This window comes from Pseudoalteromonas sp. Isolate6, assembly GCF_022398435.1.
Lineage (GTDB): Bacteria > Pseudomonadota > Gammaproteobacteria > Enterobacterales > Alteromonadaceae > Pseudoalteromonas > Pseudoalteromonas galatheae.
This window is the reverse complement of sequence record NZ_JAKEVK010000022.1, coordinates 1-42334: the sequence shown is the minus strand read 5'-3', so window position 1 is coordinate 42334 and position 42334 is coordinate 1. Positions and strand designations below refer to the sequence as shown.

Sequence of the window (42334 nt, the reverse complement as noted above, 5' to 3'; positions counted from 1 at the left end):
AAATAATAATGATGGAAGCACCATAAGCGCTGTTAGCGCGAAGAAGAGTGCCCAATTACCTCCAAGCAAATCATCTATCACAAAACCGCTATAGCCCGACAGCACGGTACGGCCTAAACTGCCAAGTGATGCCAGTAAGGCATAGTGGGTCGCACTAAATGCTCTATCACAGAGCATAGAAATAAACGCCACCATGGCTACCAATGACCACGCCTGAGTAAAGCCATCCACTACAATTGCTAGTGCGTAAAGGTGTTCTTTGGGGCCTGCAATTGCAATCCAAGAAAACATTAAATTAGATGCGGCCATAGCGACGCCACTGATAAACAAGCCTTTTACGATACCGTACTTGTGGTTAAAAATACTGCCAAGAAATGCAAATACAATGGTGATCACACCGGTCCCAAGTTTGGAATATTGTCCGATTTGGGTGTTTGAAAACCCCACTTCTTTATAAAATACGATGGACATGCGGGCTAAGAAGGCCTCTCCTATCTTAAATAGGAAAATAAAGGCGAGTAGAGCACATGCCGTTTTAACCCCATTCTTTTCAAAAAATCGTTTAAAGGGTTCAATCAGGGTCACGGCAAGCCAAGCATAGACCTTTTTGGAAGCATTTGATGAAGCGCGGTGGTTAAGTTTTTGTTCGTAACTCTTCTGTAGCTGCTCTTGTACTTGCTCGCGATGAGATTTTGGCTCTTTTGCCAACAAAGTGACCACTAATAAACACACGACGACGACGCTTAGCATCTGATAGATAATGGGCCAACTAAAGCCGGGTAAATCGGCCATAAAGAAAGGAATGGCACCAAGTAAGGCATAGCCAGACCACCAACCTGAAGTCGCCATCGCTGCCGCAGCCGTTGCCTTTTCACTTTCGTCTTCTGGTAAAATATCGATACGATAAGCATCTATTGCAATATCTTGGGTAGCTGAAAATAACGCAATAATAAAGCACAATAATGCAGCATACGAAAGGTGGGTTTTAATTGAAATAGTGGCTAATGCGAAGGTGGCAATAATAATAATAAATTGGCAACTTGCTATCCAGCTTCGCCTTTGTCCTAAGCGATTATACAGCAAGGGGATTTTTATGCGGTCAACGAGTGGGGACCACAAAAAATTAATGGTATATGCACCATATACTAGGCCAAATAGGCCAATGGTGCTGCGGCTTAATCCTTCATCTTTAAGCCAAGCTGACATCACCGAGCCAATCAATACCCAAGGAAAACCGCTACTTATTCCAAAAGCAAAGACAGTTAAGAGGCGTTTGTCTTTGTAATAACTAAGATATTGCGAAAAGCTAGATGATATCAACATAAAAGGGTATTACTCTGGCTGTTTTAATACTTCGACTGAAAGAATAATGACGGGCTCTTTAGGTATAAAGGTATAGCCAAGCTTTTCATTGTAGCCGGTTTCCACCTTCATAATTGCGTCCAATGTTTCATAGCCCTCAGAGACGTTCCCGAACACGGCAAAGCCCCAGCCTCTACCCGGGTTCAAGTGATCGTTGTCGTCCATATTAAAGAAAAACTGTCTGGTACCAGAGTGTGGTTTGTTGTCTTGGTATGCCATGGCAATGGTATACATATCATTTTTCAGACCATTACCGCTTTCATTGAAGATAGCTTCGCGCTCAAACATACCATCGTATTCTTTGTCGTAACCCCCACCTTGGATAACAAAGTCTTTTTCATTGGCTTCATCACGCTCAACTCGATGGAAAACAGAGCCGTTATAATCTTTGTTGATCACGTAAGTTAAGAAGTTATTTACTGTGATTGGGGCTCTCGATCTGTCTAGTTCGACAATAATCGGCCCTTTACTAGTATTGATTTGAACTCGAGGGAATAGATTATTCTTTTGTACAAATTTACCGCTCATTTCGGCAAAGACATTCATGCTTAATAATAGGGCGGTTAAGCTTAGAATTATTTTTTTCATTAACTTCCTCTCACAAATTGAATAAATTCAGGATCTTGAACGATTCGAGTAACAACCTGTTGAGCTAGGTTGTTGAGCTGTTCTTCGATTTTGGCTTGGTCGTGTTTTAGAGGACCATTTAAATTAGCGTTACCTTTATATTGCTTTTTGAAACTGCGAGCCCCTTGCTTTATCAGTACGGTGACGTCAGCTTCAGCATCGCTTTGGTGGTTCGAGAAAGACTCCTCAATAATGGCTTTAAAGCGATTGATATTCACAGTGATTTGCGTTGCAGCGACCGGTGTTATTTGCGCGCCATGTGCAGTGAGAGCTTGTGTTAATACCTGATTAAAATTAACTGGTAAATTAGCATCAGGTACGTAAAGTGCGGGTTCTTGGTTTTTCACGCGAATAGTGTATTTTGTAGTCCGTAGGTCGTTTACTTGTACCGCCACGTTGGCGGCGAGCGCGTTTGACGAAGGACCTTGATATTCCGGATGAAGAATGACACTGCGTGGTGAGCTTTCACAGCCCACGAGTATCAAGGTTAGCAGAATAATCAGCAATGAAAAACGCATGAAGTTAGCTCCTCTTTATTGCACTTAAAACAGTGAACTTTTTGTTATTGCCTAGTGTCTTGCTGTTACCGAACAAACGCTTGAGTTTATCGTCATATTCCAAGTGGCGGTTACCGATAATTCTTAACTCACCCCCTTGTCGAAGCGCTGCCTTAGCTTGTAAAAACATCTGCCAAGCGATGTGATCGGTGATTGCATTGGCCTGATGGAATGGCGGGTTACACAGTACCAGATCCGCACCGTAATTTTCAAAACCCGTTAGACAGTCGTTTTGGACAAACTGACAATCAGCAACACGCTCAGGTAAATTATTAACGATATTTTGCTTCGCGCTGTGCACCGCCATCGCCGACTCGTCGATGAAGGTGACGGTGGCATTTGGCATTTTTGCGAGCGTCATCAATCCAATAACACCGTTACCGCAGCCAAGATCAATGACCTTCATTGGTTTCTTACCCATAGGAAGGTAATTAATAAAAAAACGTGCGCCAATATCAAGAGAATCTCGTGAGAAAACATTTGCTTCATTCGACAAGATAAAATCGGTTTTTTCCAGCGGCCAAGACACAGGGAATTTACTATCAATGGCTTTGGCTGACGTCTTGCTGAATACCAAGCGCGATTTTTTTACCGCTAAGCTAGTCGTTGGCTCCGTCAAAAAGTGGCTAAAGCTTTTTAATGTGGAGGTGTGAATTTCTTTTGCTTTGCCCGCCGCAATTACGGGAATGCCTGAAGTTAGTTTACTTAACTGTGCAAGTTGCGCTTGCAATAGCCCTGAATTTTTAGGAATTTTTATTAATATCAGATCGATATCTTGTGGCAGCTCATCCATGCTTGTGAGTACATGAACCTGAGCGCCTGCGAGTCCATTGGCCTCCAAATTATGCTCATAGGCGAGGGTACTCACATAAGAGTCGGTCACTACCGTGCAGTGCTTGTCGGCAAGTGCACAGCATAACGCGCCAAAACTATCGTTGAGAATGAGAATACGGTTTGCATCGTGGTGATGTTCAAAGACATAATCTAACAGGTATTCGTCGGCTGAATCCCAAGCTTGTAAGCTACGGTTTTTTTGATCGAGTGGAAACCTATGTAGCGTAAAAGGGTTTCCGGCTAGAATTGCATCAGTCGTCATGTGAATGTTCTATAAATAAAAGCAGCGGGTAGTTTAACATGAGAGCAGTAGACAAAGCACGGAACTTGCCGAGCGGTTTTAGCTATCAAGCACAGGCTATTAGCTTCGATAAAAGTCTAGCGCTATATAATGTACTACTGAATAGCCTTGCGTGGCAGCAAAATACCATCACCTTATTTGGTAAGACCCATCAAACGCCTCGATTAGAACGCTTTATTGCCGACCCTGACGTGCATTACAGTTATTCGGGAAAGCGACTTGAAAATGCGCCTTGGCCTTCGGTATTGCTGGGGATAAGACAAACGCTAGAACGCAGATTTAATATTCCTTTTAATGCGGTATTGGCTAATTTTTATCGTGATGGTCAAGACAGTATGGGCTGGCACAGTGATGATGAACCTGAACTCGGTTTGACGCCTACAATTGCTTCACTGTCGCTTGGCGCGACCCGCAAATTCAAAATACGCCACAAAGTAAGTCACTCTGTAACCGATATTTTATTGGAAACGGGTAGCTTATTGGTAATGCAAGGTGATAGTCAGCGCGACTATCAACATGCTTTGCCAAAGCAGACCAAAGTGTCCCAAGGGCGCATTAATCTCACCTTTCGAAGTGTTGGAAATACGCGCTGAACGGCGTATAGTAGCGTCACGAATTGCTCTAGGAGACAAAGTATAATGTCAATGCAATCACAGATTTATGACAAGATAGCTGAAGCCGTTGCATGCAAGCACTTGAACGTTATCAATGAAAGCCATATGCACAGTCGTGGCGAAGAGTCTCACTTTAAAGTCATTGTCGTAAGCGAACAATTTATTGGCCAGAGACTACTGCAGCGTCATCGAAAAATCAATGAAGTGCTAAAAGATGAGCTGCAAAATCATATTCACGCTTTGGCCATTCATGCCTATACACCTGAAGAGTTTTCAGAAAAGGAAGGTCAGACGCCTGAGTCACCAAAATGCTTGGGTGGCTCTAAGTTCGATAGCTGATCAGATGTGTGTTTTACATATCTGCCAGTACACTACGCAGTAATTTTAATAAAGTGAGTCCAACCTCACTTTTATTTTGTATCAAATCAATGGATAGGATCTCTTATGGTCATCAAACCAAAAATTCGTGGATTTATTTGTACTAATGCACATCCTGTAGGCTGTGCAGCACACGTTCAAGAACAGATTGAATACGTAAAACAACAAGGCCAAATCGAGAATGGTCCTAAGAATGTATTAGTAATTGGTGCATCAACAGGTTATGGCTTGGCATCGCGTATTACTGCTGCATTTGGTGCTGGTGCGAAAACGCTAGGCATCTTCTTTGAAAAAGAAGGTTCAGAGAAGAAAACCGCATCAGCAGGTTGGTATAATACGGCTGCGTTCCAGCAAGCTGCAGAAGAAGCGGGTTTGTGGTCTAAAAATATTAATGGCGATGCGTTTTCTGATGAGTTGAAGCAAAAAACCATCGAAACCATTAAAGCTGAATTAGGCAAAATAGATTTAGTGATATATAGCCTTGCGTCTCCTCGTCGTAAAGACCCTAAATCTGATGAAGTTTACTCTTCAACACTTAAGCCAATTGGCTCAGCTATCACAACTAAAAACTTGAATACGTCAAAGCGCGTCATTGATGAAATGACGGTTGAAGCCGCGAACGAAGATGAAATCGCCAATACGGTTAAAGTGATGGGTGGTGAAGATTGGGAACTTTGGATTGACGCGCTTAAGCAAGCGGATGTGCTGGCTGATGGCTTTAAAACAACGGCATACACTTATATCGGTAAGGAGCTGACTTGGCCAATTTACGGTCACGCGACTATTGGTAAAGCAAAAGAGGATTTGGACCGTGCGACGCAGACAATTCGCGAAACCACAGCGGATATTAAAGGCGAAGCGTATGTATCATCTTTGAATGCGGTAGTGACGCAGGCAAGCTCTGCTATTCCAATTATGCCTCTTTATATCTCTGCACTATTTAAAGTGATGAAAGGTGATGGCACATATGAAGGGACTATCGAGCAAATCCATGGGCTGTTTACTGAAAATCTATATGGTCAATCGCCACGTTTTGATGATGGCGGTCACTTGTTCCAAAACTATAAGGAACTAGAAGACGGTGTTCAAGCGCGTGTACAGACCATTTGGGATACTGTTGATACTGATACAATCGATGAGTTAACTGATTATGTTGGCTACCACAATGAATTCTTGAAGCTATTCGGCTTTGGAGTAGACGGCGTAGATTACGAAGCGGATGTGAATGCGGCGGTAGAAATTAATCATCTCGTTTAATTTCACGGTTTTTGAATTTACGGGCAAAGTACTAATTGGTACTTTGCCCGTTTTTGTTTAATAGCGAATTTTTTACTTATTTTGCAGATTAGGGTAAGAAAAATTTTATCTATACCACTTTGGTCTATACTCCTTTCTGTGATGGATTTTTCAACTAATCCAAATCCACGTTAAAGTCGTATTAATTTCATAATTCCACTCGCATACTCAGTACGATTAATGTTAAAATCAGAGAAATATGTGAGGACTTTTATCACGACGCTGCTTTTTTGTGCGCGTTGAGGGGTATTTTAAAGGGGCTGTTTGGGAACCCTATCCGGACTCATAACTTTCTGCTCTTTATACCTAATACTTAGTACAAACGAGGTGGCGCTGTGGTGACTAAAGATATTTTCAGTTTCTTTCCGTTAATGTAATGCAAGTGCGTATGATCAACATAAAAAAAGGTCTGGACTTACCAATAGAGGGCGCACCTCAGCAAGTTATTCATGATGGTTCTGCTGTCAAACGAGTAGCTGTGCTAGGTGAAGAATTCATCGGTATGCGTCCTACCATGCATATTCGTGTGGATGACCAAGTCAAGAAAGGCCAAGTTCTTTTTGAAGATAAAAAGAACCCAGGCGTCAAGTTTACTGCGCCAGCTTCTGGTGTAGTTAAAGAAATTAACCGTGGTGCTAAGCGTGTACTTCAATCCGTTGTGATCGAAGTTCAAGGCGACGAGCAAATCACTTTTGAGAAGTTTTCAGCTGCTGACTTAAGCAACTTAGACTCTGAAAAAGTGAAGGAAGTGCTAATCGAGTCTGGTCAATGGCCAGCGCTTCGTGCACGTCCATTCAGCCGTGTCGCTGTGCCGAGTGCAACACCTAGCTCAATCTTTGTGACAGCAACAGATACTAATCCGTTAGCAGCAGATCCTGCTGTTATCATCGCAGAAAACGTGGAAGCGTTTGAAGCGGGTCTAGCGGTTGTATCTCGTTTGACTGAAGGCAAAGTATTTGTGTGTAAGAAAGCGGGGGCTAACGTACCTAGTTCTTCGATCTCACAAGTAGAAGTTCATGAGTTTGCAGGTGTTCACCCAGCAGGTAACGTGGGTACTCACATTCACTTCCTAGATTCTGTAGGTACAAACAAGCAAGTATGGCACATTGGTTACCAAGATGTCATCGCGTTTGGTAAGTTGTTCCTAACAGGTGAAATCTACTCAGACAGAGTTGTTGCTTTAGCAGGTCCTCGAGTTAAGAATCCTCGCTTAGTGAAAACTCATGTCGGTGCGTCGCTAACAGATTTAGTTGCAGGCGAGCTTGAAGACGGTGATAACCGAGTCATTTCTGGCTCTGTGTTAGCTGGTAAAACAGCAACTGGCCCTCACGCTTACCTTGGTCGTTACCATACTCAAGTATCAGTATTACTTGAAGGTCGCGAGAAAGAGCTATTTGGCTGGATCGCTCCGGGTAGTGACAAATTCTCAGTAACACGTACATTCATTTCACACTTAACACCTAGCCGTTTGTTCAAGATGACAACGTCTACTGGTGGCTCTAAGCGTGCGATGGTACCAATCGGTAACTATGAGCGTGTTATGCCACTCGATATTTTGCCAACGCTATTATTACGTGATCTTATTTCACGTGATCTAGATTCTGCGATTTCGTTGGGTGCATTAGAGCTAGATGAAGAAGATTTAGCACTATGTACTTACGTATGTCCGGGCAAATATGAGTACGGTTCAATCCTGCGTGATTGCCTGACTACTATCGAGAAGGAAGGTTAAAAATGGCCTTAAAGAAATTTTTAGAAGACATTGAACCTCACTTTGAACCTGGTGGTAAACACGAGAAGTGGTACGCGCTTTACGAAGCCGTAGCAACTATCTTCTACACTCCTGGTTATGTAAACAAAGGTGCAACGCACGTTCGCGATAACATCGACCTAAAACGTATTATGATTTTAGTGTGGATGGCGACGTTCCCTGCAATGTTCTTTGGTATGTTCAACATCGGTCACCAAGCTGCACTTGCACTAGGTAACGGTTTTGAGCTTGCCAATACTTGGCAGGTAGCTATTTTCCAAGCGCTTGGTGGTGAATTAACCGCTGAGGCAGGTTGGGGTGCCAAGATGTTCTATGGTGCGTGTTTCTTCTTGCCTATTTACGCTACTGTGTTTGCAGTTGGTGGTTTCTGGGAAGTGTTATTCGCGTCAGTTCGTAAACACGAAGTAAACGAAGGTTTCTTCGTAACCTCGGTATTATTTGCGCTTATCCTGCCTGCGACAATTCCGTTATGGCAAGCTGCTTTAGGTATTACGTTCGGTGTTGTAATCGCGAAGGAAATCTTCGGCGGTACGGGTCGTAACTTCCTAAACCCAGCACTTGCAGGCCGTGCGTTCTTATTCTTCGCATACCCTGCTGACATCTCTGGTGACACAGTGTGGACAGCTGTTGACTCATTCTCTGGTGCAACTTACTTAGGTCAAGCGACTGCAGGTTCACTAGACTACAACAACATGGACCTTTGGTTTAACGCGTTTTACGGCTTTATCCAAGGCTCTGTAGGTGAAACATCAACACTAGCAATCTTACTTGGTGGTTTGTTCCTTGTTTATGCTCGAATCGCGTCATGGCGTATCGTACTAGGTACATTCATCGGTATGGTTGTAATGTCATTCGTTCTAAACGCAATCGGTTCTGAAACAAATGCTGCGTTTGCTATGCCTTGGCACTGGCACTTAGTACTCGGTGGTTTTGCATTTGGTATGTTCTTTATGGCAACAGACCCTGTATCTGCGTCTTTCACAGACAAAGGTAAGTGGTTATACGGTGCGCTAATCGGTGTAATGGTTGTGCTTATCCGTGTTGTTAACCCGGCATACCCAGAGGGCATGATGTTAGCAATCCTATTCGCTAACCTTTTTGCTCCACTATTCGACCACTTCGTAGTGCAGTCAAATGTGAAGAGGAGATTGGCACGTGTCAACTAATAATGAATCAATGGGCAAAACGCTCGGCGTAGTTGTTGGCTTATGTTTAGTGTGTGCAATCGTAGTATCTTTTGCTTCGGTTCAGCTTCGCCCTATGCAGCAAGCAAACAAAAACGAAGATATTCAACGAAATATTTTAGCCGTTGCTGGCTTCGATAAAGTTAAAAATGTATCTGAAGTTTTTAACCAAAATATCGAATCGCGTGTTGTTAGTCTTAAAACCGGTGAGTTTGTAGAAGACGTTAAAGCGGAAACCTTTGATTTTGAAGCAACTAAGTTTGATGCCAAACGTAGTTACAAGCTTTCAAAAGAAGAAGACAAAGCAGGTATTCAACGTATCACGAATAACTCTCCAGTTTATTTTGCAAAAGATGACCAAGGTCAAGTCTCTACTATCATTCTACCAATCCAAGGTTATGGCCTTTGGGGTGTGATGTATGGCTTCCTTGCGCTAGAAGCTGATGGTGAGACAATTAAGTCAATCAACTTTTATAAGCACAGCGAAACTCCAGGTCTGGGTGGCGAAATTCAAAACCCTAAGTGGACTGCACTTTGGGAAGGTAAAGAGCTTCCTGTCGACGTAGTTAAAGGCAGTGCTGGCGGTAACGAACACAAGATAGACGGTCTATCTGGTGCAACGCTTACCTCTAACGGTGTTGATCACACAGTTGATTTCTGGACAAGCGACAAAGCGTTTGGTCCATTCCTTGCGAAAGTACGTAAAGGAGCATTGAACTAATGGCTAATGCAAAAGAAATGAAGGAAGTCTTGTTTGGTCCTGTTTTTGCGAACAACCCGATTGCACTGCAAGTGTTGGGGATTTGTTCTGCACTAGCGGTAACTTCAAGCCTTAAAAATGCACTTATCATGTCAATCGCGTTGACATTGGTTACTGCGTTTTCAAGTTTATTTATCTCAATGATCCGTAATCACATCCCTTCTAGTGTGCGTATCATTGTACAAATGACGATTATTGCATCTCTAGTAATCGTTGTAGACCAAGTGCTTCAAGCCGTTGTTTACTCAACAGCGAAAGAACTATCAACGTTCATCGGCCTTATCATTACTAACTGTATCGTAATGGGTCGTGCAGAAGCATACGCAATGAAGTCACCACCAACAATGTCGTTCCTTGACGGTATTGGTAACGGCTTAGGTTACTCTGTTGTACTTCTAACAGTTGGCTTTATCCGTGAGCTATTCGGTGCGGGCACATTGTTTGGCGTTGAAATCTTACCACTTATCTCTGAAGGTGGTTGGTATCAGCCTATGGGTCTACTAGTTATGCCATTCAGTTCGTTCTTCATCGTAGGTGCATTTATTTGGGCACTGCGTACTTGGAAGAAAGACCAAGTAGAAGCGAAGGCATAAGGGGAGAGAGATGGAACAATATATTAATTTATTTATCAAAGCAGTTTTCATTGAAAACTTAGCTTTATCTTTCTTCTTAGGTATGTGTACTTTCTTGGCGGTATCTAAGAAAGTAACCACGTCGCTAGGTCTAGGTATTGCGGTAATCGTTGTGCTAGGTATTTCTGTACCAGTAAACAACTTAGTTTACCACGCAGTGCTAGCGCCAGGTGCCCTAGAGTGGTTAGGCTTCCCTGAAGTGGATCTTAGCTTTCTACGCTTCTTGACGTTTATCGGTGTAATCGCAGCGCTTGTTCAAATTCTAGAAATGACATTGGACAAGTTCTTCCCAGCTCTATACAACGCGCTAGGTATCTTCTTACCGCTAATCACAGTTAACTGTGCGATTTTCGGTGCGGTATCATTCATGGTTGAGCGTAACCTAAACTTCGGTGAATCTGTAGTTTATGGTCTAGGTTCAGGTGTGGGCTGGGCACTTGCTATCGTATTGTTAGCAGGTATTCGTGAGAAGATGAAGTATGCAGATGTTCCTGATGGTTTACGTGGCTTAGGCATTACCTTTGTTACTGTAGGTCTAATGGGCTTTGGCTTCATGTCATTCTCTGGTATTTCACTGTAAGGTAGCGAGGAAACTATACGATGGAAACTATTGTATTAGGCGTAAGCATGTTCATCGCTATCGTTGTGATGCTAGTGCTTATCATCATTGCAGCGAAATCGAAGCTTGTAGCAAGCGGTGACGTTACAATTGATATTAACGGCGATCCTGAAAAAGCGATCAAGACTCCTGCTGGCGGTAAGCTATTAGGTGCACTTGCAAACGCGGGTATTTTCGTATCGTCTGCATGTGGTGGCGGTGGTTCATGTGGCCAGTGTCGCGTACATATTAAAGAGGGTGGTGGTGATATTCTACCAACCGAACTTGACCACATCTCTAAAGGTGAAGCACGTGAAGGCTGTCGTCTGGCGTGTCAGGTGAATGTTAAAAACGACATGGAAATCGAAGTTGAAGAATCAATCTTCGGTGTTAAAAAGTGGGAATGTACAGTTATCTCTAACGATAACAAAGCAACTTTCATCAAGGAGCTAAAGCTAGGCATCCCTGAAGGTGAAGTTGTACCTTTCCGTGCAGGTGGTTACATTCAGATTGAAGCACCAGCTCACCATGTTAAATATGCAGACTTTGATATTCCTGAAGAATATCGTGCTGACTGGGAACGTTTTGGTTTCTTTAAGCTAGAGTCTAAAGTTGACGACGAAACGATCCGTGCTTACTCAATGGCTAACTACCCAGAAGAGTTTGGCATCATCATGCTAAACGTACGTATCGCAACTCCGCCGCCAAATAACCTAACATTACCTTGTGGTAAGATGTCATCGTACATCTGGTCACTTAAAGAAGGTGATAAGGTCACTATTTCTGGTCCATTCGGTGAGTTCTTCGCGAAAGACACTGATGCAGAAATGGTATTCGTTGGTGGTGGTGCTGGTATGGCGCCAATGCGTTCGCACATCTTCGATCAGCTTAAACGTCTTAACTCTAAGCGTAAGATGTCTTTCTGGTACGGTGCTCGTTCTAAGCGTGAAATGTTCTATGTGGAAGACTTTGACGGCCTAGCTGAAGAAAATGATAACTTCGAATGGCATGTTGCCCTTTCAGACCCTCAACCTGAGGATAACTGGGAAGGTTACACTGGCTTCATTCATAACGTACTTTTTGAAAACTATCTTAAAGACCATGAAGCGCCAGAAGATTGTGAGTTCTACATGTGTGGTCCTCCAATGATGAACGCAGCAGTTATTAACATGCTTAAAGACTTAGGTGTTGAAGACGAAAACATCCTACTTGATGACTTCGGTGGTTAATTAGGTTTCGGTCTAACAATGAACTTAAGTTAGAATATAAGCCCTCCAGCAAAATGCTTTGCTCGAGGGCTTTTTTATACCCGTTGGTACTAAACTCAGGGAATTCAGATGCAAGCAAGTTACGCTTTTTTATCTAGATTTTTTATCATTTCGTTTTTATTTGTTTTTTTAGCAGGGTGCCAAGACGCAAAACCTGAAACCAAGGAAATCGTGCTGTCTGGTAAAACTATGGGCACGACATACAACATCAAAGTATTCCCCGGTGAAAAGCCGCTCGGACAAGCACAGTTGCATGATGAGGTTGAGCAAGCATTAAAGGCTGTTAATCAATCTATGTCCACCTATATCCCAGATTCTGAGATTAACCAGTTCAATCGTTTAGCAGCGAATACCGTGATGCCTATCAGTGAAGACTTTCGCTTGGTAGTTGCAGAATCTATCCGCCTTGGGAAGTCGACCAAAACGCTTGATGTTACCATGGGACCGCTTATCGATTTGTGGGGGTTTGGTCCTGACAAAAGGCCAACAATGCGTCCGTCACAGTCAGAGTTAGACGATATGCGTACTCGTATCGGTGTCGATAAACTTGTATTAAATGACAGCGGCCTTGCTAAAACAATCGCTGGGCTTGAGTTATCATTCTCAGCAACCGCTAAAGGTTATGGCATTGATAAGGTCGCTGAGGTGATTGAAAACCATGATATTCATGACTATATGGTTGAAATCGGCGGTGAGCTACGCGTTTCTGGCAAGAAGCCGGATGGTGAGTGGCGTATTGCTATCGAGAAACCCGATGCGCCTGTTGGTCAACGCCAAATTCATCGCGTGATAGAGCCAGGCAAAAACGGTATTGCAACTTCAGGTGACTATCGTATTTTTTATGAAATGGATGGTGAAACCTTTACACACCTTATTGACCCAACAACGGGTCGCCCAGTTAAACATGAGCTGGTATCGGTAACGGTACTACATCCATCTGCGATGACGGCTGATGGCCTAGCAACAGCATTGACTGTGATGGGCACGGAGCGTGCAAAGGCTTATGCCACTGAGCATCAACTCCCCGTGTATTTGATGTATAAAAGTCCTGAAGGGATCAAGAGTTACGCGAGTGAAGCTTTTCAGCCGTACTTGAATTAAGCTGCACAACACCCCATAATTTAATTGTGAGTGACGTCATGAAAGCGTATAATTTGCGCGTCGTCACTCAATTCAATGTAGCAATAAAAGGGGCTAGATAATGTCTTTATTCCTCCTTACTTTCGGTTTACTTATGCTTATCGCTGTTGCGATGGCTGTAGGCGTTATCGTACAAAAGAAATCCATGGCCAGTAGCTGTGGTGGTTTGGGCTCAATGGGCATTGACAAAATTTGTGATTGCGACGATCCATGCGACAAACGCAAAAAGCGGTTAGCAAAAGAAGAGATGTGGAAAGAAAACCAGATCCTGTAATCGTAGAATGATATTAATTGAAAACGCAAGCTTAGCTTGCGTTTTTGCTTTTTGGGTAACAAACCTCAGGTTAAGTAAAAATGCAGCGGCAGCTATATTTTGTTCGTCATGGTGAAACGACTCTATCAGGCCATTTACTTGGAGTGACAGATCCCGAACTCAGTAACATAGGTGCTCAGCAATTGCTGCAATCGTTAACGAGCCTAAGTGGCCTGCAGCGAATTATTAGTTCTCCAAGGAAGCGCTGCCTGAATACTGCTAACGCTTTTGCAAAGCAGTATCAACTCCCTGTTGAGGTGGAGCCAAATCTCGCCGAATTTGATTTTGGTTTATGGGATGGACAACCTTATGATACGCTTTGGCGAGAAACCCAATCTCCAAGTATTGGCGATTTTTGGCAAAACCCTTGGCTGCACACGCCTCCTGAGGGCGAGTCTATGTATGATTTTCATCATCGGGTCACCACGTGGTGGCACAGCATTTTGGCGTCGCCAAGTGAAGAGTGTATCGCTGTTGTTGCGCATGCAGGAGTAATAAAAGCGCTTGTAGCACTTATTCTTGACCTATCGCCCGAACTTACCGCATACCAAGCGAAGATAGATATTCCCTATGCGGGTATAGTAAAAGTTGAGGTGTTTTACGACAGCAGCCAAACCGCTTGGCCAAAAGTTGTATTTTAGACGTCTAGACTTCATAATATTGCAAATTTCGTGATAGGCAGATATTGGGAATGAGGTGTGAGTCCTCAACTGTCCCCGCAACTGTAAGTGCTTGAGCCTTGTCTCTTGCATAAGTCAGATACCAAGGCCTATCCATATACTTAAGCGGGCAGACTTAAGTCAAAGTTGTCGCTTGTCTATAAGCTACTACTTTGCCGTGCCCAATCAGAGGTGCTATGGCAGTCACTCCACAGTTTCAAGTCGATAAACTTAGCGTGCAGCTTGGTGGTAAAGCCATCTTAAAGGCACTCAGCTTTGCTATTAATTCGGGTGAATTTATTGGTTTGCTCGGACCGAATGGTGCTGGAAAGTCGACTTTGCTGCGCACTTTATATCAATATACAGCACCAAGCTCTGGGACGCTATTTTTCAACGGTAAGCCGCTAGCTAGTTATGGACGTAAGGCCTACGCGAGACATGTTGCTGTGGTGCTGCAAGACATCCCCGCTGAGTTTTCTCTGCCATTATTTGATATGGTATTGATGGGTCTAACACCGAACAAATCACTGCTCGCGACAACGACGGCTGCTGAAAAACAGGCAATCCTACATGCCATTGAGCAGGTTGGATTGAGCCATAAGTTGGAGCAATGTTTTAGCTCCTTGTCTGGCGGGGAGAGGCAAAGGGCAATGATCGCACGTGCCATGGTGCAAGCGCCTCAAGTATTGATAATGGATGAGCCCACCAGCCATTTGGACATTAAATATCAAATCCAAATTATGGAGCTGGCCAAACAGCTTGGTGTTACTATCATTGCGTCTTTTCACGACTTAAATTTGGCTAGCGCCTTGTGCGACCGCTTTTTAGTATTAAATAACGGTGAGCTGGTTGCAAATGGGTCGCCACTTGAAGTCATTAACGAAACCCTATTAAGCCAAGTTTTTGGGGTATGTGCAGAGGTTTCTACTGTCCGTCATCCGCCAAATAACGGTGAGATCCCACATATACGCTTTCATTACGGGTATCAGTTATGATTGCCGCAAAGCGGATCGCGTTGATCTCGATACTGCTATTGAGCTTATGCTGTTTTAGCATGCTGATGGCACTTAAGATCGGTGCGATTGATTTATCTTGGCATACGGTTATACAAGCGATTATTAATTTCGATCCCAACGTACTTCAACAACGGGTGGTAGTTGAACTTCGTCTGCCACGGACGTTACTGGCGATGAGTGCGGGAGCAGGACTGGCGATAGCGGGTCTTATTTTGCAAACCGTGACGCGTAACCCGCTAGCTGATCCTTATTTATTTGGTATTTCTTCAGGTGCTTCATTCGGTGTGGTGGTGCTTATTGCGCTATTTGGTGCACAGTCTAGCCTAATGATGTCTGGGGCTGCATTTGTCGGAAGTTTGCTGTCGATCATACTGCTTTTATTTGTAGCAAAGCGCAATGCACTACAGCAGGTGGAAACTATGCTCTTGGCGGGCGTCGCACTTTCTTTTCTGTTCAGTGCCTTTACCAGCTTGTTGCTTTATTGGAGTGACCCTCAAGCCATCAGTGCAATCTTGTTTTGGAATCTAGGCTCATTTGCAAGGGCGAGCTGGCAATGGCTATGGCTTCCATGTTTGGTCGTGTTGCTGAGTTTTATCACGCTTTTAGTGATGCGTCGGCCACTCAACGCCTTGTTGCTCGGAGATGAAAGTGCCACCACGCTTGGCGTGAATGTAGGACGAGTGCGAATAGGTATGTTGTTATTGAGTTCTTTACTCACCGCAGTACTTGTGGCTGCGTGCGGCGGAGTCGGATTTGTAGGCTTGATGATCCCGCATATCGTGCGCTTTTTTATCTCGCAAGCAAAGGTGATTGGGCTTGTGGCCACCGCGCTGTGCGGTTCGCTTTTGATGCTATGGGTGGATGTATTGTCGCGCACGCTTATCGATAATCAGGAACTTCCCGTGGGGGTGATCACCGCCGCCATTGGCAGCGTGTTCTTCTTAGCATTGCTTATTTTCAAAAATCGCCGCTCTGGAGGCGTCGGAGTTACCCATGGTTAAACCGTTAGATACTCGCTTAAACACGCTTATTCAACAGTGCATTGACTTAAAAACCAAACCGCTAGGTGCGCTTGGTAAGCTTGAAGCTTTGGCCGCGCAGCTAGTGCAGATCTTCTCACAAGGGCAGACGCAATTAGACGTAGATCAGTTAGCAATTACACGCCCTGCAATGTTTGTTTTTGCGGGCGACCATGGTATTGCAAGTCAAGGTGTTTCTATTGCGCCAAGCGAAGTGACTGGGCAAATGGTTGCAAACTTTGTGCAGGGCGGTGCAGCGATCAACGTCTTTTGTCGACAACTTGGTTGGCAGTTAACCGTAGTAGATTGTGGCACATTAGTGCCATGTGAGCCTGCGCCGAATTTGCGCTCACAGCGACTTGGCGATATTACTCATGCTTTCCATAAACAGCCTGCGATGAGTGAAATGCAGCTCAAGCAAGGACTTGAATATGGAGAGCAAGTGGTGATGTCTGCTATTGAAGCGGGTAGCAACGTGATTGCTTTTGGTGAAATGGGGATTGGCAACACCAGTTCTGCAGCTGCAATTTTAGCGGCGCTCAGCGGGGCGAGTGTGGAATTATGTGTGGGGCGCGGTACAGGCATTGACGATGAAACGCTTTGCAAAAAACGGGCACTTATCAAACAGGCTTTAGAATATCATCAAGATAAGCTTGCGACGCCAGAACAAATTTTACAGCGCCTAGGTGGCTTTGAAATTGTGCAAATGGTTGGTGCCATGCTGGCGGTTGCTCGTGCACAAAAAGTGATTATAGTGGATGGCTTCATCTCCACCGCAGCGGCTATGTTGGCAAGTAGAATAGCCCCACATAGTAAGCAATATATGGTGTTTGCTCACGGCTCTATGGAGCAAGGCCATAAGTTAATGTTAGAGCAGTTAAACGCTGAGCCATTACTGCATTTAAATATGCGCTTGGGTGAGGGAACGGGCGCCGCTCTAACGCTTCCATTATTACAAGCTGCGCTAGGCTTTTTTTGCGAAATGGCAAGCTTTGCCGATGCCCATGTTACGCAAGTGGTAGACGTATAATGCAGTGGCAACAAGAGTGGCGACTGTTTAAGCTTGCTGTGATGTTTTTAACGCGGGTGCCAATTCGTTTGGATCCTGCCCCTTCATCTGATGAACTTAACGAAGTGAGTGGTTACTTTTCTTTAGTTGGTTTATTTGTTGCTAGCTTCTCGGCCATACTTGGCTATGTTGCCAGCAGTGGTGTATCGCCGATGTTTGGTGCCGTTGTTGTACTGGCTGCGAGTATTTTACTTACCGGGGCTTTTCACGAAGATGGTCTTGCCGATGTTTTTGACGGTTTTGGCGGTGGCTGGAGTCGTGAACAAAAGCTTGAGATCATGAAAGATAGCCGTCTTGGTACATACGGTAGTTGTGCGCTGATATTGCTGTTATTGGCCAAATTTTCGCTTTTGGCCATGCTCTTTAATGACTTTGCAGTGACACTCGCTGCACTTATTTTAGCCCATAGCCTCAGCCGTGCCTTTGCGGTGTCTTTAATCGGTGCACTTAACTATGTACAGGCTGATGAGCTGAGCAAAGTTAAGCCGGTAGCGAAACATCTATCAAGTGCTGCGGCGACTCGCCTTACGCTCACTAGCATCGCGATTTTAATTTTTTGTTGGCCATGGCTTGCGCTGTCACTGTTCGACTTGTTGATGCTGTGTACTTGCTTGTTTGTGCTAAGGCGTGTGTGCATTAAATGGTTTAACGCGCAGCTTGGTGGTTACACCGGAGACTGTTTAGGGGCTGCGCAGCAACTTGCTGAGCTTGTTATTTTGCTTTTTATTGTGAGTCATCTCTAATGGCACAAATACAGTTAATACTGGGCGGTGCTCGCTCGGGCAAGAGTCGCTTGGCAGAGCAGCGCGCTATTCTATTGTTAGAGCAAGGTGCGGTGAACGAACTTTACTATGTTGCAACTGCAAAAGCTCAAGATGAAGAAATGAAAAGCCGAGTGTTTGCTCACCAGATGCAGCGCGATAGCCGCTGGCAGCTAGTGGAAGAGCCGTGGCATATTGATAAGCTTATTGCTACTGCACGCGAAGATACGCTGTTACTTATCGATTGTTTGACCTTATGGCTGAGTTTTGGCTTATGCGAAATGGGCAAAGCCGCGACCATAGACAAAAAAGAGCATTTGCTGGCGGCACTAGAAAGCTGCGCTGCCACTGTTATTTTGGTGAGTAATGAAGTGGGGCATGGGATAATTCCGCTTGGCGAGCTAAGCCGTGAGTTTGTTGATGAGTCTGGTTGGCTCCATCAAGACATTGCTAAAGTGGCCGACAGAGTCGATTTTGTTATTGCAGGCTTGCCACAATGTTTAAAAGGTCAAGACGTATGAAAACCTTAATGGTACAGGGCACCACGTCTGATGCCGGTAAAAGCACACTGGTTGCGGGACTTTGCCGGGTGCTGCAACGAAGAGGCTTATCGGTTGCGCCTTTTAAGCCGCAAAATATGGCACTAAATAGTGCTGTCACACCTTGCGGCGGTGAAATTGGTCGGGCACAAGCACTCCAAGCTGAGGCTGCAAAAGTCCCACTATCCACAGACTTTAATCCTATTTTACTTAAGCCAAATTCAGACACTGGTGCACAAGTTATTATTCACGGGAAAGCCATTAGCAATATGGAAGCAGCCGCTTATCATGATTACAAAAAGGTAGCGATGGAGGCTGTACTTTCCTCACATCAGCGCCTCAGCGACCAATTTGAGCTGTGCATAGTGGAAGGGGCGGGAAGTCCAGCTGAGATCAATCTGCGTGAAAATGACATTGCCAATATGGGGTTTGCCTGTGAGGTGGCGTGCCCCGTGATCATTATCGCTGATATCGACAAAGGCGGGGTATTCGCACATTTGGTTGGCACACTTGCGCTATTAAGTGACTATGAACAAAGCTTGGTTAAAGGGTTTGTGATCAATCGCTTCCGTGGTGATATTGCGTTATTGCAATCAGGACTTGACTGGCTCGAGCAAAAAACGGGTAAGCCTGTACTTGGGGTATTGCCCTATTTGCATGGCTTAGCGCTCGATGCAGAAGATGCGGTGACGGTAGACAATATCTGTGAACGGGGATCGTTAAGCGTTAGGGTTTTACTATTTCCTCATATTAGCAATCACACCGACTTTGACACCTTGCGCTTAAACCCTGAAGTGGATTTGCGTTATGTGCGCTATCAAGAATCTATCGGTCATTGTGACTTAATCATTCTGCCTGGTAGTAAAAATGTGTTGAGCGATTTAGCTTTCTTACGCAAACAGGGTTGGGCGGAAGAAATCAAACGGCACCTGAGGTACGGTGGTAAGGTACTAGGTGTGTGTGGCGGTTTGCAAATGTTAGGTAAGTTCATCAGAGATCCAAATGCGGTGGAATCAACACTCGGTGAAGTCGCTGGGCTTGGTCTGGCTGACTTTGAGACCACACTCTCAGAGCAAAAAGTACTGACGCAAGTATCTGGCATTTGTCAATTGGATGAGCAAAGTGCTGAAATTTGTGGTTATGAGATCCATGCAGGGGTTTCTTCTGGAGCGGCACTAGAGGTGCCATTCTTGCGATTTAACACACATCCAAATAACAATGTGCAGGACGGTTTTATCTCCCGAGATAATCAAATTGCAGCCACCTATTTACATGGTTTATTTGATACGGTCGCCGCCACACAGGCTATCTTGTCTTGGGCCGGTAGTAAGCAAGCGGGCACTGCCGCGATTGATTTAGCGAAGCACAGAGAGCAGCAAATTACGCGTCTTGCCGACAGCTGTGAAGCACATTTAGATTGGCAAAAATTGATGAAAATAATTGAGGAATAACATGAGCGAACAACAAGATAAGCATCAGCAACGACAGCAAAAAGTAAAACAACAAGTCGATGAAAAAATTGCCGCAGCGCAGCAAGAGCAGGGCATTTTGCAAGTGATCACAGGTAACGGTAAAGGTAAGTCAACATCTGGTTTTGGCACCGTTGCGCGTTGTGTCGGTCATGGTATGAACGCAGCAGTTGTGCAGTTTATTAAAGGAACCTGGGATTGTGGTGAACGCAATCTGCTCGAAAAAGTCGGCGTACCATTTGCGGTCATGAAAACGGGCTTTACATGGGAAACGCAAAACCGTGAAACCGATACTGCCGCTGCACAGGCGACATGGCAGCAAGCAAAAGTATGGCTACAAGACGAAAGCATCGACTTGGTATTGCTCGATGAAATTACCTATATGTTGAGCTATGACTATCTAGATTTGGACGAAGTCATAACGGCGCTAGAAAACCGTCCTAGCATGCAGTCAGTGATTGTAACTGGACGCGGTGCACATCGACGCCTGACCGAGCTTGCAGATACCGTGAGTGAAGTGCGTAATGTGAAGCATGCGTTTGAGGCCGGCATTAAGGCGCAAAAAGGGTTTGACTACTGATGCTAAAATTCGCCTTATTTATTGTACTAGGCTTGGCCTTTAGCGTTAATGCTAAGCCCGCAGAGCGGATCATCGCGCTTGCGCCTCATATTGTCGAAAATTTGTATGTAATAGGAGCTGGGGAGCGGATTGTAGGCACGGTCGCCTATGCCGATTATCCAGAATCAGCCAAGCAACTGCCTCAAGTTGGCGACTATCAAGGCATTTCGGTTGAGAAAATTTTGGCACTTAAGCCTGATCTTATCATTGCGTGGAAAAATGCAAGTCACGTTCCTATGCTTGAAAAGCTCGAAAGCTTTGGTGTTGACGTGATTTACAGTGAAGCGAAATATCTAGATAAACTACCCGAGGAGTTGCTACGCCTAGGTAAAATTACTGGCCTTGGAGCTCAAGCACAGCAACAGGCTGATTTATTTGCTAAACGTTTAAATGAGCTAAAAGACCAGTATAAACAAAGCGCTAGCTTAGCTGTATTTTATCAATTGTGGCCATCACCGCTGATGACCGTGGGAGGCGAAAGTTGGTTACAGCAAGTCTTTACTGTGTGTAATGTGAAAAATGTTTTTGCTGACGCCACCACGGACTATCCGCAAATTAGCATTGAGAATGTTCTGTTGAAATCACCACAAGTGATTGTGATCCCTGAAGAAAAGACCAAACAAGAAGTTAAAGCAATTGCATGGCAGCAATGGCCGTCGATCCCGGCGGTAAAGTATCAACAAACTATTTCGGTAGATGCCGATCTGCTCCATCGCTATAGCTATCGTATGCTCGAGGGAATATCGGATTTATGTGGTAAACTCGACGTTTCTCGAAGCCATTATAATATGATGAAAAAAGGTGAAGCATGACAACGTGGAGTGACGTGTTAGGTCAGGAAAAACAACAAGATTACTTTAAACAAACCATGGATTACGTGGCAGAGCGTCGCGCTCAAGGTATAAATGTGTTTCCGCCCCATGAACAGGTATTTGAAGCGTTCAAAGTCACGCCTTTCGATCAGGTGAAAGTGGTAATTTTAGGGCAAGACCCCTACCACGGCCCCAATCAAGCCCATGGTCTATGTTTCTCTGTGCTGCCGGGGATTAAGCCGCCGCCGTCGTTAAATAATATGTATAAAGAGTTAGTGCAGGATATTGATGGTTTTCGCATACCCAATCACGGCTACCTAATTGATTGGGCTAAGCAGGGCGTGCTGTTGTTAAATACGGTGTTGACAGTAGAACAAGGCCAAGCCCATTCACATAAGCATTTGGGCTGGGAGCGCTTTACAGATGTAGTGATTGAAAAGCTGAATGCTCACAGCGAAGGTGTTATTTTCTTGCTTTGGGGATCACACGCCCAGAAAAAGGGTAAGAGTATAGACACAAATCGTCACCATGTTTTACACGCACCACATCCTTCGCCGCTCTCTGCACATCGCGGTTTCTTTGGAAGTGGCCATTTCAGTAAAACCAATCAGTTGCTCACACAAATGGGTAAGCAGCCAATCGATTGGCGATTGGCCGAGCTATAGCAGATAGAAACCAAAAAGAGCGCCGTGAAGGGCGCTCTTTTTAGCTTAAATCAAATTCGTCTAAATCAACATTGTCTGCGAAAATATCTAATTCCTGTAGTTCTTTGCGTAGCCGCTGTTTATCTTTTAGCGCTTCAATTTCACGCCATTTTCTCTTTTTGCCCTTAGATGAAGTTTTTTTCCTAGTATCCGGACTTTCTAATAATTCTAATAACTCGTCTAGGGTATCCATGAAAATCTCCTATTGATAAAAACAACCTAAAGTGACATTTGCTTTGGTTGTTGTTAGTACTACAACTGCAATGACACCGTTGATTTCTTCATACTATTTGGCAAACCTCTACATGAGGAACCGATAAAAGTCTGATAGCTAAAGTACGTTACAAACAACCCCATGTTGCTTGTTTTTTGTACCAAAACCAGAAGGTAGCGGTATCAATTTTCACTTCAAGTGATATTGATATACCACAGACGGGATAAAAATAAAACACAATTGTGTCTTTTGGGTTAAAAGCAAGTGACAGTTTGATGAAAGTCAAAGAAGGCGTGGAGGAGAGTTTTAATGCAGAGTGTGGAGTAGGGCTTAAAGTTATAAAAAACGCCGCATTATGCGGCGCTTTGAATTCGAATGTTTAAGGCACTTATAATGCTTTAAAGCGTGCAACTAGTGTTTCTTGCGCATCGGCAAATGAGCGGATACCCTCAGCTAGCTTTTCAGTGGCCATTGCATCTTGGTTATGTAACCAGCGGAACTCACTTTCGCTAAGCGCTGCAGGTTTTGCTTTAGGCTCAAAGTCAGCTTCAAGTAAGTAATCTTCGTTTGCAGGCATTGCAGCAAGCTCTTCTAATAAAGAAGGGCTAATCGTGAGCTTATCACAACCCGTTAGGGCTAGGATTTCACCTGTGTTTCTGAAGCTGGCGCCCATTACAACGGTTTTATAACCGTGCTGCTTATAGAATTCAAAAATACTACGAACAGATTGCACACCCGGGTCTTGTAGTGGGTCAGTTGGTTTTTCTAAGCCATTGGCAACGTGCCAATCTAGAATACGACCAACAAATGGCGAAATTAAAAATACGTTTGCATCGGCACATGCACGCGCTTGCGCTTCGCTAAATAGTAGCGTTAGGTTACACTTAATACCTTCTTTTTCCAGTGTTTCAGCGGCTTTAATACCTTCCCAAGTCGATGCAATCTTAATCAAGATTTTGTCTTTGCTAACGCCTTGCGCTTCATATAAATTTAATAGCGTTTTTGCTTTTGCGATAGTCGCTTCGGTATCAAAAGATAAACGTGCGTCTACTTCGGTTGAGATATATCCCGGCACAGAGTTCGCGATTTCTTTACCAATCACAACGGCAAAATAGTCACAAGCAAGCGCTAATTGCTTGTCAGCGTCACTTTCATTGGCTTTGGCATAATCCCAAGCTTCTGTTAGATAAGGCTGATAAGCAGGCGTCTCTGCTGCTTTAAGTAAAAGAGAAGGGTTGGTCGTTGCATCCTCTGGCTGTAGCTTACGGATGGCTTCAATGTCACCGGTGTCAGCGACGATTGATGAATGTTGTTTTAGCCTATCTAATGCTGAAGTCATGTGTTCCTCATTCCAATATTGATAACAGCGAAGTGATATTAGACGCCTTATGTTGCAACACCATTAAATGGCTGAATAGGTCATATGTCCGTATCGGGCGACATATCACACTCGCTATTTAAGGTTATTGTTATATAAGGTCGAGTTGTAAAGCGAAGCTGTACTTTCTACAGCGAATTACTTAAACCCAAGTGAAAGCGGACAAACACTTGAAGTTACTTGGGGATAGTGTTGAAATTGACATTAATTACTAGCTAAGTCAATAGGCAAACCATGATCACAGTTATCTCTCCTGCGAAAAACCTAGACTATGAAACACCCGCACCAATCAAGACGCATACTCAGCCAGAGTTGCTGGAGCATAGCGAGTCACTTATTCAAGTTTGTCGTGAGTTATCTCCACAACAGATCGGCAGCTTAATGAAGATAAGCGACAAGCTCGCAGGCTTAAATGCGGCAAGGTTTGCCGAGTGGTCAAAGCCCTTTACACAAGACAATGCTAAACAAGCTATTTTTGCTTTTAATGGCGATGTATATGTCGGTTTAGAAGCGCAAAGCCTAACTGAGGCTGATTTAAATTATGCGCAAAATCATTTACGTATCTTATCTGGGCTGTATGGCATTCTAAAACCACTTGACTTAATGCAGGCCTATCGTTTAGAAATGGGTACAAAGTTAAGTAACCCGCGTGGCAAAAACCTATACGAGTTTTGGGGCACGATAATCGCCGAAAAACTGAATAAGGTCATGGAAGGGGCACAAACACAATACTTGGTGAACTTAGCTTCAAACGAGTACTTTAAAGCGGTAGATAAGAAAGCGTTAAAAGGCGAGATTATCACACCTATCTTTAAAGATTGTAAAAATGGTCAATACAAAGTCATCAGTTTTTACGCGAAAAAAGCGCGCGGTATGATGGCAAGGTATATCATTGAGAACCAAGTATCGGATTTGGAAAGCTTGAAAGCGTTTGATATTGCAGGATACCGCTTTAGCGAAGAAGCGACGCAAAAGGCCCAAGAACCGGTGTTTTTGAGAGACGAACAATGACAACAAAATTATGGGTAGCAACCGTGTTCGCTGCTGTGTTTGTTAGCGGCTGTAGTGGACATTTTACAACTAGAGTTAGCAATGTGCCGGTCGATTGCGAAGGCGATTCACGTTCGTGCTCGCATAGTTGCCGCAAAGATTACTCTGATCCGATGCAAGTGCAAAACTGTGAGGACCGCTGCTTCCAACAGCAAAATCAATGTCGAGTAGATAGACCGACAGAAGATAAATGGGAAATTACTGACGAAAAACCGACTTATCCCATTACCTTCTAATTCACTATGCTACGCGCCTTTGGGCAAGCTCATGTAGGCGCGTACGACTCGATCTCTAAATGTTAAATCTTCTGCTTTTGCAGCCGTTCTGTATAGCTGGCAAAACCCTTCGGGCTTCCCTGTTTGTAATAAAATGTCATCTAAAGAATCGATGTCAGTTAGGGTCTGCTTCCAGCGTGATACTATGTTAGTGTCTGGCTCTGGTAGCTGGGAGAGGATTTGCTCAGATAGCTTAAATTCACTGTTGGTAGCGACTTTGATCATATCGTCATTAGCCGCTGCTAGCCAAGTAGCGCCTTTTGCGTTGACACAAATTAACGGTAAATAAGGTGCGATGGCTGGAAAGGCTGTGTTTTGAAACACATCCACTTGCCAATAAGATCGGGCAATCTTCACGAACTGCTCGAAACTGGTGATGGCTGAAAAGCCTGATTGTGCAATGGGCTTAATTTCAACTCTGGGTTTGTTTGCGTTCACGGTATCGTTAGCAGTATCTATATACCAATCTCCTACAAACATTGCATTTTGAAAGTATTCATCGCGCAGTGAACCCCATACCTTTTTGAGCTCGGCATTTTCTCTAAGCATATAATTTCTGAGTACAGATAAACATTCTGAATTTTGTTTTAGTTCAGTTGTGACGAGTTTAAACATTTCATCGCGAATTTCTAAGCAGCGACCAAGCGGGTAGGGTTTATCTGAGAAATAGGGATACTTTGGCGCGAGTGTAAGATCGGCTTTGAGCCGAAGGTTTGCAAGTTCAAAAGCGAGTAAATCAATTTCCTGTTGTTTCAAAACAAAGCCACTGTGTCGATACGAGGTAGTACTAGTATAACCACAGTGGCGAATTTGGCCTATTTAATTGAAGAAATTAAATAACTTAGGATTGCATCTGGCTCTGGATCTCGGCTCGTGTCCGGCAGATACTTAGGTCTTGTAAAGATGCCTTGTTCTACTAACGCGTCCAGCGCATCTAAGTGTGCAATGCCCGTTTTACCGAGATATAAATTATCCAAGCTGCGAGCATTGGCAAGCTGCACTATGTCTTTAAAGCCTTTTAAGTAGAGATGGTCTTTAGTAAAGCCACCACCACGGAAAATACGTGTGGTCAGCGCAAAGGCTTCATTGACGTTTAATACGCCTGAGTCAGCTAAAAACTCATACACTTGATAGAATTTATCGCCTTTAAGTAGCATATTAACCGCAATCACCCTAAGCGCTAGTACCTTTAATCGTGTCAGATTTATTTGCCCTGATTGATACTCGCGATAGATGGCAAGGCCTTCTTGGGTGTAAGTATTACCAGGTAGACCTAAGTGCAGCACTTTTAGTTGCTGAGCGTCAGCATTTAAAGTCGTGAGTAAGTGCACGCCAATTTCATGCTCTATCAAGGCATTGATATCGAGCTCAGATAGCATCGCACTGCTATTTACAAGCAGAAGACGCTTACCATTGTCGACCATTGCTTTGGCAACGAGCTTGCTTGATATAGCGACCTTGCAAGGTAAGCCCATAGTCTCAATCGCTTGATTAAAACGTACCAAGGCTTGCTCGGCTGTAATGTCTTTTTTTGGCAAGGTCTCTGTTTCGCGCGCGTGCAGTAAGAAGGTCGCATTATTTATATCGTTGTAATCCGGCTCACCATAATAGCGTAGCGAGTTATACAAAAAGGCTTCGCGACCAATTTGGGTGATCAGTTCGATTTTAGTGGCGTAGCTATCGATCACTTTACGATATAAGTCTTTTACGATCGGATCTTGAATTTTTCCAACGGGCAAGCGATAGAGTTGCTCTTTAAACTCATACGGGTCAATTTTCAGCGGACGATATTTAAACGCAGGCTGGTAATGACGTTTCGAGAAAAAGCGTCGTTTCTCTTGCGCGATATTACTTGGGTTAACGTAATGCAGCGTTTCAAGGTTTTTGGCTATGCGGTAAAGTGCAGAGTCTACATTAATCAGTGCAGGGTCAAGCTGCGACGCTGATTTTGCTTTGCGAAGTGGCTTATAGCAGTGATTTTTAGCAAATGTTTTTGCCGTTTTACTCAAAGCTACATGCATGTTGCGCTGTAGTTTTTCAAACACCACAGGGAATAATTCGCCACTGTTTTCGTCCATAAAGACTTTTTTCACTTCCAGCGGTACCACTAAGGTGTTATCAAAGTGGCAGGTAACATAGTGCGCTTGATAACCTTGGCCCTGAAAGACTGTATTTTCAGCACAATCCACCAGCTGGCCTGCCAGTTTTTTCAGCCCTAGCTGTTTTTTCAGTTCATCTAATACGGCACGAAAACGCAAGGTATCCAGTTGTGCAGTGCCAATGTTAAAGGTTGGTGCATAAGGGTAGCTACGAATTTGATAGTTATAGCTGTGCACATCAAATAGCAAGCAGGCACCAAACTTACGCTCAAGCGTGGTTAATAGTGCACTGAGCACACGGTAATAGGCTGCATGCTTTGACAAGCTAATATCTATGTCTGCATTTGGTAGCGCTTGGTTCCACACTTGTTTACCCCATGCTTCTTTGTATATCGCAAGCTCTGGCGCACGGTTAAGATCGTATTCGTAACGTGAGTCACGCGCGATAAGTGTGATGGGTAATGATTCAATCATGCCATCGGTAAAAGGGTCTTCTTCTTGTAAGCGTTCAGCATCGCTAATGGCGAACAAGCCTTTTAGGCTAGCACGGGTACGGTGGCCTGCGTGTACAGCGGTGGCGACATAAGGTACGTATTCTCTCACTTCGAGGTGAAAGGCGCCTTCAGCAAATTGTCCACTGATGGGTTTACCGGCTTCAAGCGCGGCAATGATGACTTGTTCAGATAGCATGAGCATCTTCTATTACTTGGCGGAATTGGTTTTTGCGATGCGTTACTAGCTCTTTGGCATGCACCACACTCTCTACAAAATCGATAACTTGCACTTGCAGCTTGCAGCGGTTTAAACGGTTAATACGGGTTATCCCACCAGGCGAGAGTACGTTAACTTCAATAAGCTTGCCGCCTATTACGTCAATGCCTACAAAGTACAAACCATCACGCACAAGCTTAGGACCGATATGCTTACATAATGCTTTTTCTTGGTTGGTGAGTTTGTGTTTTACCACTTTGCCGCCAGCATGCACGTTAGCACGCACTTCATTTGCTGCAGGCACTCGTTTCATGGCGCCAATCGGTTCGCCGTTAAGCATTAGGATACGAACATCACCTTCGTCGGCACCTTCAACATAGTCTTGTAAAATGACATAGTTGCTGCCTTTACCGGCCTCGTCGCCACCAATATAAAACTCAAGGAGTGAACTAAAGCTTTGCTTCGCGCGTTTTTCAACGACGATAACACCGCGACCACCAAAGCCATCAAGCGGCTTTAAGATCATTTTCTCTTGCTCTGATTCAGAGAATATACGCTCTAAATACTCTTTGTTTTTAGATACATGCGTATTTGGAATAAATTCTCTCGCAATACCTTGGAACGACGCCGTGTATAGCTTGTTATTTGCAATACGCAGGCCATCAATATCGTTGACAATGAAAGTGTCATCACGAACAGAGTCTAAAAAGTTCATCGCTAAGGTATCAAGTGGTGGGTTGGCGCGCATAAATATCGCGTCAAAACCTGCCAAAGGAAGTTGTACTTTTTTAAACTCAGCTTTGTTGTAAAAGCTCACTAAGTTGTCAGATACTTTTTGGCCCGCAACAAATACATCACAGAAGGCACTGGCGACACTTTCGCGAATAGTGAGGTTGTTTACGGTGGTGATAGCAACGACGTGACCGCGTGATACGGCTTCGTGGATAAGTCTTAGCGTGCTGTCGTTTTCAGCTTCTACACGCTCCCAAGGGTACATAATAAAACAGATTTTCACGGGCTATTTTTGCTCAGCAAATAAATTGGCAATATAGCGGTAAAATAGCGTAGATGCTCACGGATTATTTTTATCGACAAGATAAGGAATATCAATCGTCTATTGGGCAAGAAGCAGAGCACTGACTGGTGCTCTGCAAGGTGGGTATCATACTTTAAAGCGGTTAACTATGTCACTCAATTCGTGACTTGCCTGTGTGAGTTGCTCACTGGTATTGTTGAGTGAGTGTGTGGTATCCAAAGAGTGGTGGGTGGAGTCAGAAAGTTGAGCTATTCGCTCGTTGACTTCTTGTGCTGCAAGACTCTGCTCATCAGTGGCTTTGGCGATGTGGGTGCTCATATCCGAGATAGCGTCAATTAGGCGCTCAATCTCTGTCAATGCGCTATCTGCATGTTGGACCTGTTCCACTGTTTGCTCCGAGATTTGCTGGCTAATTTTAACCGCAGCTACGGCTTGCTGCGCTTCTTTTTGCAGTCGCTCGATCATGTTGTGGATTTCATCTGTGCTTTGTCCCGTACGACTTGCAAGGGTGCGTACTTCATCGGCAACAACAGCGAAGCCGCGCCCTTGTTCACCTGCTCGAGCCGCTTCTATCGCCGCGTTTAACGCAAGTAAATTAGTTTGCTCGGCAATACCTCGAATAACATCGAGCACAGATCCTATATGTTGACTCTCTTGTGCAAGACTCGTTGTTGTCACGCTCACAGATTGAATTTGCTCCGACAGCTTTTTAATGGCGGCGATGGTTTGAGAAATTGTTTGTTTGCCTTTTTCACTGTAATTACGTGCGTCTGCGGCGGAATGCTCGGCAGTATCTGCATTGCTACTGATCTCACGAACTTGCATGGTCATTTGTTCTGCAGCAGTAGCTACTTGGCGACTATTGTCATTTTGTGACTCAATAAATGCAAGATTCTCTTCACCAGCCGCTTTTACCTGATTGGCCAGTGTTTCCACTTCTTTGGCGTTATGGGCCACTGTCGCGATGGAATGACGCATCTTTTCAGTATATAAGTTAAAGTACTTGGCAAGCGCGGTTACTTCATCTTTACCACTCTCGTCGAGTTGTCGAGTCAAATCACCCTCGCCCTGTGCGATATCTTTCATCATGTCTTTGGCTTGTGTGATAGGGCCGATAATACTCTTACTAATGAGTGCGCTAAACGGGAATAACAGCACGATGAGTACAGCCATTTCAATTAACAGCAAATTTCGAATATAGGAAAACTCAGCTTCTATCGTGTCGAGGTACACACCGGAGCCAATGATCCAACCCCAAGGTGTAAATGCTTTGACATAAGATATTTTCTCGACAGGAGCATCTTTGCCTGGCTTTGGCCACAGGTAAGGAACAAATCCTGCTCCACTTTTTTCTGCCACTTGTACCATTTCAACGAATAAGCGCTTGCCGTTGGGATCTTTTGATTGGCTGAGATCTTTGCCGTTAAGCTCGCTCTTGAAAGGGTGCATCACCATTTTTGGGTGATAGTCGTTGATCCAAAAGTAATTATTTCCTTCGTATCGTAATGCGGCAACGGCATTAAGGGCTGCGGATTGAGCTTGCGCTTCAGGGAGTTCCCCAGATACATATTGTTGATGGAAGTAAGCCACTAAACTATAGGCATTTTCAACAAGGTTTTGGGTTTTATGATATTGCTGCTTTTCGAGTGCATCATATTGCTGCGATAAGCTCACTGCGCTTTGAAGGATAACGCCAATAATAACCACTATGATCAGTAACGCGAGTCGCTGGAAGATGGTGAGGTTTCGGAAAAACTGTTTGGACATAATGCAATCCTTATGTCGTTTTATTATTGAAAGTAGCAAGCGGCGCGAACGCCTCATCAATTCATACTAATTAATCTTAGTAGTCATAACTTGAGATAGAACAATAATTTCAGTTTTTCTTAGTCTTGACGAATAAACAATTAGACCAATGGATTAGAACTAAATGTTGAAAAAGGAGAAGAAGCGCTCAGCTTATAAGAGGCTGAGCGCTATTAAGTGTTTACTTAGCTTCAACCTCAAAATGACGATTAAAAAAGTCAGTAATGGTTTGATGCAAGTGGGTTTGTACTTTTTTGCCACGTAAGCTGTGCTTCGAGCCTGGATAAGTCATCATTTCAAATGGCTTAACTTCGTCCTGCAACTGTTTAAATAGTTTAGTTGCATGGGTAAATAGTACGTTGTCATCGGCCATACCGTGATAGATCATCAGCGGGCCCTTTAGTCCATCAGCATAAGGGAACACTGCACTTTGCTCATAGCCCTTGGCATTTGTATTTGGGTGACCAAGATAACGCTCAGTATAATGTGTGTCATATAGAGCCCAATCAGTTACTGGCGCACCAGAAACACCGGCTTTAAAGTAGTCGCCAGCTTTAAACATTGTCATCAGCGCCATATAACCACCATAGCTATGACCATAAATACCGATACGCTCAGGGTCGACGTACTCTAGCGTACGCAAGAACTCTACGCCTTTAATTTGGTCGGCTACTTCCACGACGCCTAAATGCTTGTAGATTGGATCTTCAAACTTCTTACCACGGTTATATGAACCTCGGTTATCTAATTGGAAAATCACATAACCTTGCTGTGCAAGATATTGGAAATACAAGTTTTTGCTACGCCAGCTGTTGGTCACGCGTTGTGCATGAGGTCCGCCATACACGTTCACAATAACAGGATATTTCTTACCGTTTTCAAGCTTTGCGGGCTTAAATAAGCGGTAATACATGGTTTGACCATCTTCCGCTTTAAGCGTGCCATATTCTGGCGTAGCTAGATTGCTCAAATAAGGCGTTAACGGATGTTCGTTATTCAGCGCATTTTCTTCAAGCCAAGTAACAAAGTCTCCATTCACTTTGCGTAGCGCAACGGCTGGTGGACGGTTTACAGAAGAGCTTTTATCGATAAAGGTACGGTTATCTTTCGCCAGTACAACACTGTGATAGCTGCCTTTTTCGGTAATACGTTTTGCTTCACCATCTTTAAAAAGTGGTACGCTGTATAGGTGGCTTTCGAGCGGCGTGTCTTTGCGGCCAGAGAAGTATACGATACCTTTTTTCTCATCAATGCCCTGAAGGCTTTCAACAATCCAATCGCCTTTAGTGATTTGGCGCACAAGTTGGCCATTGGTTCTGTACAGGTAAAGGTGTTTAAAGCCATCGCGCTCAGATGCCCAAACGAAATGCTTTTTGTCTTTTAAGAACTCAAGGTCAAAATGCAGGTTAATCCAGGTATCACTGGTTTCGGTTAGGGCGACTTGCTGTTTTTTGCTTTTAGTATCGTAAAAGCGCAGTTCCAGTTTTTGCTGTGAGCGATTTTGCCACTGATATGACAATGTTTTGTTGTCTTTCAACCAGTTTGCACGGGCGATGTAAATGTCTTTATCTTCGCCTAGATCAATCCAATCCACCTTTTGGTCATTGATCTTTACAACACCTAATTCAATCTCAACGTTAGCAGTCCCGGTGTATGGGTATCGTTGATTGAATAGCTTGACTTCTTCGGCATAGATTTCGTTACGAATGGCTTCTTGAACTGGGCTTTCATCAATGCGAGTAAAAGCAATTTGTTGCTCATCACCCGACCACCAGTAACCTGTCATGCGGCTCATCTCTTCTTGGGCAACAAACTCAGCCATGCCGTTTTTAATTACGCCACCGCCGTCTTTAGTTAATTGCGTTTCTTTGCCTGACTTGAGATTGATGGTATAGAGGTTTTGCTCACGAATAAATGAAACAAAGTTACCTTTTGGTGAGAAGCGAGCATCGGTTTCGAATGCTTCAGTTTCCGTTAGTTTCTTGCTCTTACCTGAAGCGATTTCATAGTAGTACAAGTCGCCATTGAGTGGGAAAAGTAGCGCTTTGCCATCTTTTGACCATTTGTATTCTAAAATACCACGGCCAAAAATACGTTGACGCTCACGTCGTGCTTTTTCTTCATCTGAGAGGTTCTCTGGGCCAGAAAATAGCGCTGCAGAATCTACCAACAAGCGGTTGGTATTGTCTTTTAGATTGTATTCCCAAAGGTCGTAACGGTTATAGTCTTCTTTTTTACCTTGAAGATAAGTAACACGAGAACCGTCAGGAGAAAATTGCAGTTTTACAGGCGCTTTACCTGAAAGAGACGGGTCGTCAAAAAGTCGCTCTAGCGTTAGTTGCTCTGCGCTAGCGGTGACAGAGGCAAGTGCTAATGGAAGAGCGATGGTGTAGTGTTTAATGCGAGAGTGCACGGTAGCCACCTTGTTATATTTTTAAAGTCTGATTGGATGGTAATGAAGCTACTTTGCAATAGCAACAAATTCGGATAGAGTGCCGAGTAAATCGGATTTAAAGAAGTTCACTATGTCATTTGAATTAGCCAAAGAATTACAACGAGACTGTATCCTAATTACCGAGTGGCCGTTGTGTAGTGTGTTGTTAATGAATGATGCTCAGTACCCTTGGTTTATCTTAGTACCTAGGATTGTGGGCGCGAAAGAAATTATTGATTTACCTGAGTCGCAGCAAGTTCAATTTTGGCAAGAATCGGCCAAGCTCAGTCGTTTGTTGCAAGACACCTTTACCCCAGATAAATTAAACGTGGCTGCGCTTGGTAATATGGTGCCACAACTACATGTGCACCACATCGCGCGATTTAAAACCGATATTGCATGGCCAAAACCGGTTTGGGGACTCTATCCAGCAAAACCCTATAGTGATGAGGAAGTTGAGCAGCTAAAAGCGAGTTTTGAATAGATAAGTATTGTATTAGGGACGAGGGTCGATTAAAGTTTCATTGAGTTTGTTTCTGTAAAAGGGATTTGAAAGGTGTTCCATAATAGCTTTACCTCTCTTTTCCAGCTCAAGCCAAATAAGAATAACTTCTAAAACAAAGGAATATTATGAAAGTTACTAATCTATTTAAATCAATTGTGCTTGCTTCTTTGGTTGGCGCTTCAGCTATGTCTTATGCTCTCGCGGAAGGTGAGTTGAGCTCGCAGCAAGGCGTCGTGATAAGCGCAGAAAATATGGAGGTGGGTGAGCAGGGTGTTAATCGAGGGCGCTGTGAGACTTATAAGTACACCAGATATAAGAGCGCTAAAGTGGGCCAAGAAGTTACCCTAACTCGCTTTTCTAGCGCCAGTATTAGCTGCAACTCTTACTTCTTCACCATAGAGAAAAACTATGACGGCCATGATATGGAGCTAATTTTATATCGTGATAGCAAAATAATTGACCGAGGCACGCATATTGGTAGATATCTACCTCGTGGTAACTATCGCTTAGCGTTAATGAATAATGGCGGTGGTACAGGCACTCGTGGTGGTGTACGTTACGAATACCGAGAGAATTAATTCAATATTACGCAGGCTACTTAAGCCTGCGTATCAATTAGTTGAGTTTCTTGGCTTTTTAAAAAGCTGATTGCTTTTTCTTGATATTCTTTAATAAAAGATTCGGAAGTGATGAGCGCTACAGTTTCTTGTTGCTCTTGAGCATACCCTAATACACCATGAAAAGAGCGGTAGTTCTCTTCTTCCATATTTCTGGCTTCATCTACTGACTGCCCATAAAATTGTGAAATGTTGATTTTTTCGTCAGGCTTTATTCCTTGCTTCTCATAATTTACACCTTCCAAAGAGCCCTTAACAGACATCACATCATGCCAAAATGTATCACGTAAACTTCCCGTATTACCACTAGTACGTTCTATATCAAACTCTAAGGTTCGAATCGCATCAACAACATCGTAAAATTCATTGAGGGACATATTGTCAAAATCAAAACCTTCTGGGTTTAATAGTGCATTGTAAGGTGAACTATTGGGAATATCACCAGTGTAGGCTGCAATAGCATTTGACTTGTCTGATGGTTGTTGTACTTCATCCCCCTTAGGGGTAGCAGCTTCTGACGCTGCTTTCACTTGTGTAGCAGCAGGCTTTGCGGGTGCCATAGTCAGTGATGCAGAATGGATGCGAAAGTTCATTGTCATAAAAACTCCTTTTTGTTTTAACACAATGTTTGTTTTCTATCGGCCTTGTTCCTAGTTTACTTTAGGTGATGTCGCGATTTTTATTTAACTTGCAGTGTAATGGGGTAAGTCATGCCATAGGCGTTTAGCTTGCGCTTCAGTCACTATGGCATGGTGCGCTTGTTAGTACTAGAGTCCTAGCACCTGCTTACCTTGCTTAAAGGTAACATCAACAGGAATGTTCGCTTTAGAAAGCTTATCTAGGTCTTTTTGTAGTTCTGCTTTGATATCGCCGTGCGTGGCGATCAGTTGATCGACTTTTTGATAGTCGCCGTCACCTTGTAGCGTTAGGATAAGGTTAGACAGTTTCTCCATCGCTGCGCCCATCTTCTCCATATTCACTTGATATAGACCGTCCGTGTTTTTAGAAAATGCGCCTTCTTCTTTAAAGAAGTTAAAGCGGATCATGTTCGCTTTACCATGTGCACTGGATGCGCCAAAACGTACTGAGCGGAAGATACCAGCCATAAAGGTGATGTAATAATCCTCAAGCGTACCTTCGGTGATCTCGCCTTTTTTAAGTAGTTGCTCAACCATGTATAGGCCTAGAATATCGGCTTTACCTTCTTCAAGTGCACTGGCGTGTTCTTGCAGTGATTGGCGCACAGTACCTTTACCTGTAATGGTATTCTTAATACCTAGTCCATGGGCGACTTCATGGAACATGGTATTAGCAAAGAAAGCATCAAAGGTGATGTGCTTACGTTGCTCCGGGACGATAAGTTGATCAGCGATCGGTACTAAGATCTTATCGAATTTTGCGCGCATAGCGTTTTTAAGCTGTAGGCGACGCGTGCCTTTTTGGAGTTGCACCTCTTCGTCATTTGGCAGGTTAATCGCAATGGTTTTACTACCAGCGTTTGAGTGGCCTGCATAATAAATGACGTCATATGCGTTTAGGTCGGCATCAGAGCCTGGCACTTCTTGCTTGTATTTATCATCAACTGGCAAGCCAGTTTGTAGCTCAGGTAAAAAAGCGGCAAACTTAGCGAGACGCTCACTCCACGCCAAGTCCTTAACTAGAACGTAAGATTCAAAAGCGGCGCGAGAGCCAAATAGCTGGTCTTCATAGGTTTCAATTGGGCCAATCACCACATCAATCGGGTTATTCTTCATGTCCATCCAAGCAAAGTCAGACGCTTGGTAGCTATTATTGACTAATGCATCTGCGCGCAAGTTTAAGTAATTTGCAAACTCTTTGTCTTGTGCCAGTTTACTTGCTTGGCGTAATAGCGCTGCGGCTTTATCCAACTCTGCTTTATATGCGGATGAGTAAGAAGTGCTGTATAGCTTGCCGTTTTCATCGCGGCGGATAAGAGAATAAAGTCCTGATTTATCTTTTACATCGGCGTTATTTAGCTCATCTTTGGTGATGTCGCTTGGGTAAAACTCCGCGCCCAGTGCTTTTTCTTCAAAGCCAGAAAGAAAAACTTGGTCGCCATTTAAACGATCCCAAGGCCCATAGTTAATGTCCGCGAATTGGCGTACTTTTTCGTCTGAGATTTTGCTTAGGAATGTTGCTTTGTCTTCGCCGAACGCTTGTTGCCAAAATAAATCATCCATAATAGCCGAAGCGTCGATGAGTAAAGCTAGCATCTTTTTCTGATTATCGCTTAGGTGACTTAAGTCTGTTTCTAGCGTTACTGGGGTATAAATATCTAGCCGCTCTTGAGATGCATTAACCAGCTTATAGCCTGATTGCTTGGCATCTTTTTGTACTTGTTTAGTTTGTGAGCTAGGTTTTTCAGAAGAAGTGGATGGCTCAGAGCAGCCTGTTAGGGTGAGACCTGTTGCAAGCGCGATTGCAACTGAAATCATAGAGTGTTTCATAATGCTCCCTTGTTGTCTTAATTATGTGGCGATCACCTTACACGATTTTGTATCACTATGCTTAGTTAACTTAGACTGGTATGTGGTACGTAAGCCGCAGTTAACGTGAAAGGTTACCATTTGCACCCCATTTGGGGTCATTTTCAGTATTTTTGCGATAAAGCGTGCCGCAAAGTACGGTATGCTTTGAATTCTAACTTGCTAATTATTGAGGGTATATAAATAAAATATTATTTTCCTAGATTTTCTTAACTTTATCCGAAAGTTAGACAATACTTACGACATAGATACTAAAAATCAGCAGTGTGACCACCAGCAAGCGCAGTGCCTACTTTTGCTATAAACTTACGTTTGCAGTCGGGTCTTTTATTCAGTTATTAAGGGATTTGGTTTCATGTCTACAGAAAATGCTTTGCTCACGATTCTAACTGATAGGATCAATAACGACACCTTGGTATTGCCGACATTACCTGAAATTGCAGTGCGTGTTAGGCAAGCGGCAGATGATCCTGAAATTAACCTGATGCAGATGGCTGACGTTATTTCTCATGACCCAGCTCTTGCTGCGCGTATGATAAAAGTTGCCAACAGCGCTTTTATGGGCCGTTCGGTGAAGGTGAATACCCTAAACCAAGCGGTAACCCGAATTGGCCTTAGGCAAATCAAGAATATTGCTACTGCAATGGCAATGGAGCAGTTATTTGTTTCTAATAACAAACTCATCAAGACATACATGGACAAAGCTTGGCAGAAGACGTTAAAAGTCGCTTGCCAAGCGATAACGACAATGGACTTTTATCTCCGTGTCAATAAGCACACTTCGCTCAACAGAGATACAATCACGTTGGCCTCTTTGGTGTTCAATATCGGTGTTTTACCTATTTTGACAGAGGCTGAACGCCACCCTGAAGTGTTTGCCAACCCAAGCTTTTTGGCCCATGCCATCCAGAAATTAGGCGGTAAGATAGGTGGAGCAATAATGCGTGAGTGGGAATTCACCGACGAGTTTGTTGAGGTCGCAGAAAGCTGGGCAAATCCTAATTATCGGCCTGAACATGTTTGTTATGTCGACTTTATTCGTGTGGGTGCAATCGTAGAAGGTATTTTACAGGTGTCTGATAAGTCCGCAGCATTAAAACAGTATGAAGAAAAGGGGGTTATTAAGGAGGTGAACATGTTTGCCGATGATACTTATTTAAGTGTACTCGAAGACGTCAAAACAATGTTTGCCTAGTGCCTTTTGCTTCCTTTGAATACAAAGACCTCTGTTGAGGTCTTTGGCGTTTAGGGCAAAACCTCGGCTCGGGGCTTTCTAAATATTTTGCTTATCCGAGCACCTGTAACTGAAATCGTTAAGCCACATAAAATAAAACCAGCCCCAATAGCTTCCATTAGCATCAACTGCTCATTAAGTAATAAGGCTGAACCTATAATGCCGACAATAGGGATTAATAAAGCAAAAGGCGTTACTGCTGCGGCCTTGTGATTTTTAAGTAGCCAACCCCATATTGCGAATGCAATCAGTGTCGAGATATAACCCACATAGGCAATGGATAACCAAGACTGTGTTGTGGTGTTCAGTAGTAAGGTCAATGGAGAGTCAGTTTCAATAAAATAAGACAGTGTAAAAAGTGGCAATGGCGGCACAAGGCTTACCCAAACAATAAAATGGAGTAAATTAACGCTTTTCAGGCGCTTCATGATGAGGTTTGAAAACGACCAAAATAATGCCGCGAACAGAATGAGCACCGCGCCCAATATCGTCGTTGACCCAGACGAGTTGATAAAAAACAAACTAAAGCCAAACGTTGCGATGCTGATCCCCACCATTTGAAAGCGATTCATGGTTTCCTTTAACAACAATACACTTAGCAAAATCGTGAAAATGACTTGGGCTTGTAGCAGCAAAGAAGCAATGCCAGCTGACGCATTTGATTCCATCGCAATAAACAGCAAGCTAAACTTAAGCACACCTAAAAATAGCCCAACACTGAGTACGTTCCATACCGACGTTTTAGGAAAAGGAATAAAGAATACTGCAGGGATCGCGACTACCAAAAAACGCAAGCCTGAAAATAAAATAGGAGGCAACTCTGCTAGGCCAAATTTAATGACCGAAAAGTTAAGCCCCCAAATTATCACTACTATTAAAGCCAATGAAATGCTTTTTACATTCACGCGCGTAAAACTCCGTTTAATTGTACTTATTACTGCTTCGGGTATCGGACTACTGATGTAAATTGTCTTCGATGCCTGAAATTCAGGTTAGCAAAGCGTTACTGCCAAAGCCGGATTCCTATCATGCCATTGAAGAGTAAATAAAGCGCTACAAATGCGTTGGTTAGTGCAAATAAAGTGGCGAGCCAGTAACTATACGCTCGCACTTGAGTGCGTGCAGTCCGTTCGCTATTGGCACAAAGTAACCTTGTGAAGATAGAGTATTGAGCTGGATAAAGAAAAATTGATAGCTATATCCGCTATCAATTTTTCGTATCAAAAGCTCAACAAGCTCTGGATGATGACTCTAAGATTAAGACTCTAGGCTTTCGTCGTCACCAAGGCCTTTGGTTAGATCTTCTAACAACTCTTTGATTTCTTCCGAGACCAAAATAAAGTCAGCATCAAGTTTAACGGCTAGATCTTCTTTCGGAATATCCGCATTCTGGTCCTTAAGTGCTTCTGCATAGCTTAAACGCTTTAACGTACCATCGTTTTGTAAAACGAATTTCACGCGCTCACGCCAATCTAACGCGAGTTTAGTCACACGCTTACCGTTTTCTAGGTGCGTTTTGATTTCGTCTGATGAAAGGTCATGTTGTTTTAACTTGACTTGAGCACCGTTGTCGTCTGGCTCTTGCAACTCAGCGTCGGTGCCTATTGCAAAGCCTTCAGGTGTACTAAACTCGGTGAGCCAGTGTGTTAGCTGTAAGTCTAAATCATAGTTTGCAAACGCAGGTACAACAGGAAGCGTGCCCAAAGACTTACGCAGTAGTGCAAGTAGTTCTTCCGCTTTATTGAAGCTAGCACTATTTACAATAACCCAACCTGATTTTTGGTCGATAAAAGCAAATTGTAGGCTCGATTTTTTGAACGCTTGAGGTAATAAAGTCGCTAGGATATTTTCTTTAATATCGTCTTTTTCTTTTTTCTTTACTGGACGATTTTCTTGCTGCTCTATTTGCTCAATTTTTTCGGCGACCATTTCATTGACTACGGCTGCAGGAAGCACCTTTTCTTCGCGCTTAGCACAAACTAAGATACTGTCTTGTGAGAAATGTGAAAGCATTTGGCCATGTTTGCCAAAAGCTTTAGTCCAGCCAAAAGTGGTCATGTCTTGACTACCACAAGGACGAAAAATATCCTGTTCGAGTGCTTTTTCGAAATCTTCTTGTGCGTAAGTTACATCTTGTTTGAATTTGTAGCAGATTAAGTTACTGAACCACATAGAAATATGCCCGTCTGGAATAAAATTGCGGTCATCATAGCAAAAAGGTCACAGCTTGTATTCCACTAGATGATGTTTGGTGGTGGGGAAGGTATCTTGCGCCAATACGCCACTTTGCAGCTTGGCGTATTGGACGCTTGTCGTGTGGTTAGCTAAACATCGCCATTGGCTTTTGTAAGTCTTTTGGGAAGCTGATGTAGTAGGTGAGCCCTTTGCCTTCTTCACTATTTACTTCGATATCCCCATTCAAGGTTTGTTTTACGAGGTTTAGGGTAATATGGGTACCAAGCCCACTGCCACCTTGATCGCGTTTGGTCGTAAAGAAGGGGTCAAACAACCGGTCTAGTTGGGCTTTACTTACGCCCTTGCCGTTGTCTTTGTAGACGATATTTACCATACCGTTGTCTTCTTTAATTTTAATATCAATTTGGCCTTGCTCTTGATTCTCAAAACCATGGATCAAAGAGTTCATGATCAGGTTCGTGAATATTTGACTAATTGCTCCCGCTGGTAAGTTTAGTGTCATGTTTTCAGGGCATTCAATATTCACTTGATGATGAGTTTTCTTCAATTTTGGGTGTAATGAGCGGATCACTTCACCGAGGTATTGTTTAAAGTTAATGGTACGAATCGCTTCACTGGCCTGATCGACTGCAATTTGTTTAAAACTCGCCACGAGTTCTGAGGCGCGGTCTAAATTGGTGGTAAGTAGGCTAGCACTTTGCTTTGCTTCACTAATGAATTCTTCTAACGCTTTTGGTGATAAGGTTTTTCCGTTGTACGCCGCTTCAAGCTGATCTAAGCGCTCCTGCAAGAACGACGTCGCAGTCACGCCAATACCAACAGGAGTATTAATATCGTGCGTAATACCGGCAACAAGGCCGCCGAGTGCCGCCATTTTTTCAGAGCCCACTAAGCGCTCTTGTGCCATATTCAGCTCATCTACGTATTTCTCAAGCTCTTTTTGTTTTGTTAGTAGCTCTTCTTCTGTTTGTTTTCTTAAATCAATTTCTTCTGTGAGCGTTAACTTCTGCTTTTCTAATTCATACTTTTGTTGCTGGAGATCCATCATCGCTTGGCTAAGGTTTGAGGTCTTCCGTGCGACCTCTTGCTCCAACTGAATATTATGTTGATCAAGCTTTTCATTGCTGATCAGCAGCTCCTTTTGAGTTTGATCGAGTTTTTTCCGATATTCAGAGACCTTGTCAATCAGCTTATTAAACGCCTCTTCCATGATCTTAAGCTCGTTGCGCTCTTTGGTTCCGATATCAATCTTATGACCATCAACGTTGTCGACTTCAAAATCTTCTATTTGCTCGGTGAGATCGGTTAGCGGTTCAGTAAGTAGCTTTCTAAAGGCAATTAAAAATAGAATGATCAAGAACGTTGTCTTTATCATTGCATTGCCTATCAAAAAGTAAATTGAGATCATGATGCGACTAAAGACGACCTCTCGACTAGAGAATAGTGTCACGTCACCGACTTGCGTTGCGCGTCCCGAGAATTCAAAAATCAACGGAAAGGTGTAACCAAACAAACCGGATGGCGTATCTTCAATTATTGCTTCTTCTTGAACAAGCTGCTGACTGTAAAGTTCGTGAATATCTAACGAGCGACCGAGTTGTGAAATAATTTCCCCACTGTCATCACGTACAATAATCCCTTCGATCATAGGGATCGCGAGCAAGCCTTCTGCTGTAGTAACAGTTTGCTTTGTATTAAGTTCCCAAATAGCGCGGGTCAAGCTTCGGCTAAAGGTTTTTTGCAGCATGGTAAGTTCATTACGAATATAGTCTTTGGTATTGACGTATTCAGCAATGATTTGACCACATGTGACGACAAAGGTTAGAAGGAAGTAAACCGACAGCACATTGGTGAGCAATTTTTTTGAGAGGCTTTTTTGCAGCATGAATTAAGCTGAGCTCCTACGGTAAGTTCATCGCCTTTGAATAATCTGCTTTTAAAGTTAGCCAATAAATGGTTAAAAATAAATA

Annotated in this window: 42 protein-coding genes and 1 riboswitch; of the genes, 26 read left to right on the top strand and 16 right to left on the bottom strand. The window is 43.6% G+C overall.

The window, feature by feature from the left end:
• The 4 genes from L1D50_RS05395 to L1D50_RS05380 all read right to left on the bottom strand — a co-directional run.
• Positions 1-1323: MFS transporter (locus L1D50_RS05395; protein ID WP_239965652.1), on the bottom strand; the 1323-nt coding region annotated here is incomplete at its 3' end.
• A 9-nt stretch (positions 1324-1332) separates the two neighbouring features.
• Positions 1333-1950 (bottom strand): peptidylprolyl isomerase, encoded by a 618-nt coding sequence (locus L1D50_RS05390; protein WP_128728489.1) that lies wholly within the window; start codon positions 1948-1950, stop codon positions 1333-1335.
• Positions 1950-2507 (bottom strand): YajG family lipoprotein, encoded by a 558-nt coding sequence (locus tag L1D50_RS05385; RefSeq protein ID WP_128728488.1) that lies wholly within the window; start codon positions 2505-2507, stop codon positions 1950-1952. The genes L1D50_RS05390 and L1D50_RS05385 overlap by 1 nt, the downstream gene beginning before the upstream one ends.
• Before the next feature lie 4 nt (positions 2508-2511).
• Entirely contained in the window at positions 2512-3642 is a 1131-nt protein-coding gene (locus L1D50_RS05380) for a methyltransferase (protein ID WP_239965651.1), read from the bottom strand.
• A 38-nt stretch (positions 3643-3680) separates the two neighbouring features.
• Between L1D50_RS05380 and L1D50_RS05375 the strand changes: the two genes are divergently transcribed.
• From L1D50_RS05375 to ung, 21 genes are all read left to right on the top strand, one after another.
• On the top strand, positions 3681-4274 hold the full coding sequence (locus tag L1D50_RS05375; protein WP_239965650.1) for an alpha-ketoglutarate-dependent dioxygenase AlkB: 594 nt from the start codon (positions 3681-3683) through the stop codon (positions 4272-4274).
• A gap of 45 nt (positions 4275-4319) precedes the next feature.
• A complete protein-coding gene (locus L1D50_RS05370) occupies positions 4320-4634 on the top strand; it encodes a BolA family protein (protein ID WP_128728485.1) in 315 nt (104 codons plus the stop codon).
• Positions 4635-4739: 105 nt separating this feature from the next.
• Positions 4740-5930, top strand: coding sequence for an enoyl-ACP reductase FabV (fabV, locus tag L1D50_RS05365; protein WP_128728484.1), 1191 nt, complete (start codon positions 4740-4742; stop codon positions 5928-5930).
• Positions 5931-6357: 427 nt separating this feature from the next.
• Entirely contained in the window at positions 6358-7701 is a 1344-nt protein-coding gene (locus tag L1D50_RS05360) for a Na(+)-translocating NADH-quinone reductase subunit A (protein ID WP_039493970.1), read from the top strand.
• Between the two features lie 2 nt (positions 7702-7703).
• Positions 7704-8906, top strand: a complete 1203-nt coding sequence (locus tag L1D50_RS05355) for an NADH:ubiquinone reductase (Na(+)-transporting) subunit B (RefSeq protein WP_239965649.1) — start codon at positions 7704-7706, stop codon at positions 8904-8906.
• Entirely contained in the window at positions 8896-9645 is a 750-nt protein-coding gene (locus L1D50_RS05350) for a Na(+)-translocating NADH-quinone reductase subunit C (RefSeq protein WP_128728481.1), read from the top strand. Before L1D50_RS05355 ends, L1D50_RS05350 begins: the two co-directional genes overlap by 11 nt.
• Positions 9645-10277 carry an NADH:ubiquinone reductase (Na(+)-transporting) subunit D gene (locus L1D50_RS05345; RefSeq protein WP_128728480.1) on the top strand — a complete coding sequence of 211 codons (633 nt, stop codon included), beginning with the start codon at positions 9645-9647 and terminating at the stop codon, positions 10275-10277. The genes L1D50_RS05350 and L1D50_RS05345 overlap by 1 nt, the downstream gene beginning before the upstream one ends.
• Before the next feature lie 10 nt (positions 10278-10287).
• Entirely contained in the window at positions 10288-10896 is a 609-nt protein-coding gene (gene nqrE, locus L1D50_RS05340) for an NADH:ubiquinone reductase (Na(+)-transporting) subunit E (protein WP_088529916.1), read from the top strand.
• A 20-nt stretch (positions 10897-10916) separates the two neighbouring features.
• Positions 10917-12143, top strand: coding sequence for an NADH:ubiquinone reductase (Na(+)-transporting) subunit F (nqrF, locus tag L1D50_RS05335; RefSeq protein ID WP_128728479.1), 1227 nt, complete (start codon positions 10917-10919; stop codon positions 12141-12143).
• A gap of 108 nt (positions 12144-12251) precedes the next feature.
• Positions 12252-13283, top strand: a complete 1032-nt coding sequence (locus tag L1D50_RS05330; protein ID WP_128728478.1) for an FAD:protein FMN transferase — start codon at positions 12252-12254, stop codon at positions 13281-13283.
• Between the two features lie 100 nt (positions 13284-13383).
• Positions 13384-13596, top strand: coding sequence for a (Na+)-NQR maturation NqrM (gene nqrM / locus L1D50_RS05325; RefSeq protein ID WP_010372193.1), 213 nt, complete (start codon positions 13384-13386; stop codon positions 13594-13596).
• An 80-nt stretch (positions 13597-13676) separates the two neighbouring features.
• Complete coding sequence (locus L1D50_RS05320; protein ID WP_128728477.1) at positions 13677-14276, top strand: histidine phosphatase family protein; 600 nt, start codon at positions 13677-13679, stop codon at positions 14274-14276.
• 18 nt (positions 14277-14294) lie between these two features.
• Positions 14295-14423: riboswitch (cobalamin riboswitch) on the top strand.
• Positions 14424-14491: 68 nt separating this feature from the next.
• Entirely contained in the window at positions 14492-15289 is a 798-nt protein-coding gene (locus L1D50_RS05315; RefSeq protein WP_138521616.1) for an ABC transporter ATP-binding protein, read from the top strand.
• Complete coding sequence (locus L1D50_RS05310) at positions 15286-16311, top strand: iron ABC transporter permease (RefSeq protein ID WP_128728475.1); 1026 nt, start codon at positions 15286-15288, stop codon at positions 16309-16311. The genes L1D50_RS05315 and L1D50_RS05310 overlap by 4 nt, the downstream gene beginning before the upstream one ends.
• Positions 16304-17359, top strand: coding sequence for a nicotinate-nucleotide--dimethylbenzimidazole phosphoribosyltransferase (cobT, locus tag L1D50_RS05305; protein ID WP_239965648.1), 1056 nt, complete (start codon positions 16304-16306; stop codon positions 17357-17359). The genes L1D50_RS05310 and cobT overlap by 8 nt, the downstream gene beginning before the upstream one ends.
• Positions 17359-18141: an adenosylcobinamide-GDP ribazoletransferase gene (locus tag L1D50_RS05300; RefSeq protein ID WP_239965647.1), complete on the top strand. Its 783-nt coding sequence runs from the start codon at positions 17359-17361 to the stop codon at positions 18139-18141. The genes cobT and L1D50_RS05300 overlap by 1 nt, the downstream gene beginning before the upstream one ends.
• Positions 18141-18680 (top strand): bifunctional adenosylcobinamide kinase/adenosylcobinamide-phosphate guanylyltransferase, encoded by a 540-nt coding sequence (gene cobU / locus L1D50_RS05295; RefSeq protein WP_239965646.1) that lies wholly within the window; start codon positions 18141-18143, stop codon positions 18678-18680. The genes L1D50_RS05300 and cobU overlap by 1 nt, the downstream gene beginning before the upstream one ends.
• The gene (locus L1D50_RS05290; protein WP_239965645.1) at positions 18677-20149 is read left to right on the top strand and encodes a cobyric acid synthase; all 1473 of its coding nucleotides are present in this window, start codon (positions 18677-18679) and stop codon (positions 20147-20149) included. The genes cobU and L1D50_RS05290 overlap by 4 nt, the downstream gene beginning before the upstream one ends.
• A 1-nt stretch (position 20150) precedes the next feature.
• A complete protein-coding gene (gene cobO, locus L1D50_RS05285; protein WP_128728470.1) occupies positions 20151-20747 on the top strand; it encodes a cob(I)yrinic acid a,c-diamide adenosyltransferase in 597 nt (198 codons plus the stop codon).
• Entirely contained in the window at positions 20747-21598 is an 852-nt protein-coding gene (locus L1D50_RS05280) for a cobalamin-binding protein (RefSeq protein WP_128728469.1), read from the top strand. The genes cobO and L1D50_RS05280 overlap by 1 nt, the downstream gene beginning before the upstream one ends.
• The gene (gene ung, locus L1D50_RS05275; protein ID WP_128728468.1) at positions 21595-22263 is read left to right on the top strand and encodes a uracil-DNA glycosylase; all 669 of its coding nucleotides are present in this window, start codon (positions 21595-21597) and stop codon (positions 22261-22263) included. Before L1D50_RS05280 ends, ung begins: the two co-directional genes overlap by 4 nt.
• Positions 22264-22303: 40 nt before the next feature.
• On the opposite strand, the gene L1D50_RS05270 is transcribed toward ung, so the two are convergent.
• Together L1D50_RS05270 and tal are read right to left on the bottom strand one after the other, a co-directional pair.
• On the bottom strand, positions 22304-22495 hold the full coding sequence (locus tag L1D50_RS05270; protein ID WP_128728467.1) for a DUF3545 family protein: 192 nt from the start codon (positions 22493-22495) through the stop codon (positions 22304-22306).
• Positions 22496-22904: 409 nt separating this feature from the next.
• Positions 22905-23855 (bottom strand): transaldolase, encoded by a 951-nt coding sequence (gene tal, locus L1D50_RS05265; protein WP_128728466.1) that lies wholly within the window; start codon positions 23853-23855, stop codon positions 22905-22907.
• Between the two features lie 273 nt (positions 23856-24128).
• On the opposite strand from tal, the gene yaaA reads away from it, so the two are divergent.
• Together yaaA and L1D50_RS05255 are read left to right on the top strand one after the other, a co-directional pair.
• Positions 24129-24905, top strand: coding sequence for a peroxide stress protein YaaA (yaaA, locus tag L1D50_RS05260; RefSeq protein WP_128728465.1), 777 nt, complete (start codon positions 24129-24131; stop codon positions 24903-24905).
• Entirely contained in the window at positions 24902-25180 is a 279-nt protein-coding gene (locus L1D50_RS05255; RefSeq protein ID WP_128728464.1) for a hypothetical protein, read from the top strand. Before yaaA ends, L1D50_RS05255 begins: the two co-directional genes overlap by 4 nt.
• 9 nt (positions 25181-25189) lie before the next feature.
• Here the strand turns inward: L1D50_RS05255 and L1D50_RS05250 are convergent, their stop codons facing one another.
• The 5 genes from L1D50_RS05250 to L1D50_RS05230 form a co-directional block, all read right to left on the bottom strand.
• The gene (locus L1D50_RS05250; RefSeq protein ID WP_128728463.1) at positions 25190-25975 is read right to left on the bottom strand and encodes a hypothetical protein; all 786 of its coding nucleotides are present in this window, start codon (positions 25973-25975) and stop codon (positions 25190-25192) included.
• Between the two features lie 59 nt (positions 25976-26034).
• Positions 26035-28014, bottom strand: a complete 1980-nt coding sequence (locus L1D50_RS05245) for a flavohemoglobin expression-modulating QEGLA motif protein (protein ID WP_239965644.1) — start codon at positions 28012-28014, stop codon at positions 26035-26037.
• A complete protein-coding gene (gshB, locus tag L1D50_RS05240) occupies positions 27998-29044 on the bottom strand; it encodes a glutathione synthase (RefSeq protein WP_128728462.1) in 1047 nt (348 codons plus the stop codon). Before gshB ends, L1D50_RS05245 begins: the two co-directional genes overlap by 17 nt.
• A 147-nt stretch (positions 29045-29191) precedes the next feature.
• Positions 29192-30832 (bottom strand): methyl-accepting chemotaxis protein, encoded by a 1641-nt coding sequence (locus L1D50_RS05235; protein WP_128728461.1) that lies wholly within the window; start codon positions 30830-30832, stop codon positions 29192-29194.
• A 220-nt stretch (positions 30833-31052) separates the two neighbouring features.
• Positions 31053-33284: a S9 family peptidase gene (locus L1D50_RS05230; protein ID WP_128728460.1), complete on the bottom strand. Its 2232-nt coding sequence runs from the start codon at positions 33282-33284 to the stop codon at positions 31053-31055.
• Positions 33285-33396: 112 nt separating this feature from the next.
• On the opposite strand from L1D50_RS05230, the gene L1D50_RS05225 reads away from it, so the two are divergent.
• On the top strand, positions 33397-33789 hold the full coding sequence (locus L1D50_RS05225; RefSeq protein WP_138521598.1) for an HIT domain-containing protein: 393 nt from the start codon (positions 33397-33399) through the stop codon (positions 33787-33789).
• A 146-nt stretch (positions 33790-33935) separates the two neighbouring features.
• Positions 33936-34388, top strand: a complete 453-nt coding sequence (locus L1D50_RS05220; protein WP_088529936.1) for a hypothetical protein — start codon at positions 33936-33938, stop codon at positions 34386-34388.
• 20 nt (positions 34389-34408) lie between these two features.
• Here the strand turns inward: L1D50_RS05220 and L1D50_RS05215 are convergent, their stop codons facing one another.
• Positions 34409-35026, bottom strand: a complete 618-nt coding sequence (locus tag L1D50_RS05215) for a hypothetical protein (protein WP_239965643.1) — start codon at positions 35024-35026, stop codon at positions 34409-34411.
• A 168-nt stretch (positions 35027-35194) separates the two neighbouring features.
• Positions 35195-36895, bottom strand: coding sequence for a Zn-dependent hydrolase (locus L1D50_RS05210; protein ID WP_239965642.1), 1701 nt, complete (start codon positions 36893-36895; stop codon positions 35195-35197).
• Between the two features lie 394 nt (positions 36896-37289).
• Between L1D50_RS05210 and L1D50_RS05205 the strand changes: the two genes are divergently transcribed.
• Complete coding sequence (locus tag L1D50_RS05205) at positions 37290-38129, top strand: HDOD domain-containing protein (protein WP_128728455.1); 840 nt, start codon at positions 37290-37292, stop codon at positions 38127-38129.
• A gap of 50 nt (positions 38130-38179) precedes the next feature.
• On the opposite strand, the gene L1D50_RS05200 is transcribed toward L1D50_RS05205, so the two are convergent.
• The 3 genes from L1D50_RS05200 to L1D50_RS05190 form a co-directional block, all read right to left on the bottom strand.
• Complete coding sequence (locus tag L1D50_RS05200; protein WP_209319014.1) at positions 38180-39052, bottom strand: EamA family transporter; 873 nt, start codon at positions 39050-39052, stop codon at positions 38180-38182.
• 373 nt (positions 39053-39425) lie between these two features.
• Positions 39426-40340: a recombination-associated protein RdgC gene (gene rdgC / locus L1D50_RS05195; protein ID WP_239965641.1), complete on the bottom strand. Its 915-nt coding sequence runs from the start codon at positions 40338-40340 to the stop codon at positions 39426-39428.
• A gap of 148 nt (positions 40341-40488) precedes the next feature.
• Positions 40489-42249: a HAMP domain-containing sensor histidine kinase gene (locus L1D50_RS05190; protein WP_128728452.1), complete on the bottom strand. Its 1761-nt coding sequence runs from the start codon at positions 42247-42249 to the stop codon at positions 40489-40491.
• Positions 42250-42334 lie beyond the last annotated feature (85 nt).

Coding starts and splice junctions, on each gene's coding strand:
- L1D50_RS05390 (WP_128728489.1), bottom strand. CDS start 1,950: ATGAAAAAAATAATTCTAAGCTTAACCGCCCTATTATTAAGCATGAAT.
- L1D50_RS05385 (WP_128728488.1), bottom strand. CDS start 2,507: ATGCGTTTTTCATTGCTGATTATTCTGCTAACCTTGATACTCGTGGGC.
- L1D50_RS05380 (WP_239965651.1), bottom strand. CDS start 3,642: ATGACGACTGATGCAATTCTAGCCGGAAACCCTTTTACGCTACATAGG.
- L1D50_RS05375 (WP_239965650.1), top strand. CDS start 3,681: ATGAGAGCAGTAGACAAAGCACGGAACTTGCCGAGCGGTTTTAGCTAT.
- L1D50_RS05370 (WP_128728485.1), top strand. CDS start 4,320: ATGTCAATGCAATCACAGATTTATGACAAGATAGCTGAAGCCGTTGCA.
- fabV (WP_128728484.1), top strand. CDS start 4,740: ATGGTCATCAAACCAAAAATTCGTGGATTTATTTGTACTAATGCACAT.
- L1D50_RS05360 (WP_039493970.1), top strand. CDS start 6,358: ATGATCAACATAAAAAAAGGTCTGGACTTACCAATAGAGGGCGCACCT.
- L1D50_RS05355 (WP_239965649.1), top strand. CDS start 7,704: ATGGCCTTAAAGAAATTTTTAGAAGACATTGAACCTCACTTTGAACCT.
- L1D50_RS05345 (WP_128728480.1), top strand. CDS start 9,645: ATGGCTAATGCAAAAGAAATGAAGGAAGTCTTGTTTGGTCCTGTTTTT.
- nqrE (WP_088529916.1), top strand. CDS start 10,288: ATGGAACAATATATTAATTTATTTATCAAAGCAGTTTTCATTGAAAAC.
- nqrF (WP_128728479.1), top strand. CDS start 10,917: ATGGAAACTATTGTATTAGGCGTAAGCATGTTCATCGCTATCGTTGTG.
- L1D50_RS05330 (WP_128728478.1), top strand. CDS start 12,252: ATGCAAGCAAGTTACGCTTTTTTATCTAGATTTTTTATCATTTCGTTT.
- nqrM (WP_010372193.1), top strand. CDS start 13,384: ATGTCTTTATTCCTCCTTACTTTCGGTTTACTTATGCTTATCGCTGTT.
- L1D50_RS05320 (WP_128728477.1), top strand. CDS start 13,677: ATGCAGCGGCAGCTATATTTTGTTCGTCATGGTGAAACGACTCTATCA.
- L1D50_RS05315 (WP_138521616.1), top strand. CDS start 14,492: ATGGCAGTCACTCCACAGTTTCAAGTCGATAAACTTAGCGTGCAGCTT.
- L1D50_RS05310 (WP_128728475.1), top strand. CDS start 15,286: ATGATTGCCGCAAAGCGGATCGCGTTGATCTCGATACTGCTATTGAGC.
- cobT (WP_239965648.1), top strand. CDS start 16,304: ATGGTTAAACCGTTAGATACTCGCTTAAACACGCTTATTCAACAGTGC.
- L1D50_RS05300 (WP_239965647.1), top strand. CDS start 17,359: ATGCAGTGGCAACAAGAGTGGCGACTGTTTAAGCTTGCTGTGATGTTT.
- cobU (WP_239965646.1), top strand. CDS start 18,141: ATGGCACAAATACAGTTAATACTGGGCGGTGCTCGCTCGGGCAAGAGT.
- L1D50_RS05290 (WP_239965645.1), top strand. CDS start 18,677: ATGAAAACCTTAATGGTACAGGGCACCACGTCTGATGCCGGTAAAAGC.
- cobO (WP_128728470.1), top strand. CDS start 20,151: ATGAGCGAACAACAAGATAAGCATCAGCAACGACAGCAAAAAGTAAAA.
- L1D50_RS05280 (WP_128728469.1), top strand. CDS start 20,747: ATGCTAAAATTCGCCTTATTTATTGTACTAGGCTTGGCCTTTAGCGTT.
- ung (WP_128728468.1), top strand. CDS start 21,595: ATGACAACGTGGAGTGACGTGTTAGGTCAGGAAAAACAACAAGATTAC.
- L1D50_RS05270 (WP_128728467.1), bottom strand. CDS start 22,495: ATGGATACCCTAGACGAGTTATTAGAATTATTAGAAAGTCCGGATACT.
- tal (WP_128728466.1), bottom strand. CDS start 23,855: ATGACTTCAGCATTAGATAGGCTAAAACAACATTCATCAATCGTCGCT.
- yaaA (WP_128728465.1), top strand. CDS start 24,129: ATGATCACAGTTATCTCTCCTGCGAAAAACCTAGACTATGAAACACCC.
- L1D50_RS05255 (WP_128728464.1), top strand. CDS start 24,902: ATGACAACAAAATTATGGGTAGCAACCGTGTTCGCTGCTGTGTTTGTT.
- L1D50_RS05245 (WP_239965644.1), bottom strand. CDS start 28,014: ATGCTCATGCTATCTGAACAAGTCATCATTGCCGCGCTTGAAGCCGGT.
- L1D50_RS05235 (WP_128728461.1), bottom strand. CDS start 30,832: ATGTCCAAACAGTTTTTCCGAAACCTCACCATCTTCCAGCGACTCGCG.
- L1D50_RS05225 (WP_138521598.1), top strand. CDS start 33,397: ATGTCATTTGAATTAGCCAAAGAATTACAACGAGACTGTATCCTAATT.
- L1D50_RS05220 (WP_088529936.1), top strand. CDS start 33,936: ATGAAAGTTACTAATCTATTTAAATCAATTGTGCTTGCTTCTTTGGTT.
- L1D50_RS05215 (WP_239965643.1), bottom strand. CDS start 35,026: ATGACAATGAACTTTCGCATCCATTCTGCATCACTGACTATGGCACCC.
- L1D50_RS05210 (WP_239965642.1), bottom strand. CDS start 36,895: ATGAAACACTCTATGATTTCAGTTGCAATCGCGCTTGCAACAGGTCTC.
- L1D50_RS05205 (WP_128728455.1), top strand. CDS start 37,290: ATGTCTACAGAAAATGCTTTGCTCACGATTCTAACTGATAGGATCAAT.
- rdgC (WP_239965641.1), bottom strand. CDS start 40,340: ATGTGGTTCAGTAACTTAATCTGCTACAAATTCAAACAAGATGTAACT.
- L1D50_RS05190 (WP_128728452.1), bottom strand. CDS start 42,249: ATGCTGCAAAAAAGCCTCTCAAAAAAATTGCTCACCAATGTGCTGTCG.